This is a genomic window from Bacteroides hominis (assembly GCF_033042785.2).
Lineage (GTDB): Bacteria > Bacteroidota > Bacteroidia > Bacteroidales > Bacteroidaceae > Bacteroides > Bacteroides hominis.
Genome location: NZ_CP178829.1, coordinates 3,340,368 through 3,398,038, shown reverse-complemented (window position 1 = coordinate 3,398,038; position 57,671 = coordinate 3,340,368). Strand labels below are relative to the sequence as shown.

The window sequence follows — 57,671 nt, the reverse complement described above, 5'->3', positions numbered from 1 at the left end:
TACACCATAACGTCCATATCCCATCAGTACGGGTACCATATTATTGGAGAAATGGCGAATCAGGACAGTATAATAGCACACTCCTTCATAGTAGAAATTAAGGCCACCCACCGAAAATGAAGCCGTAGGTGAGTTAAACGCATTCGGATTCCATGCCAGTACATCGTTGATAGCCTGTTCCAATCCGGCGTCACGCAATTCCTGAGGAATCAGGTTCCTGTCATTCACCATGTCTCTCATGGCTTCTACTCTGATAGCATTACCTTTGAAATAGTAGAAGCTGATGCCACCACTGTTACGAGTTGCAACCGATCCAAAGCCATTCGGTGTATAAGTACCACTGATCACTACGCGGGTAGTAACGTCATGGCGCTGTTCAACAGCTTCCATTGTATTTTCCAGAGTATAATCATAATCATCAAAATCCTTCGTCAACTCCGGAGTTCCGGACAGGTATTCAAATTGCCCGGCAGGATTTCCACCATTCCATGCACTGAATCCGGTAAAGTTCGGGTCCTCGGCATATCGTTCTTCCCTGTATCCGCTATTGAGCTGTTCCATTTCGCCCGGCACACCACCCGAATTAGCGATAAAAGTCATTTTACGCATCCAATAAGTATACTGGTTGGTTACATCCAGCCCCCATTTCAAATTATCAATCCGGTCTCCGTGCGGCACTACTTCAGGCACCCCACTAACAACCACTTTTGCTACTGCACGCTCTACTTCTACCCTCACCGGATTTTCCTCAGCCATCCGCTGATTATCCTTCAGTTCTACTTCAGGAACAAAAATAAGATCCTGATGATTGGTCATATAAAAGTTATTGTCTGCGGCAATACCATAAGGCTGTATCAACGACTCTTTTGTCATGTTGGCAGCACGTGATAAATAACTTCTGGGATTTCCTTGTTCGGTTATTTCCAGTAATTCGCCGGGAGGATTGATCAGAATAAGCAATTCATAGTCCTGCTTCACCACTTCACGCCCCACCGTCACAAAACGGCTCACTGTAGGAGTAGCCGAAGGCACGTCTTCTCCTCTGACTACATCTCCTCCAGTAAATTCATTCACTCCATCAGTAGATACATTCAGATCCCAGGAGTATCGCACCGTATTATTCTTGGTTTCATACAGCACCATGCGTACATGATTTACCACCTGTTCTTCTGTACGTCCCGAGGTTGTCGGGTCGACTGCCACCCGGGTACCGGCCAACGAACCGGTAGATAAGCGCATGGAGAGAAACGCTTTCTCCGTTGGTTCCGGCACTTCTTTACCGGGACTGCCGCCAGGGTCAAAATTCTCTTCATCGCTACAAGATACCATCATCATCATTCCGGCTCCGATTGCGAGGCCGAACATTAGTTTTTTCCATTCTACTTTCATAGTTCTACAATTGTTTAATTAATAAATACATTTATTGGTCACTCCTGGGTTTTTAGCCAAGCCGCTAACTGCCCCATATTGTATACTGCCGTTTGTATACCGGCATTTATTGCTTTCTCCAGATATTCTCCTCCTTTCTCATATTCCTGTTTCATCAGGTAAGCCACTCCTAAATTATTCCACGCTTCGGGCATATCCAGCTTTTGCAGACGAATAATAGCAGCATCTACAGCACCCTTCTCCAATTCGAGTGCCGCCGTATTAAGCTGTGCTATCGGATCATCGGGATAAATACGAGCAGCTATGTCGAACACTTCTTTAAACTCCTTGCTATCCTTGGGATAGGTATCGGCTACAAGAAACATCTCATTCAGACTGAGATACCAGGGTTTTGTTTTAATCAGTTCTTTTGCTTCATCTACATTGAAAGCACGTGCCACATAGGCAATGGTATATTCGTTACGACGCAAAGGCGGATAATAGTCTTGCAATAGCATTCGGTAGGTAATGCCCCCATTCAAAGCCTGCAACCGATTCTTTCGCCGGGTAATATCAGTCTCCCCATCGATAAGAGCGAGTATAACCTCTTTATCATTCAGGCGAGAAGCTGCGACTTCATTACGCAGACCTGTCCAGTCTTCTCCCTTCCAATCAACGGTTAACAAAGACCTGTCAACTCCCCCACGATTCCGCAAATAACCGACCAACGCCAATGCCCGATTTTCCGACAACTTCATGTTACGATTGTAATTGCCCTCAGGTGATGCATAGCCTGTAACCTTAAATTCCGTTACAGTCAGGTTGGAGTCATTATGTATCTCATGGACAATCCGATCTACTTCAGCAAGTACATTGGCATTATTCTTATAATTGCGTAACAAAACGTGTTTATCTACTTCGAAATTCAGACGGGCCGTATAAGTCTCGCTACGTTGCTTCAACGGTTCCACCGGTGGAGTTACATAGCTCAATTCATACCGGGGCGTAAACACCTCGTCAAATACCGATGTCATGACAATATGCTCATCCCGCCCGACAGCACAATCGGCACAACCGGTCACTTTTTCATGGAAAACAAATCTTGACTGCCGCATCCATTCATCATATGGTAACCTGAGATGGATATCCACCACCTGGGGCATTCCGTTTTTCCGTTTTTCGACAAGCATAGGAAGCGTATCAAAATCAGCAGAGCCAAAAGCCAAAGCTCGTTTCAGGGCCCGATATCGCTTGGGTCCGGCAATCACTACAGGAGCAAACTGTTTCTGTTCCCCGCCTCCGGCAGATTGCAGAATCGGTGTAAGTACAACCATTTGCTGACTACCCAACTTCACGGTTTCCAAATCAAGGGATACATCCAGATTCAACTCCCCTCCCTTCCGGACTACATGATGCTGTCCAAAAACGATATGACCTTGATAAGTATTTTGCGCTTGAATGCCCATGCTATAAAGAACAAAACCCAATATCAGAAAATAAAACCTTTTCATATCTTTCATTTTTAAAAAATTCAACTTAGCGAATAAAATAGACTAAAGAGACAGCTGCTTTAGTAGGACCTACATAATTTTTATGTCCACTCTTTATTTTAGGGCTACAGTTCACACAACGATATTTATCGTATACCCAATGAGCATATCCCACTCCGACCGAGGCTTCCAAGCTCCAACGCTTACTCAGCACCCACTGATGTCCCACACTGACGCCTCCTCCATAGAAATACCCTTCATAACGATGATCTTTGAGTGAAGGAAACATCTTAAAAGGCAAATGGATACCGGCCACGCTAAATTCACCCCCATGCAGGTGTAGTCCCCAAAAGGTTCCATTGAAACGTTCGCAGGTCCAGTAACGAAATTCCGGCTGTACCAGCCAATGCTTGAAACGCTTGTTCCCCCCCAACGTAAACGGATTGTAACCGCCATACAGATCGAGTGTGGTTTTCTTGCCCAGCCCTATCTCCAATGCCAGATTCGGTGTAGTGGTAGCATCATACAGAAGGTTGTTTTTCAGAGCGACATGCTGTGCACTTATAGCTACTGAAATCGATATTGCGGCTCCAAACAGAATTAGCTTTTTCATACTCGTTTCTTCTATTATATATACTGACTAAAAAACTTGCTCAAAATGAACATGACAAATATCGCGGAATTGTATCATTCCGGGAATTGTATTCATTTCTCTTATAGAAGAAAAAAGAATAATAAAAATTCTAATAATGAGGCTTTAATGAAATGAAGTTGCTAAATGTAAAAAAGGGAGGGGAAAGTTCTGCGTAGTTTCGCTTTCCGCAAACAAAACAGCAGTATGTTGCGATCCGGGCAAAAAGAAGGGGCAAAAAAACAGGCATAGATTCTATACAGAATATGCCCGTCAACGATGGGATATATGCTTGTAAAATCTATGCCTGCAAGATTAATTTAACGGGCAGGCTTCTTATCGACATTTCCCGGCTGGTCCTCTTCAGGAATACTAAAGTCGCGGTTGGCAAACAGATCAGCCAAACCCGATATTTGCTTTAAGCGCAACAACTCATCCCGATCCATACCAATATTCTTCATTATCCATTGGTCGGACATGCCTGCTTTATCCAGTTCGGCAACAATGTGACACATCAATTCTATATTGTGTGTACCCCGGGCACGATTATGGCGGATAGTGGAACTCATACGATTGGAAAGATCTTTGTCGATCACCACTACAGGCAACATCCCATTTTCTCTCTGAAAGATACGTTTGGAGGTCTTCAGCACAGAATAACGATGGAAACCATCGACAAGGATATAAATATCCTTCTCCTTATCATAATAACAAACGCAAGGCATAGTGAACCCATCCTCCCAGATAGAAAGTTCAAGGAGCTTCATTTCCGGAGGAGCCACTATATTGGGATTGTAATCATTGGCCTGTACTTTTTCAACCGGAACCGCAATTACATTATATACCGGACTTTTCTTTATACTCATTGCAATATGTTTTTATATTGTTCGATTACTTGATTTCGTTTACTCATCTCCTCTTTCGTCGGAGAGAATCCCATATACTTGCAAGCATGATCATTTTTCAAGATACAGATACACATACGCTTGTAAGTGGGAATTTCCCTGAATTCCGGAATATCGACATCATCCTGATATTCCATACGAACCGGTTTCTTGTTCGTTTTATAGTTGGAGCTATCCATAACGATAATAGGCACTTTTGCCGCATTCAGTCTACGAATTGTTTCGTCACTCAGACATCCTCCTTTTGTACGCCAAAACTGAACGCTGACCTGCAACTTACGAAGATATCCGTTTCGGGTTCGATCGGGTAAAGTGGAAAGCAGGAAATACATAAATTCCCGCCAGGTATATCCTTCCGGAAGTTTGATGGACTGCCATCCCATCGCATGAGTTCCTCCATACATACTCGTAAAATTGACCCCATTGACACGGCCTATCATTTTCCCCCATGTATTCGGATCAATAGCACGATAAAGTGCCAGGCTCTCTTGCGCCTCACCTATGAACGGACTGGCTACACGCTGACGCTCCAGATTAACCCCTGCCCAGTAATAATAATCATATAGTTTATTGTAATCCCACTTAAATTTCCCGTTAGCTGTCCATACGTCCGTTGTCTTCCAGTCATATATAGGGTATGCATTAAAGATGTCGTTTCCCACCTTTGAGGTCCATCGATAGCGATGATACATCTGATATTTACGATTGAGATAGATACAACGCCAACGGTTGAAACTTTCTTGTGTACGGATACCAATCAGGCAACAAGTACGCACGGCATCCTTTTTAGTATGCAGCCAAGAGGCAAAACGCATCTGGAACTCATAGTCCCACATCTGTATATTATAAAAAGGAAAGTCTTCCTTCGTCATGGCATTCTCAGGCATCGGACGTACCCACAATTCCTTTTTGCTGTCCTCCCACGGACGCCAGAAAGACTGATACATGGATGTACAGGTTGCTACCCGGAACGGTACACAGACACGATATACTTCCAGAATATCCTTATTGTCCTCCAACATACGGGCAATGTAATCGATTGTCATTTTATATTGTATCTCATAATCCATATGGAAAACCCCGAGTTTTATTTTCAGGTTATTCTTACGGATATAATCAATACATAAACTCAATAACACCCCGCTGTCTTTACCTCCCGAAAAGGAAAGATAGACATTATCAAACTCATTGAAAATGATACGCAAACGTTCCTGCGCTAACTCATATACATTTTTAGGGGTAGTTGCTGTTTTAATCATCATTCATCTTTTTGCATTTTTACATAACGTTTCCATGCCTTCTCTACTATAAACCCATGTTTTTCAAACACTGCCTGATGCTCGACCATGACAACGGCACACAACCGTACTTCCGAGCCGATTGCCCCCAAGGTGGTAGTAATTAATAAAGAGAGTGTTTCACGGTTATCATCACAGACATAATAGTTATTGATAACACAACCGCTTCTCCTCCGCTCTACCGGCATGAAGCCAACAACAGACTTTTTATCTACAGCAATGAACCACACATAGTGTTCAGTCGTTTTAAAAGGATAATTATTATTTGCACTCAAAACATCCGGATTCATCACTAACGGAGCTATAAGTTGGTATAAGCGTTTTTCTGTTCCTTGCACTTGTATTGTTTGTATCATGGTATCAAAGCCCTTTTGGTATATAATCTATGCAAATGGCAAAAATAGATAAAAAATGAAAGCAAAATGCAGATATAACTATAAAAAACCAAAAAGAAAAAAGATGGCACGATTATAAAACATTGTGTCTTTTTAATATAAAACTTCCCGCTTTCCTTTTTTGTTCTTATATAATTATTAAAATAAGAAATAGCTTGACTATGAAATTATTACATATAAAACGACACACCACTTGCCTCAATTATGTATCTGATTACAACATATGCTTTATTCACCAAAGACTCTTCTCAGGAGGCGATTTTAAAGTAGATAATCATCATCACTCGTGCATTTTATTTCTTTTAAAAGGAGAACTCCTGACATCTTGCAGTGAGTTCCACAATCAACACGTTGCTGAAGGAAACATGATTCTCTTTCCCCAAAACGACCCGAATAAAAGCAAGAGCATGACAGAGACAGAATTTGTATTGCTATTCTTTGATAACCAGATAAATCTTTATAATAAGACGTCTATCGAATCACTTACCATTCACTCTGAATACGAAAATACTTATTTATACTCCTTACCTATCTATCCTCCATTGCGACATGTGTTGGACAGTATTTGCTTCTATCTAAAACAGAAAGTTCAGTGTAGCCATATACACGAATTAAAACAAAAAGAGGTATTCATGGCATTCGGAACATTCTACAACCAGACAGAAATGGCACATTTCCTAATGCCTATCTTAGGACGAGATCTAAACTTCAAGAGTTTCGTACTCGCAAATTACAGACAAGTACGAAACATCAAACAGTTTGCACAACTATATCATTGCTCCGAGCGCTCTTTCAACCGTAAATTTAAAAGTTGTTTTCATGATACTCCCTATAATTGGATTCTCACCCAAAAAACACGCCACATCAAAGGACAATTAGCCAATCGCGATATCCCCATCAGTGAGATAGCCCGAACTTTTCACTTTGCCTCACCCTCACATTTCACCACCTATTGCAAAAAAAAGCTTGGAATCACTCCAAGTGAATTCAGAGAAAAAATTGCAGAATAAGAAGTCCTGACCCGAAAAATGGAAAAAATAGAATTTGTATTGCGACGGGAACAAAATAACAGAAATGGCATTTATCTGAACTACGTCAACGGCTACTGGTATACTTATGAATGGTCGGCTTTCTTGTTATGTATGCTCTTCCCGGAAATCGAAGTAAGAAAACTCTTTGGAGTGCAGCCTGAAGAGAGTTATGCCATAGCCCGAGTAAAAAAAACAATTATAAAAAAGCTTGAAAAGAAATATCCGACATCCGTGATGGATGACTCTATCAAAATTTTGCTTCCTCCTTTCAACGAAGATGAAAATATCTTCCTGAATTGGAAAGCATTACTCCCTCCGTAAAATCGATTATCACAGCGTCTCACTAAGAAAGGCACTGCAGAACCGTACATTGGATATTCAAATCTTAGGTGGAAAATTCTTATTTTATAGTTAGTCCCCCCTTATAAATCATTTATCGATATTTAATACGGTTGTATGTTTAATTTCACTCAAAACAAATGAGCTCTGCATTTTAATGATACCGTGTACCTTAGTCAGTTTCTCAAAAACAAATTGATTATAAGCATCCAAATCTTTTAAAACTACTTTAATGAAGAAGTCGTAAATACCACCGGTAGAATAACATTCCATGATTTCATCTATATTCTTTATCTCTTCTTGAAAACGTTTAATATGTTCGTCATCATGAACTGCCAGAGAGACATTACAAAAGACAATTAACGGCAGTCCTATCTTCTTATTATCTACCAAAGCAACATACCCTTTTATATAGCCATCATTTTCCAGCCGTTTGATGCGTTCGTATATCGGAGTTTTGGAAATATGAAGCTTCTCGGAAAGCTCCTTAGTGTTTACCTTAGCGTCTTTCTGTAATACCTGAAGTATTTCAATGTCGGTTTTGTCTAATTGCCCCATAGTCTTTTTTCCTATTTTAAATGGTTTAAGTTCTCCTTTTCAGGAAAATAGAATAGAAAAACAAGCAAATATAGGAATAATATCGTATTTTAAACCGACATATAGGAAAATAATCCATTATAGATAACTTTGCAAGCACAAAAGCAATATAAATATATGGAAACAAAGAATCTTTCAAGTTCCACACACAAATGTGTTTTAGTGATTGATAACGCCCAACCTACGGGCATAGTAGCTAACATTGCCAGTGTCTTGTCCATGACACTTGGATGTAAAGTCAATAACATTGTGAGTCATGATGTATACGATAAACAAGGCGAAAAACATTTAGGCATAACCCAACTCCCAATTCCTATACTTGGAGCTTCGCAAGAAAAGATAAAAGAAATCCGTAAGCTATTCAATTCTTTAAAAATAGAAGAGCTGGTATTAGTCGATTTTTCTACTATTGCTCAACAATCTAAAACTTATGATGAATACGAACGGGAAATGTATAGTGCCAATGAAGCAGACCTGCACTACATTGGCATTGGAATTTGTGCCGAGAAGAAAATTATAAATAAAGTAACCGGCTGTTTAAGCCTGATCAGATAAAATGTATAAAAATAAGAATATACTATACCCTATTATCTCTTTACTGACGGTTGTTATACAGGGTACCATTTTTGTCTCTGCCAAAGTATTAATCAATGAAAGATTACCACTGGTAGAGATTCTATTATGCCGTTTTATTTTAGCTTATTCATGTATATGGATAATATCACACGGAAAACTTTGGGCTAATTGCCCGAAGGATGAATTACTTCTTTTCCTTGCGGGATTATGCGGAGGTTCTCTGTATTTTATTGCAGAGAACACAGTTTTGGGAATAACACCAGCTTCCAATTTATGCCCGGAACATTGCAACACAACAGAAAGAATCAGAATCATTTGAAAAAAACGCAATAGTCCAAACTATTTGGCATATTCTACTATGCCATAAAAAACAATCGTTATATTTGCTTACGAAACAGGCATCCAATTTGGATATACGTTCGTTGGTCGATGTTGAAACATTCGAAGGAATATTGAATTTTCAATACAAATTAAATCTTAAAACATTATATAAAGATTACATAAAAGCTATTGAATATTATCTAAATCATGACGAATTCCTGAATAAATAAAAGTTGAACTTATGAGAAAGCGATTGTATTCACTTGTCGTACCATTGATATTGGTAGCATGTAGTCAAAAAGTTGAATTGGGTAGTACCGGAATGTATCCGAACTATCAAGTTGGTGAAGTGGTTAGTCTTATTCCGGTAGACTCCCTGACTTATGGAGATGTGATCGCATATTATGCATATATACCCGGCTTTCAGGAGAGGGCATTTAAACGAATTGTCGGACTTCCTGGTGACACTATCCGTTTTCAGGATCAGCAATGTATCATTAACGGCAAGAAGTGCGAATGGGAATTTATACGAAAGCTTTTCTATGAAGATGATGAATGTGAAGAGTATTGCGAACGTCTGCCCAACGACATAAAGGTAAACACCTGTAAAAGCGTTGTACCCATAGATTCGACAACGGCTACCACGTCTGCGATTGTTGTTCCGGCGGGCAGCTACTTCGTTGCAGGGGATTACAGAAGTGGCTCAATTGACAGCCGTTCGCAAGGATGCATAGCTGCGGATTCAATTATCGGTAAAAGTGCAAAAAGAAAATGAACATCTGAGGATATCCCCGATTTATCATACCACAAAACAATGAATAGCAAGAACTTCAAATAGGTTAAAGTTGATATCACTTAAGCGCAACGAATTTTTTGTATACCTAAAGCCCATTGTTCAACGATACAGATGAACTAAAAGAGGGTGTGTCGAAACTCACCACAGAGGACACAGAGTAACATAGAGTGATTTTTAAGTTATTGATTATCAACATTCTTATTCTGTGATAATCTGTGTAATCTGTGGTAAAAAGAGTTTTGACACAGCCCCGGATATATACAGCTCCTATTAAAACATGGAACATTTACTATTTCGCTTCTCTTCCGCTTTGATCCGGGTTTCGCTCTATATAGTATTTGATTCTTTCAGACCAGGGTTTATCTTCAAGTGGAAACACATTAGAGCGTTCCGCCCATTTATTCCACTTAGCCTCCAGCTTTTTCACTTCTTTCGGATATTGAGCGGACAGATCTTTTGTTTCAAATGGATCCGTCTTTAAATCAATTAGTTCCCATGGTTCATTCTGGCTGCCACGTACCAGTTTCCAATGATCGGAAATAATAGCGCAGGAACTTTGGTGTTCAAAGTATAATTCTCTGGGCTTTATTTTTTTCCCATTGATTGAAGGAAGTAAGCTTTTACCTGGCAAATTATCTTTGAAATCCGAAGGGTAAGTGGCTGTGGCAAGATCTATACAAGTAGGCAGTATATCAATAATATGAGCCGGTTGTCTGCAAATCTGACCTTTCATCTTATTTTTTTCAGCATCTCCATAGGATAAGATAAAAGGTGTACTTGTACCTCCCTGAAAACATTGTGACTTATAACTTCTATAAGGGGTGTTACTCAAGTCAGCCATAAGCTGTCCCAAATATCCGCCTTCTTTTGTTGCGCCATTATCACTTAAAAAGATAAATACGGTATTATCCAGCATCCCTTTTTGCCTGATTGTTTCCACCAATTCACCAATTCCGCTATCCACGATTTCAATCATAGCAGCATAAGTAGCCATATCGGTAATCCATTGTTCCTGTTGTTTTCGTGTGAGTGTTTCCCAAGAAGGACGTTTTCCACCAAACTCTTTTTGGAAGACGGGATAATCCATTTCGTCCGGAATGAACTTCAACTTCTTTAATCTGTCGAAACGCTGCTTGCGCAGCACGTCATATCCCACCTTATACCGATTTATGCATTTACCCACGCGATCAGCAGGAGCCTGAAGAGGCAAGTGAGGAGCATAATGAGCCACGTACATAAACATCGGTCTGCCTGCAGGATGCTGTTTGACAAAACTTACTGCCGAATCGGTGATGGCAGTGGTGTAATAATAATCATCGGGGAATTCGGTAATTCGGGTCAGATTACTGTATACGGGAGTCGGTTTATAATAATTCCCTCCTCCGCTCAGGCAACCGTAATATTTGTCAAAACCTCTCTGGGCCGGATAGCTGCCGTTAGGAGCATCAAAAGCTCCATCTACTGTAACGTGCCATTTGCCGCTCATATAAGTGCTGTAACCATTCGCCTTCATCACTTCGGCAATAGTAGGGATGTTTTTCGTAATCTGTCCTCTGTATCCGGGGCGATGTTCATCTACTGCCGTCATCCATCCCATGCCCGCCTCATGCTGGTAGTGCCCTGTCAGCAAAGCAGCACGGCTGGGGCAACTTCTTCCTGTATTCTTGAACAGGCTGAAGCGAACACCGTTTTCTGCAAGACTGTCGATGTTTGGGGTCTGGATTTCACTTCCGTAACAACCCAGGTCGGAAAAGCCCATGTCGTCACATAAAATCAATACAATGTTAGGAGGAGTATTTGTCTGGGCCTTTATACAGGTGAGCCCGGCTCCTAACAAGAATGAAGTATACAATACTCTGTTCATATGATTATAATTTAAAATTGAAATAAATATGTGTTTATTCTATCCACAGCAAGCCGGGGTGATTATTCAAAGTCACTCTGCTGTTTTTCTACCTCTTTTAGTTTCAGGCGGCTTAATTCCTGTTGCAGATCAAGGACACGCTTTTCACAATCAGAAGAGACAGTAATTGCTTTTTCGTTGTTACGCCCGTCTGTTGATTGGGCTTGTGCCAGTTCCTCTTTGTCCGCTATCAGAGTATGCTCTGAAGGAAAAGTGGAAATAATCAATTCTGCCGGAACGGGAGTCTGTTTGCCTTGCCATACCACCGATGCGCGAATCTTGATTTCTCCGGGTGTAGTGGTAGACCTTACCAGCACCGGGGCAGTTCCCCAAAGTACCGGACGGGGATTGGTAAATGTCGCTTCATCGGCAACGAGCTGCCCCTGTCCTTCAATCTCAAATTTGACTTCGTAGTTATTCAAACGTTTGATATTCCCGTTTTCATCTGCGATGGCGGCTATGATTGTCACTATGTCCGAACCGTCCGCTTTCATCTGTACTTTCTCATCGTCCGCCCAAAGCAATAATTTCACGGGACGACGGGCAGGCGTTACTTTATGTGTCACAACCACCTTTCCGTTCATTATTCCTTCCGCCAGGAGATAAGAATCCGCCTGTTTGTTTTGTCGTGCCAACTTTTTGTCGTGCATGACATCAAAGACATCCTTGAACATGATAACCGGTGAAGGCATTCCGGCTTCATTCGCCGGCTTATGGTAAGTATATTGCTTGCCTCCCTTACAATAGGTAAGGCGAACTTCATCGCAGTTGCTATATACTGTCACATCTTTCGGAGAGAAAGGAGTCATCGCATTGGCGATGTAAACCATCGGTCCGTTATCGGCTATCAGTTCTTTGTTGGGTTCGGCAGGACGCTGGGAACAGAACATATAATAAGATAGCTTGGGTTGCCGGAAAGCATCCATGATTCCCCCGTAGAACGGATCGGGATGATAGCCTCTCTGGTGGTCGAAGGAGTGCCAGAGGCAACCGCCTATATGTTGTCTGGGAGTCCTGTACAGTATATCATAACTTGTAAGCCGATAATCATTCTTAGCATATCCCTGTGCCTGAATCAGCATAGGCACTTCTCCCCAGCTGCGGTTGACCCGGCTCGATGAGTTATGAGAGTTCCAGTCGTCCACATTATCTCCCCATTCGCGGGTGAAATAACTGATTTTAGGGTCTAAATCTTTGGAATTAAAGGCTCCGCCGCCACCGTTTATCGGGTGGGTAAATTGGACGGGGAAATATTCATGTCCGCGTGCCGTCGCATCACATCCGGCATAACAATACGGATATGGATATTCTTCTTTGAGAACATCTACTACCTTCTTGGCGAAATCCGCTGGATACCAGGTTTCGTTCAGGACCGGTTCCCACATCCATACGCAAGGATGATTACGGTCCCGGCGAATCATATTGCGGATATCACTGAATACTCTCCGGGCAAAGATCGGCTTGTCATTCCAAAACTGCCACCCCGGTGTATTGACAATCACAAAGAGTCCTAATTCATCGCAAGCATCCATAAATGCCGGATCTTGCGGATAATGGGCATTCCGGATAACACGTAATCCAGCATCACGCAACTTTTTCGCATCGCGCCAATGCAGACTGTTGGGCAGGGCATTGCCTATTACAGCATAATCCTGATGACGATTGGCTCCTATCAGAGGATACGGATACGGCTTTCCATTCAACCAGAAGCCATCTTTTCCCTTGAATTCAATGCTGCGGATACCAATACGGCGGCAATATCCGTCAATGATGTTATCGGCTTTGTCTTTCACATAAATGTGCAGTTTGTAAAGGTAGGGAGTGTCGGGTGACCAGAGGTGAGGCTTTTCGACAGTTGCTTTACAGGAAAACTGTCTGGCAATCCCGTTACTCACTGACAAGCCGGTTTCTTTGGTAAGAATGCATTTGTTATCTTGATCATAGAGTTCATACGTTATTTTTCCGCCAAAAGATTTTCCGGAGTTGTTGCGTATATGGGTGTCCAATTTCAACTGTGCAGACAACTCGGACACTTTGTCGAAGGAGACAAACAGCCCGCCTCCGGCAGCCTCGTCTTCATAATTGGGATCGGTAATAAATACCTGGTTGTGGACTATCATCCAGCAGTCGCGGTAAATTCCTCCAAAATAAGCAAAATCCAATGCGTCCTGTGGTTTTCCGGGAGGATAATCGGGATCATCACCATTGTCCGCCCATACGGCAATTACATTATCTTCTCCGTATTTCAGGTATGGAGTGACATCAACGATTACAGGCAGATAACCACCGAAATGTTCCTTCAGCAACTTTCCGTTCACCCATATTCTGGACTTTCCCATAATAGCTTCGAAATGGAGGAATTGCTGTTTGCCCCTCCAACACGGTTCGGGAGTAAAATGTTTCCGATACCAGACCTCACCCTGATAATTGACGCATCCGCTGGCCTCAGTGGGGAGATACTCTATGCCATCCGGCAATGATACGATATTCCAGGCCTTGTCATTGAATCCCGGCCGTTCCGCTCCTTCGATATTTCCTTTATGAAGTCTCCAGGCGGGATTCATACTATACACCGCACGTCCTGTGTTGGGAAGTGAATAAAAGCCGGCAGTGGAATAAGATGGCTGGTAGCCGTCTGCATAAATACCTGTTGCTTCGGTCAACATCAGACAGATAAGCACAATTTTCCAAAAGATTAAAGAAAATCTCATAATTCTTCTATTTTACTAAATTAGGTATTTTTCTGTATATCAACGATAGACTATTTTACTTTCTCATAGAACTTCATCCGGCCAAGGCACTAATTTTCCAGTACTTTTAAATCTCGGACGCTGAGCTTTATTCTTTCTTAAATATTTACCTAATTCATCAGATAACCTTTTCACTATACCGGAATGACTTTGTACGAGATTCTGTTTTTCTGAAAGATCATTGGCTATGTTGAAGAGTTCTTTCTTTTGCGTACCATAGTAGTAGATCAACTTCCAGTCGCCTTTACGGATAGTACAACTGGCTCCGAACCCGGGCCCTTCTTCCCCCCATCCATTGGGGAAATTCCAGAAAAGGGCCCGATTTTTAGAGGTATCCTTTTTACCGGTCAGCAACGGGATAAAGCTGATTCCATCCACACGCTGTACCGTATGGTAACGTTTGATTTTTGCCATTCCAAGAATAGTAGGAAAAAAATCCTCTATAATTACATATTTGTCACATTCAGTCTGCGGTTGAGTTACACCAGGCCAATAGACCATCATCGGTTCGCGGATTCCCCCTTCATGGGCCGATCCTTTTCCACTACTGAGCGGAGCATTTTGTACATACAAAGGCGTGTGCCAGTAAGGCTCCGACGCCAGTCCTCCATTATCCGACATAAAAAGTATGATTGTATTATCCATCAGGTCATTCTTTTCCAGATAATCCATCAGATCCCCAAGGCTTTTGTCCATTCCTTCAATGAGTCCCGCATAAGCAGCATCATTATCTGATAGTCCTTTCTCCTTATACTTCTTATAAAACCGCTTATCTTTTTCCAGTGGCACATGAATGGCATAATGTGCCATGTACAGGAAAAACGGTTGGTTTTCCTGCTTCACTTTATCGAGTGCCCTGACCGCTTCCAAGGTAAGTGCCTCAGTCAGAAAAATATCTTTCCCGCGATACTCTTCAAGGCCGGGAGTAGCAAATTTCGATGGCGCATGGCCTTCATAGGCATTTCCGAAATGTGTAAGTCCCTGATAAGTGCCGGGAGCCCCGGGAGCTCCACCGGCAATATTAACATCAAACCCCATATTCAGCGGATTTTCACCAGGTGTTGAACGTGCGGCAAAATGTGCTTTACCACAATGTATGGTATAATATCCATTGTCTTTTAATAACTGTGCCAGCGAAGTCGCATAGGTACAATGCTCAATCTTGTCCTGTTGACAGAATCCGTTTACATTCCATTGTGGATAGATGAGTTTGTCACTTGGAGCATCATTGGAAGCATTTCTCTCCAGGGTCCAATTGGTGACTTTGTGGCAGGTACTGTTCATACCTGTGAATAAGCTTACTCGACTGGGCGAACTGATGCTATTGGCATATGCCTGTGTGAACTTCATACCTTTCCGGGCAAGACGTTCCATGTTGGGTGTCTCGTAACGTTCATTAAAAGGTGTCTTCTGATTCCAAAAAGGTACGGAAGTATCCTGCCACCCCATATCATCTACCAGAAAAAGAAGGATATTGGGACGCTTGTCCACTTTTATGCCTCCTGCATACATATTACCCGCAAGACATAACAAAAATAAGGAAGCAATTCTTTCCATTTTTAGTTTGTTGTTAAAGAAGAAGTATTGCAAAAGCCTTCTCCCCCCACTATTTTTTCTCAGGAAGAAAGAGTGGCTACCCAAAGAGCGGTGTTAGGGATATATAATAGTGGCAATTGGTATTTTTACCTACCACCCAGGCTCTTGCAATAACTTCTTTCAAATTGAAATTCTATATGTTTTACTTTACACCAATCGGTCCTTCATTAGCTACAGTAGGCCATCCCGGATTCTGGTAAATAACAGAAGTACTGGGATCATTAGGATCTGAAGCAGTGATTCTGAAATGCGTAATAGCAATCGGATTCAGATAATGTGCTTCACACCAGGAGTATCCGGCATCATACATCAGATTATTTGTTTTAGTAGCCCGATAAGGACATAGATACTTACCACTACTGGCATAGCTTGAAACATTAGAATTCGGTTCGCCTTCCTGTACCAAAAGATTCTTCCCGTCCTTCATATACATATCCTTCAAATCGGATTCCCACAGATTGACACCTTCAATAATGTAACCCTTAACTTGATCCAAGGCTCTCCACCGTTTTAAGTCCATCATACGAAGACCTTCCGCCATGAGTTCGCAACGCCGTTCACGACGTATATTATACAATAAAGAAGAAACTTCTTTTCCTGCCGAATATACCGCCCAGTCTCTCTCTCTGGAAAGGTCCGTATTATTCACTGTCACCGTATAATCTCTCGGCAACCCGGCCCTTTCGCGAAGATCCCCCCAGTAGCCGGCCGCTTCTGAACCGATAGATGTACCGTTATGTTCCATACAATCGGCTTCAATATAATTCAGATACGCCTCGGCTACACGATATACCGGACAACCTTCAATCGCTGTATTGCCATCACGATACCAATGATCGGAAAGCCCTTTGCGAACCTGATAGCCCGTCACACATTTTAATTCTGTTATATCCAAAAGATTCGGAGCTTCCGGTAGTAAATCGGGAGTACCATTCATGATAGTCGGGCTGAGTGTTTCACCAGGAGTCATCATGAAAAGTTGCAGACGCAAATCTCTGTTTTTACGTACATTCCGTAATGCCCCATCCCCTTTATACTCATCGCTTGCATAGATCGGCTTGCCGTCACGACAAAGGAAGCTCTCCACATAATTCCGCGTATATCCTGTATTTCCTCCCACTCGAATATAATAAGGAGCCGAATGCATGATTTTATACTCAAGGAGATTGTATTGACGCCACATTAATATTTCTGAATATCCTTCCAGGTTATCTGCGGAAAATTGGGCAAAATAAGGATTGCTCATTTTATATACGTCTTCATCTGTCTTAACTATTTCATCCGTACAGTCTTTTGCTGTATTCTGTACCAAAGCCGCATTCCCGATTACTTCCTTAGCTGCGGCCTTAGCCTCCTTCAGAAAAAATGCAATTTCTGTATCGATATTAAAACCCGTTATATCCTCCGCCTTTCCCGGCCACCCCGGCCCACCCGGAACTAAAGCCGTACCTTTATGATATGTCAGCCAGGAGGCTTCAAATAAGGCAGCTCTCGATTTCAATAATAAAGCCGCATTTTTGGTTATACGATTCTTTCCACCTGTAATATTATTGCTCAGCATACCGATGGCATTATCCAAATCTTGCAAAATAAAACGGGCGACTTTGTAGCGGGGCTCCCGTTTACTGGCTGCAACTAAAGCCTCGCTTTCGTCCGGCAATGTTTTTGTTATGATAGGAAAATCACCGAAGGTCTGTAATTTAGATAAATAATTTTTAGCACGTAAAAAATACATTTCGCCAATATAATGTTTGATATTGGCTTCCGTACCTTCTATTTCTCCTTTTTCAAAACGGGGTATCACTGTTTCAAGAAAATAATTTGCTTCACGAATAGGCCCAAAATACCAAGGGTCATTATTACTGGGATCACTGTAAGCTTCCGGCACTTTCCATTGACCGGGAATCCACTTATTATCATAACTGGTAGCAGCCTGATTATCGGTTGCATTATCATTTCTCCAAATACCTGCATTGTATCCGCCGTGAGTCGTGAAATTGTAGTGCTTTACAGCATAGGCAGCCAAGTCACTTTCATTGAAGAAGAAGTTGTCCGGAGTCACACTATCCAAAGGTTCCTTATCCAAGAAATCATTGCAAGAAGAAAGAATAAAACTTCCTCCTGCCAACAAAAACAAATATTGAATTATCTTTTTCATACGTCATCAATTAAAAATTAACACTAAATCCTGTGGAGAAAGTACGAGACAACGGATAGGTCTTTCCTGAAGTATATGAATTTGATCCGTATCCGGTACCGATTGTTTCCGGGTCAAAGCCTTGCGGCAATCCCGTAAGTGTAAACAGGTTTTCTCCTGAGAAGAATATTCGCAGATTGGAAATACCCATTTTAGACGTTATCCGTGCAGGGATAGTATAGCCGATCTGCAGATTTTTCAGCCGTACATAAGCGGCATTTTGCAAATAACGAGTCTGCGCCTGTTGGTTTTTAGCATAATTGACAGACAGCGGCCTGGGGAAATAAGCATTTGTATTAGGACTCCAAAAATCATCGCCTTCACGAAAAAAATCAAGATGAGGAGTAAAGCATGCTGATTGCCATATGTCACCTGTAGCTCCCCAGAACATATTATCACCTAACCATGCGTCACGTTTTGCTACCCCCTGGAAGAACAAACGCGCATCGAAACCTTTCCAGGATGCATTCAAATCCAGACCGAATTTGAACCGAGGAGAACTGTTACCGATAATCTTCCTGTCTCCCGGGTCATTGAGAGTGGCACCGGAGGTAATTTTACCATCGCCATTCAAATCCCGGTACATGATATCACCCGCACCCCATTTGGTGCCTAAAGCATCCTGTCCGCCATTGGGCAGTGAAGCAAGATGGGCGTCCATTTCTTCCTGGCTCTTGGCTATGCCGATGGTTTCAAATCCCCATATATTACCGCTATATTCACCTGCATACCAAGTGTCGATTTTACCCGTCTTATTAGGATACCTCAAAATCTTCTGGCGGTCATCCGAAAGTAACAGGTGGACTCCATAATTAAATCCTCTGATTTGATCTCTCCATCCCAAATCCAGTTCAAAACCGGTAGACTGCATATCGGCATTGTTCACTTTAGGAACATTCGTTCCCAAAGTGACAGGAAGTTCGGGAGCCGGCCCCACCATATTAATGGTTTTCCGGTTGAACCAGTCAAAGCTTACAGTCAAGCGGTTGCTCAACAATCCCAAATCGAAACCAATATTCCATGACCGCATGGTTTCCCAGCCTAATAACGCCGAGATCAAATCCGGTGCATTCGCTGTGTTGGGACGCTTGTTTTCAATCAGCCAATTAGAGTTAGGATCTTCAGCAACAAACTTCATCAACTGGATATACGGATATAGATTTGTCGTATTCTGATTGCCAAGCTCTCCCCAAGAGCCACGGACTTTCAAATTATTGATAACATCGTTATAAGGTTCCATAAATGCCTCACGCGCCACATTCCATCCGGCAGAGAACGAGGGAAACAAGTTCCAGCGCTTATTCCTTGCAAAACGTGAAGTTCCGTCATAACGAAGATTCATCTCGAACAGATAACGTTCTTTATAATCGTAATTGACTCGACCGAAAAAGCCGGCTGTAGCCCAATGAGTCAGTTGAGACTTGTCAATAGTAGGTTTTCCCGTGGCAGCATTTATATTAGGGACGGATTCTGATATCAAATCCTGCTTCGTAGCCTTAAGCTGTCTCCATTTGCTCATTTCAGCTTGAAATCCTGCCATCACTTTCACATGATGTGCCTCAGCAAAAGTTCTGCTATAGTCACTATAAACATTTGTGTTAAAATAATTGGTACGTTCAGCATTTTCTGTAACTTTCGATGTTTGCCAGGTATCACCCAAATAAGGCTCACCGGCTACATTCATTTGTGTAACCTTTAAAGAAGCCGTATGGGAAAAGTTATCGATCGTTTTATAATTAATCTCCCCGAAAATTTTCCAGTTCTTGACAGGCTCCACTACTACCTGGAATTGTTGGTATAGCCAGTCAGTCTGAGAATCATTGTCACCTCCGTAGAGAATAGGCCGGATGATCGTGTTTCCCATTGGATATCCATTAGGATCTACAGTAGGCTCCATCGGCCAACGTTTGGAAATATTCTGATAAAGAGTATTATCGGTCATAGCAGTAGGCTTGGAATAATCCTTTCTCATGTATTTCATACTATAATTCATATGAAGCCAGGGAAAAAGTTCTGCATTAATCTTTCCTGTCACCGAGTAACGCTGCAATTGATCACGACGGATAGCCATCATGCCTTCCTGCCCCATGTAATTTCCCGAAAAATAATACTGTATTTTCTCCGTTCCGCCACTAACACTCAGCGAATGCTCCTGTGAAAATGCCGTTCCTCCGAATACTACATCATACCAATCCGTATCCGTATTGCCGATCCAGTCCCAAATAGTAGGGGTATTCCTATTAGGCTGAGTAGTAGTGGTAATCACTCCCGATGCATAATCTTTGATAGCTTGAAGGCGGGTATCATCAAACTGTACTGCCGTTACACCGTCATTCCGCTGCATAGTATTGAAATACATAGCATATGTGTATGCATCTGCCACATGCGGCAGATTGATAGCCTGCGACCAACGAAAACTGTTATTGTAATTAACGGTTGCCTTCCCGGCTTTTCCTTTCTTAGTTGTTATCAACACTACCCCGAAAGGTGCACGCGAACCATAGATAGATGAGGCGGCAGCGTCTTTCAGAACTGATATGCTTTCAATATCATTCGGATTCAGCATATTCATATTTCCTTCCATACCATCGATCAGGATTAACGGAGCCGCATTGGAACCAGCGCCGATAGTACCTGTTCCACGAATATTGACCTTCATGTCCGCACCTATCTCACCGCCATTGCCATCGGAAGCATAGGAAAAATTCATTCCCGGAACCAATCCCTGTAAAGCCTGGCTTACGTTGGAAACCGGACGCGACAATAATTCATCAGCATTTACTGTAGATACAGAACCGGTCAGATTCACTTTCTTTTGTGTACCGAAACCTACGACCACGACTTCATCCAATGTTTGCATATCCTCTTTCAGAATAATCGACAAAACCTTGTCACCTTGCGCCTTCACAGTCTGAGATACATAACCTACATAAGAAACTGTGATAGTAGTGTTAGGCGAAGAGACATCCAGAGTGAAATTTCCGTTCAGATCTGTTATCACGCCGTTTTTAGTGCTATTCTCCATAACAGTAGCTCCAATCACCGGATCGCCGGATATGTCCGTCACCTTTCCCTTTATATGTATTGTCTGTTTTACGGAAGATGTATCCGGTATCTTCGTGGACAATATTATTTTCTTGTTATTTATAACATATTTTACATTAGTATTTTTAAACACCTCATTCAATATAGTAAAGATGTTATTGTACCCGGTTGATATTGATACCCGGCGGTTAATATCAACATGACTATCATTATAAAAAAAACTAAATTCAGATTGTGACTCAATTTGGGAAAGTACTTCTTTTACAGTCTGATTTTTTGCTTCCACATTGATTATAGTGCGTTGGGCATAACTGTCGCTGGCACATAGTAAACCAACAAAACAAAAAGAAAACACAAAAAGCAATTTCATAGTTAATGGAAAATTTTTCCAAACGGCAGGCATGGGATTATCCGCCCATAATTGTTGGACATAGTTGTTTTTCTTCATATCTTTGCATGAATTAAAGTTAAGAAATAATTTATTCTGTTTGCGCGCAAACAGTTTAAAGGCTTTCACATACAGGCAGATGTTGGCGCATCATGCCTGTATGTCTTTTTAATTAAGGAGGCTTGTAATGTTTCATAATAGTATCAAATTTAGTTAAACATAAGGGTTCTTTCTAATATATCTCTATAACCCGCTTCTTCTGATCGTTATCTTTTGCCTTAATGACCCGCCAACGAATGCATGATGAAATTTTAAAGTTTTCCAAGATTTCGTCTACATATTGATCTGTAAACATACCGGTGAATGTATATTTGTCATACTTAGAAGTATTTACTATAAAGTCTACATTATAACGTTTCCCCAGCATGCGTAATGCATCCCTCATAGGAGTTCGGTCAAATATCATTTTCATATCTTTCCACGACAATTCCGATTCTCCATTCGTACTCTTTAATAAAATTTCTTCGTTCTTTTTGTTATAAATGGTTTTCTGTCCCGGCTTCATTGTCACTTTACGTTTAGTACCTGCCTGCTGATATATAAATTCTACTTTACCTTCTATCAACGTTGTAGTGACTTCATCCATATTGCCGAATGCTTCCAGATTAAAACGTGTACCCAAAACCTCCACTTTAGAATTTTGAAGCGTTGAAACAATGAATTTGCGAGTGGAATCCTTAGTCACATCAAAATAAGCTTCACCATCCAAGCTTACTTCACGAATATCACCAGTAAAAGCTGAAGGATACTTCAAAACTGAACCAGAATTCAAATATACCAAAGTACTGTCCGGTAATCTAAATGAGGTAATCATCCCAGGCTGTGTACGGATTTCGTATAATTGGGTACGGACAGGCGCAGCAGATCCCGATTGATAGAGCAAAATAAAAATAGTAATTGTCATCGGTATAAGTAAAAACACGGCTACGCGCTGCATCCAACTCCACCAGGGAATATGATACTTGCTTCCCTGCATATGCCCTTTCACTTTGGTTAACTCTTCATTCAAATCTATATTTTCAGCGACTTGCTGTGCGTCGGTCATAAGAAGAAGAGTATAAATGTCAATAGCCTTCTTTTTATTCCCATCTGACGACTTGATCCAGGCTTCTATTTCCCGTACTTCATCTGCTGTCGCTTTACCATCATAATAGCTAATGAGCAAGTCTTCTATATTCGAATAATCCATTTCCATGATAAATTTATTAAAGAGACAACCGGGAAATAAAAAATACTAAACTCATTTTCATAATTAACATTACTTAATATTAATAAACTTTATAATTAACAACAGTGATTGTATATATTTAAAATACAAGCATTATCATTGCAGACATGGAACACAGCAATGAAGATGCATATTTATTAATTGCACTGAGAAAAGGAGAAGTAATAGCTTTCGATAGTATATTTAAAAAATACTACCCAATTCTTTGCGCATATGGGAATAGGTTTGTAGATAATGAAGAGTCAAAAGAAATAGCCGGAGACGCAATTTTGTGGTTGTGGGAACATCGCCAGACACTCCAGGTTGAAACTTCATTAGGTCGATATTTACTCAAATCGGTATATCACAGGTCACTCAACTGCATTAAGCAGAAAAATTTGAAAAATCAAGCTGATACCATATTTTATGAAGAAATGGAAAAGCTAATACATGGTGTAGAAGCATTTCAATTTCAAGAGCTTTCCAGACGAATAAAAGAGGCCATAGATGGGTTACCAACTTCTTATCGGGAGGCTTTTCTTATGCATCGTTTTACCAAAAAGAGTTATAAAGAAATTGCTGAGATTTCCGGAGTTTCAATAAAAACCATTGCTTACCGCATACAACAGGCAACAAAGCTGCTTCGTGAGGATCTTGCAGATTTACTAATCACCACCCTCGTTTGTGTATTGACAATCATCCGTTAGCTATTGAATTAGTTTTTCCTCAGTTGCTGAAAAAGAATTCTTAGAGTAAAAAATTACTATCAGAGAAGTCCCCTTCCAACAAAAGTAGAAAACATTTTAACAGAGGAAAGTCTTGGTTCTTGATTTTTCTCGTTTGCAAATGCAGCAGAAACAATATTTACCCCATACTCAATCTCTTTCCGGGTAATTAGCAGAAGAGGGACTTCTGATTCTGCCAAGTTTCTACCAATGAAGAATGATATTGTTTTTTGTTCTTCTTTTGGCATATTGTCTATCACCAGAGGAAGTCTTTTCATAAAAAGATTTATGGTATGGGTTATGTGTTCCTTTGTAGGAAAGTGAAAGATTCCTCATCTTTTTTATTCAATCCTAATCATATTACCCAAATTATAATTAAATTTGTCTGAAACCTTAAAGACATACATCCATGGAGCTAACCCATTATATACCAGTTAATACCATAGAAAAATAGATTTGATAATCAAAGAACTTTTGGAAGAAAATCTACTAAACAATAAAGTTCTCCAATTAAGAATCATGAATATGATTAATAAATATAAGATACAACTCTATTTCCTTGAACAACTGACTGAATTAAGGAAAATTAAACAGGTCGAAAAAGGAAGCAGTATGCCAAGAGGAAAAGGAACTAATACGCCAATGGAATTTTTTGCTTCCCAATCCAAACGATTCTTATAGCCGAAAGAAATTCAAGAATATAGCTGGAATGACTATCGGAGACATTGCCAAAGCATATAATGTAAAAATAAACGATATATTAGAACTCATTAAAACAAAAAATCCGTACACAAATTCATGTTCATTCACTTCCAAGTTGGAAATAAGAGATTTATTTATCAATAGATCTTACTTTAAAGAAATAATTTCCAATTATTTATCATTCAAAGCACAATGCAAAATACAGAATAACAGTTTTAAAGGTTCTTCTTCAAATTTGGTGGTAAGGAAAGTGTAAGCCCTCGTTTATAGTTGACAAAAAAGCAAGTATCCCGGCTTTCCCCCGAAGAGTCCATCCATGAGGTGAAGAAGCGAATTTTAGAATAAACCATCTGAAAATCAATATCTTTAAAAAGTAAAATTTCTATCTTCAAAAGCTTTGTTTTAACACAGAGTTAAAACTTGTTCTTTGGATGTGAATAACAAGTTCTTTAAATGCAAAAGCCTTATTATTTGCGCATAAGAACCTGACAAACTGCAAAAGGCATTAACAATGTTAATTGAAGAAAGGGATAAGGATGAAGATACCGGTTCAGACGGCGCAAATTCACTTCCGAAACTTGAGTTATCTTATTCAGCCGGTGTCTATTTTTTCCTATAAAAGCAAGCAAAAAGGACAATTATCAACTTGAAAATAAAGAAATAAAGAATTTACCACCAAATTTGGAGAAGAACCGTTTTAAAGGAAAGAAACACATGGGAATTTATGAACGTAAAGTTGATATGGTAAAACCATTAAAAGCTGTCCTTATCTCCACTCCTATGGGAGGACTAAACAAAGGAAAAGGTAGAAGATAGATAGCTGTGTCTTGGCATGTTACTCAAAAGAAAGGATTAGTCAACAAACTGAAGTGGAATGGGACACCAATAATACCAAAACAAGACAAAGAATGCATTGAATTGCAAGACTGTTCTGAACAAAACTCCATACAGTCTTTTTTGCTTATATGACATAAGGATCTCATCCTTTTACAAAATCACTTTACATGATAAATGATGGACTTAAGATAGAAAAACGTATTCATATAAGACGGAAGGTACAAAATTTAAAAAGTAATCAATATATAACATTCATTAGTTCAGTTAGTTAAAATACATGAATGTTACGCATGGATTGGTCGCACGGGTTACTAATAATCGGTCGCATATTATGCACACCATTTTTAAAAGTGTAGCAAAGGTAAGAACATAAAAAAGCACTAATATATTGAATATCAGTGCTAAATATTTGTTCTCAATTCTCCTTTGCGGTGCGTACGGAAGATGAACCTTAATTCTATTCCTCACGTACTCAATATCTTAGCAAGCTCTTTATTCTTTCTCCCACTAATAACCCCACGTGCGCAATTCTTTAGATTGCTTGGTGTTGCGGTGGTTGTTTGAGTTAGGGCAAAGATACAACAAAAATGCAAAGACATCATTATTTTCAGAAAAATAGTTTTAGATGAATATTGTATGCCATTTCATTATTTGTATCTTTGTCTATAAACATCTATAGCCTATGAAACCAGAAAAAACAGCCCCAGTATTAGCAATTACTCCCAACGAGCAAATTTTCTTGCCTAAATGCTATCATAGAATTCAAGATATTTGTGCTGTAATATATGACCAATTAACGGAAATATATAAAGAAAAAAATTATCAGGACTTATATCATACAGAGTCAATTTTAGATGGAAGCGAGACTGGAATGGACGAACTGAATAAGAATAAAATTCATGCAATCGACTGGCTTACATGGAATAATAAAAACAAAGATTTAGAATTAATCTTGACTAAACATATAATACTTTCTATAACGTCGGATTTTATCAATTTTGTTTTTGAATCTTTATATTGTGCAAAAAGAGGAAAAATAACAGTTGCCTATGCATTAATTCGTAAACCCTTTACAGATGAATTACTAATATTAGAACAGTTACTATATAATCGTTCTGATTTTATATATAGATTTTTTCATTCAGATACTGTGGAAACGTATGACCCAAGTAGTAAAAATATAAACAAAGTGGATGTTATTAAGAATGCAGTAGATTGCCTAACAAATCCTTTATTTGACGCTGATTTTGTTCACGATTTACGTTATAACAAATTATACGAATATGGGATTAATGGGATTTCTAATCATGCTTTACATATTGTTACTAAAGATAAGAATTATCGAACAGAACCACAAAATTTTAATTTTGTTTTTTCTCAAGAAGAAGATTTTGCTCTATATTACAAACAGTATTATTGGGTAGTCCCATATATACTTATATATGCAGTAGATATTATTGACAAGTTGATATTCTCAATATTAAAAGACACCGATAATCAAAACTTAAGCATTGTAAAAAGGCTAAGAAGAACAATAGGTTTTTCCTTATTTACAGAGAGTTATCTTCGCACAAAAAAAGATTCTATTTTCATATTATTCAATAAGAAAATACGATTTACCTGTCCTATCTGTAAAAATAAGTACTTTCTAAAACGGGATGATTATGAATTCTTTTTTGAAACAGAAGCAATATTATGTCCTAAATGTAATAATGATAATCTAACCATTGAGAATATACAAAAAATTAAAAATATTATAGGACTCTAACGATACAATATTGAATATTATGTCCGAAAGTATTCCACAGTTCTATAAAAGAATCCAGCGTTGTGACCCTCAACTGGGTACAACCTACTCTAAGGAGAACCCATATTTCAATGTTCTTTCCCGACAATGTAATTTTGGGACAGTACAATTCAGTTATAGAGATTTTTATAAAGTCACATTGATTATTGGTGTGGGAAAACTATATTATGCAGATAAATGGATTTTAGTAAATCGTCCTGCTATGTTATTTTCTAATCCTTTAGTCCCTTATGCTTGGGAATCAATTAGTGAAGAACAGAAAGGTATGTTCTGCATATTCAATGAGCAGTTTGTTCAGTCAGAAGAAAAGAATGGCTCTTTGGCTAATACACCATTATTCAAAGTTACTGGAGATAAGGTTTTCTTCTTGAATGACGCACAAGTTGCCAAAGTCATGGATATATACAAAAAAATGCAGGAAGAAAACCAGTCAGACTATGTAAACAAACATGATGTTTTACGTTGTTATCTTCATTTGTTGATACATACAGCTTTAAAAATGCAGGAGTCTAATAAATATGAATCACATACGAATGCTTCGCAACGTATTACCGAATTATTTATAGAATTATTGGATAGACAATTTCCTGTTGATTATCCACATTCAGTATTAAGTTTGCGCACTCCTGCCGATTATGCAAACCGTTTGTCTATACACGTTAATCATTTAAATAAAGTGGTAAAAGATACTACTGGAAAAACTACCTCTACAATGATTGCGGAAAGAATAATCAAAGAATGTACCCAGTATTTATTACATAGTAATTTTTCTATTTCAGAAATTGCTTATAGCTTGGGATTTGAAAATATAGCCTATTTCAGTAAATTCTATCGTAAGCACACAGGAAAATCGCCAAGCAAAATTAGAGAACAACAATTATTTGATTTGTGCAAATGATGCTTTGAATAGTGTTAACCAGCCATATTTCCATTACCTAATTTTGTACCGACTAAAAAATATAAATAATGAAGTACAGAAAATTAGGCAAAACAGAAGTAAACCTATCCGCTATCGGATTGGGTTGTATGGGAATGAGTGCTGCGTATGGAGTAGCCGACGAAAAAGAAAGCATTAAGACATTGCATCGTGCTTTAGAACTTGGCATTAATTTTTGGGATACTGCGGATGTGTATGGAAATGGTGCTAATGAAGAATTGCTATCCAAAGTATTAGCAGAAAAAAGAAATCAGATTTTCATTGCAACAAAATTTGGTTTTCGCTTACGCAATAGTCAAGGTAGCGTGTTCGTTGGTGGTGATAGTTATGTGGATGCTTCTCCAAGATATGTAAAACAAGCTGTAGAGAACAGCCTGAAAAGATTAAATATCGAAACTATAGACTTGTATTATGCGCATCGGATTGACCCCACAATACCAATCGAAGAAACAGTTGAAGCTATGGCAGAGTTAGTAAAAGAGGGTAAAGTACGCTATTTGGGACTAAGCGAATGTTCTTCCGAATCACTGAAAAGAGCTTGTAATGTTCATCCTATATCTGCGGTTGAAAGTGAATATTCTTTATTAACACATGATGTCGAAAAAGAGATTCTGCCATTAACAAAAGAATTAGGTGTAACTTTAGTTCCATTTTCACCGTTAGGCAGAGGTTTAGTAACAAATACTATTAACGTAAATGCATTGGAAGAACATGATTTCCGCAAGCATTTGCCACGTTATAACGGTAAATATTGGGAAAATAATCAAAAACTGGCTATTGAAATTGCAGAAATAGCAGAAAGCAAAGGAATAACCCCAGCCCAACTTGCCTTAGCTTGGATATTGGCACAAAGTGAAAATATAATTCCTATTCCGGGAACTAAACGGATTAAGTATTTAGAAGAAAATGCAAAAGCGGTAGATGTAAATCTATCAACGGAAGATGTTTCTAATATACAACTGCTTTTAAAAAAATATCCTAATATTGGTAACAGATATAATGAATATGATTTTCAGTTTGTAAATAAATAACTTATTAAAAAAGGAAGTTCTACCACGTTGGTAGGACTTCTTTCTATAATTCCCATAATGAATAATTTGTTGGAACAGAGATTCTTCCGATTATTATCGGAATACTCACAGCGTAAAGTTTCTGCATCCGAATTTACAGAAGCTATTGAAGAACTGGCTACCCATTTAGCCGATTTTAGTATCAACGAACAGGATTACAGCGTTTTATTACGTTATTTTTCTTTCGGCTTACATCGGCTTAAATCGTATCGTGTGCGGTTTGAGCAAGAAAAAAATACCCTATTTGCATTTGATTGATGAAGCAATAGAACTAATCAAAACAGAAGTACGCATAGTGAATTTGCATATCAAATACCCCGAACAATTCGAGCAACACGCAAATAAACTATCCCTTTCCCCTATCCATTTAGCAGACAAAACAAGCCTTATCAACATCATGGAAATAGTCAGCGGCTTATTCCTGTCAAAACGTATAATATATCAAAATGAAAAACCTGTTCACCTGACGGACTTAGGAAAAGCCTTTGAATGGCTCTTTAACATTAAATTAGGTGATTATCATCAAAAGTACATGGATGTCATCAAGCGAAAGCCAGCCAAACTAACAGAGTTCCTTAATGAACTGGCAAACCTTATCCGCAAAGAACACGAAAATAAAGGGTATAGATAATCAGGTGTTTAGCATCAATTTATACGGGGTAGCGTATGCTACCCTGTAATTTGTTTGCTTTCCTTTTCTGAACTTTGCTTCATCAATCGATTGGTAATCATTAGTGTATAATCAGAAAAATGAAGCAATATGTATGTAGATAATTACGAGTTTAAAGACTGGATGCAGAAACTTCTTGATAAATTGGAAGAAGTAGGCAAAGACGTAAAGAGTTTGCAAACCAATCCCGAAGTAATGCCGGGCGATAAACTTTTGGATAATCAGGACTTATGCCTGTTGTTCAAAGTAAGTACCCGAACGTTACAGAGATTGAGAAGCAAGAAACTGCTGCCCTTTATGATGATTAGCGGAAAAGCCTATTATCGGGCTTCCGATGTGCGTGAGTTCATAAAGAAAAGGTTTGATGTTGGTACGCTCCGAAAGTTTGAAAAAGAACACGGAACGGACAAATAAGAAAGAAACTATCCCGAAGTTGTACACGTGGTAACTTCGGGATTTTTCTTTTTTGGCAAGTTATTTCTATTCATCTGCCGATATTGTCCCCTCTCTTTGGTAGGACTGTTCAAACCGTCTGCTTAACATTACTATCATTTCATTGGTCTTTATCAGTTCCAAAGTGCATTGTTCCAGTTTGTAAAGCAAAGCAAGTGCTTTCTTTTCTGAAAAATTGGAATGAAGTTCTTTCACTACCTGATTGTAATTCTGTCCTATGCTCCTGAATTGTGAATAGAACTGTGTTAGCTGAATATAATAATCCACCTTACTTTTATCCCTTACTGCTACCTTAAACGACTTACCAAAAATACAGTTCTTAATAAAATGCGCTTTGATAGTATAACCTGACCTATCAAAAAATGACAGGAATTTGGCGTTCTCCACATCGTCCAAATTGAACGAATAACGGTGTGTGCGTGGGTCAAGTTTAGGCTTGCGCCCTCCTTTGTGTTGGTACTTCTTTTTCTGTTCCATAATGATAATTTTTACAAGGTTTACGACTTCGGAGTAAACTAAACCACCTGATAAGGTGGCAAGGTTTTGAGGTGCAAAAAGCGAATAGCGGACCTCAAAACACAACTTGCTATGTTCCAATGAACATAAAAATCTTCCCTACGGTCAGATTACCAAAGCAAGCGTTTCGGCTTCTTCCTATGTCTGTTTATCGGTTACAAAATTACAGACAGCCTTTTATCCCTAAAACATAGTGTATAACGCCAAATTGCGACACAAATGGACAAAGGAGCCCCATTTTGAAAAGCGTCTGTTTTTACCCTTTTCTTTGCTGAAAATTGATTGAATGAAAGCAATACATAAGACTGCCAAACAATATTTAGAAATGGCTTTAAATCGTATTTGAAAGCTATTTAAAGATAAAGCAATGCAGCTATAAGACTGGTTCACTTTCTTTCAATCAGTATCAGAAATCAATCAACTTATTTATAAACCATTAAAAAATGAAAGTATGAAAGAGGTAAATCAATCATTACAACAGGAAAAGGAAAACTACAAAGCGGTATTTTTCCAAAAGCGGACAGTCTGCAACCGTCAAAGCGTGTACATAAGTGGAGAGATACAGAAACGTATCATGCAGATTGTTGGCGTGATTACAGGCAAGCAAATAAGTATCGGCAATTTTATAGATAATGTACTGGAACAGCATCTAAATACACACAATGATGTTCTTTCGGTTCTCTATCGGGAAGAAATGCAAAAAGGAGTATTTAACCAGCCAAAAGAGAAAGACGTATGAATATCGTAACTATTGAGGAACAGACCTTTAAACAGGTGTGTGGGCGGTTCTCCGGTTTCATCAGTCAGGTGGAACGGATTTGTAAAGAGAATACCCGTCAGCCGGATAAATGGTTATCAGGTCGTGAAGTGTGTGCCCTGCTCGGTATCAGCATCCGAAGTTTGCAGAACTATCGGGATAGTGGCAAGCTGGGTTATTCCCAAATCGGTAACAAACTGTATTATAAATCTGCCGATATTGAAAGTCTGATTGCAGAATGTACGGAAAACAAGAAAGCGAATTATAAATCAAACAATAAATAAATATCGCCCTATGGAAAAGAAAGAAGAAAATAATACGGGAGTAAACCAGTCATTCAAATTGTCTGCTATTGTCGGAATATGGGAAAGTTTAAATCTTCATCCTACGGTGATGATATACCAAAGCAAGAGAAAGTATTTCCTTTCGATGCTCCATGTATCGGATAACGGACAGGCAAAACCTGCCGTTTACGAGATACAGAAAGAAAATAGCCGTTACTTCATCGTTGAAGCCTTTAAACAACTTTATATCAGTTATGATGCGGTAAAAGATAGTATTTCCATATCCTACTATGGCGAGTATCTGCGTAACTGACACGTGTATGTATGTCAATCATTCAAACCAATTATAAATCAATAGAACGGTATAACAATATGGAACTTATAAACAGCAATAGTGAGATAATCAAGGACTTCTTTCAGTCTATGGAAAGAATGTTAGATGGTATCAGCCGATTGGCAAAGGAAAGCAGACCGCATTTGAACGGTGAAAAGTTTCTGAGTAACAAGGATGCAGCCAAATGTCTGAAAGTAAGCATCCGCACGCTGCAAGAATGGAGAGATACAGGCATTATCCCATACATTCAGATAAAAGGAAAGATTATCTATCGTCAAAGCGACATAGAACGGCTTTTACAAGCCTACTACAATAAGGAACGGCAGGAATAACCTACCGTCCTCAAAACAACACATTTTTTCCGAAACTGACTAAGAACATTAACTGTATTAGTGTAGTATTCCTTCTGTGCAAGTCTTTGGAAGAAAATACTACCCGTAGCGTAGCGCAGGTGTGGAGATTTTCTTTCAAACCCGTAGGGCTTGGGCTTGAACGGAAGGAATACGGAGCTTACCTTTGTTAATGTTTTATTCAGTTTTGGAAAAAGATTTATCAGATAAACTTATACTCAAAGATATTATTGCTATACCTTATTTCACATTGGACGCAGAAGGTTTATTATCCCTCGCATCTATAAGTACTATATTGGGGTCATTTTCTAAATTTAGTTCTTTTAAGACTTTCATAAGTTTCACATATTCAACATCATTAAAATACATTATAACTTTAATACTTTGTTTTGTATCATTGGCTTCTTCATATACTTTTACTTGATTTTCTAAGTTCATTTTTAATTTACTATTTGAAGCTAATTTAAACTCTATTAGCGTTTTATCTCTTGAACCTTTTGAAACAGTATAATCAACAGGTCCTCTGCCATTATTTACTTCCCTATTAACATCAAAAGGTGAAGAATACCATGTTAGGCGATATATTACTTGTAAGTCAGCTTCTCTTTTTATCGGTTCATCTTTATAATAAAACAACTTATATCCATCTTTATTTTCTATGAAATCTTTTAAATATAAAATTCTTTTCAAAGCCTCATTCAAAGAACCTTCTGGTGGTAAAGAGTAAAATTCACTTTCTTTAAATAGTTCATTTATAAGATATTGTACGTTTCTTTTAAATAGAGTTTCAACTTCAAGCACATTTTCTTTTGAAATATTCTTAGCACCTTCCTTGTTTTCTTCCTTTTGTTTTATATAAAAATTTAATAATTCTGGGTATTGTTGTATCGTTCGATTAACCGCATTCGCTATTTCTTTTAGAGTTGGTCGTTTCTGAGTATTACGTCCTTTAATTCTTGTTGGTGATGGAAGTCTAGAGAAATAAAAACTATTAATCTCACTTCTCAATTGGTCATTAGGTATACTTCCACAAATTTCTAAAAAATGCCCTCTTAAATCATGACTATTAATCCAATTTTCGTCTTTAGTCAACAAATCCTTTGGAGTTAAAATGATATAGTCATTATTATAAAAAGGTAAAATAAATTCTTTAGGCATCCACCGTTCTAATTCATAGTCAAAATAAACCTTTGGAACGTTAACCTTCTTTGTTTGTTCGACTTTCAAATATTTTTTTGCAAAATTTTCAGTATACTCTAATAAATAGGTTTTTATAAGATTACATGAAAAATCACTAATATTATCCCGTCCTACTCCCAATTGGAATAGACCAACTTTTTCAATATGTGATGTCTGGGTTATCACTTCTCTATTCAAATCACTATAAACAATATGCATATTATCAGACATAGCTTTACCAAATTTTAAGCCAAGTCCACTACCTCCATTACCAGAAATACTATATCCTAGCCAATTTTGTTTTACTTCTGAAAATTTATACCATGATTTTATTTGGGCTTCAGTTAAATATCCAGATTCAGACTTTCCTTTTAAAAACAATAGGTAGTCCAATATTCCTTCATGTAATTTTTTATATTCTTCTTTTTTGCTTGCGTATAATAAAAAAGGGTCTATAAAAAGAGGTAAATCATTAATTAGAGATATATTGAACGCACCATATTGATTCAACACATCTTCATTTATATTAAAACAGTCTGTAAAATATGCCATAATTAAAATCGATTATAAGTTTACTATTTTATTTATCACAATATCACGAGCATAACTTTTGTCGCCTATAAAGATATATCTATTATAGATATAATCAAAGATTTTATATAAAAATGATATTCAAAATAAGAACTTATCCTTTTTTACAAAAGTTTTTTTCCACATTTACCATATCACGCATAATGGAACTATCCAAAACCCTTGCATAATGCTGTGTCATTCTTATATTGGAATGTCCCAAAATCTTAGATACATTTTCCATTGACACATCATTGGCGAGAAAAACAACGGTAGCCGCAGTATGACGGGCAACATGAGTGGTCAGCCGTTTGGCTATACCGCATACATCAGCAATTTCTTTCAGATAGGCGTTCATGCGCTGATTACTGATTACGGGCAAAAGTACCCCTTTCTTTATGCACTCTACATTATCTTCATATTTCCTCAATATCCTTTGAGGAATAGATAAAACGGGAACATTACACATCTGATTGGTTTTCTGTCGTGCTTTGCGTATCCACAAAGCACCGTTGTTGTCTTTTATCAAGTGTTCACGGCTTAATTGCTGCACATCCACGAAAGCGAGCGCGGTAAAACAACAAAAGACAAAAACATCTCTTACCTGCTCCAACCGTTTGATAGTAAATTCTTTGTTCATCAGAATATCCAGTTCTTCACGTGAAAGAAACTCTACATTTACTTCATCCTGCTTGAAGTGGATGCCGTAAAACGGGTCTTTCTTTATCCAATCGTTAGCCAAAGCAATGCGGATAACCTTTTTCAAGTTCTTCAAATGTTTCAATGCGGAGTTGTTTTGGCAATGCTTGTCCGTTTTCAGCCAAAAATCAAAGTCACGGATAAACTGCCCGTCCAGTTCTGCCAACATTATATCATCACGGTGGTAACAACTGCGAATATATTCTTTCAGGCGGTTTATGGAAGTATCAAACTTGGTAACGGTGCTTTCAGTATATTCTTTGCCAATCAGGGCACGACATTTTTCGTTATGCTCTGCATACACTTCCTGCAAACTGCGCTGTACCTTGTCCCGTCCGTAAAAACAATCCTTTATTATATCGGCTGTTATTGGCTTGTTATCTATCTCCAGTTCTCGGTGTATCTGCAATACTTTGGCACGAACCGTATTAATATAGTGGTTCAGTTCTGTGGCTACACGGTCTTTTCCTTTGGAACATTCCTTTTTCTGATTCCATAAATCTACAGGAATACTCCGTTTAATCATAACTTCGGCTACTCGCTTGTTTACGGTGATGCGCATACAAACAGGAGCTTCACCGTTTTTCAGAAGTTTTGATTTCTTAATGATGAACAATACGCTTAGTGTGTTTCTTTTCACTGCTCCCATAATTCTTTGATTTTTAAGTGGTACAAAATTAGTTTGTTACGCTCAAAAACCAGCTATGCAAAACACTGACAATCAAAGACAAATGCGTCAATTCGTGGGAGCAAAATCGGCTTTCAAAAAGTCCCACGAATAAGCCACGTGAGAACTACTTTAAACCGCTATTCTTTGCCGAAGTGGAGAAAAAGAAAAAGCTCTGAAATCCTTGAATTTCAGAGCTTTGCTTTAATTTGCTATTTACTTTCGCGGTGCGTACGGGACTCGAACCCGTGACCCCATGCGTGACAGGCATGTATTCTAACCAACTGAACTAACGCACCAGTATTTCATTTCTTAATCGCTATCTCTCTCGATTGCGGTTGCAAAGGTAGATATTTATTTTATATCTGCAATAGCTAAGAAAGATTTTTTTTCATCTTTCTTATTCATTTGTTGATTATAAGTAGATTATACCTATCTTTGTGACACAAATTATAAAGCAATAAAAAGAAACATGAAAGATACACCTATCAAACGGCATCTTATTGATGAAACTATCGAAGAATTTCAAATAGCCGACTTTTCAAAAGCAACCATCCGTGAAGTAAAAGCCATAGCAGCGAAAGCAGAAGCAACATCTGGAGTTGAATTTATAAAAATGGAAATGGGAGTACCAGGTCTTCCCCCCTCTTCTGTAGGAGTGAAGGCCGAAATAGAAGCACTGCAAAACGGAATAGCAAGTTTATATCCTGATATTAATGGATTGCCGGAACTAAAACTGGAAGCATCAAAATTCATAAAAGCATTTATCAATATAGTTCTCAAACCGGAAGGTTGTGTACCTGTCACAGGATCTATGCAGGGTACTTTCGCATCTTTCCTGACTTGCAGTCAATGCGACGAAAAGAAAGATACAATTTTATTCATAGATCCCGGTTTTCCGGTACAAAAACAACAATTAGTTGTTATGGGGCAGAAATACGAAACATTTGATGTTTACGACTACCGAGGAGACAAATTAAAAGAGAAACTTGAAAGCTATCTGAAAAAAGGAAATATTTCAGCTATCATATATTCGAATCCCAATAATCCAAGCTGGATTTGTTTGAAAGACGAAGAGCTGAAGATTATCGGTGAATTAGCGACCCAATACGATGTGATTATCCTTGAAGACCTGGCATATTTTGCTATGGACTTCCGTCAAGATCTAAGCAATCCATATCATGCACCTTACCAACCTTCGGTAGCACACTACACAGACAACTATATTCTACTTATATCCGGTTCTAAAGCATTCAGTTATGCAGGACAACGTATCGGTGTCAGCTGTATCTCTGATAAATTATATCATCGCCATTATCCCGGATTCGACAAACGCTACGGAGGCGGCACTTTTGGTACTGTATTTATCCATCGTGTACTGTATGCTCTCTCGTCAGGAACCAGTCATTCGGCACAATTCGCTATGGCAGCTATGCTGAAAGCAGCCAATGAAGGTAAATACAATTTCCTAAATGAAGTGAAGATATATGGTGAACGTGCCCGTAAGTTAAAAGAGATATTCTTACGCTACGGCTTCCATTTGGTATACGATAAAGATCTTGAAGATCCTGTTGCCGACGGTTTTTATTTCACCATTGGCTATCCGGGAATGACCGGTGGAGAGTTAGCTAAAGAATTGATGTACTATGGAGTGAGTGCAATTTCTTTAGTTACCACAGGAAGCCATCAACAGGGATTGCGTGCATGCACTTCTTTCATTAAAGAGCACCAATATACTCAGTTGGATGAAAGAATGAAATTATTTGCCGAGAACCATCCTATATCTTAAAAAGAGCACACTAAATCGAAAAAAAGAGGAATATTGTTTGTTCGTGTAAAATAAATCTTTAAATTAGGGGCATGAACATCAATTCCGACATATTTAAGATCCAATCGAATAACGTAATGCCATCGAGAGGAAAGATTCTGATATCAGAACCTTTCCTCCACGATGTAACCTTCGGAAGGTCAGTAGTATTACTTGTTGATCATACTGAGGAAGGAAGCATGGGATTGATTATAAATAAACAACTCCCATTGATGCTCAATGATATTATTAAAGAATTTAAATATATAGAAGATATTCCGCTACACAAAGGTGGTCCTATCGGAACCGATACCCTATTCTATTTACATACTCTACGCGAAATTCCCGGAACCCTTCCAATCAATAATGGATTATACCTCAATGGAGATTTCGATGCTATCAAAAGATACATTTTACAAGGAAATCCTGTAAAAGGAAAGATACGCTTTTTTCTCGGATATTCCGGTTGGGAGTGCGAACAACTAATTCAGGAAATAAAGGAGAATACCTGGATTATTTCAAAAGAAGAAAACACCTATTTAATGAATGAAGATATAAAAGGCATGTGGAAAGAAGCTTTAGGGAAATTGGGTAGCAAGTATGAAACCTGGTCCCGCTTCCCACAAGTTCCTTCTCTAAACTAAAATTACCGCTTAGGATTCATACATTGCACAAGTACTGCATCTTTATAACCTTCGTGTGTCAACAGCCAATCTTTCAATACCCCACATTGGGTAAATCCACAAGAAGTAAACAATCGTAAACTGGCCTCATTATCTATAGCTATATGGGCATACAATTGTTTCACAAATAAAAAATTAAAAGCATATTCACAAAGCAGCTTCAATGCATCGGCAGCATACCCCTCCTGTCTATAATTCCTATGAACGGCAATTCCGACTGCTCCTCTTGAATGCAAGGGCACAAAATCAGTTATATCAACTGTTCCCAAAGCACGATTGTCATTCCGGCGCATAATCATCAACCTCAGCTGTTTATCAGCAAACATGTCGCTCTGTGAACCTTCAATGTATTGTTTCAGCACAAAACGAGAATACGGAACTGTAAAACTACTGATATCCCACATGGAAGGATCATTTTCCATTTCGTACATGATATCCAAATCCTCCGGTTCCACTGCACGGAGGTATATTCGCTCATTGGTTAAGAAAGATTGTTTCATCATTTATTCTTTGTTGATATGTAGCTCGGCACGTAATCTTTTCTCTCCCGGAAGACAGAAAAAGGAAGCCGTCAGGCCTATAAGTGCACATAGCGCACCTGTACTGCTAAGTGTAAAGTAGTAACCTGCCAGATTAAACACCACTACAAATTCCAGTAAAGCCAGCCGAACAGCACTCCAAAGCATATAGCGGCTCAATGCCACCGGAAACGTCAGTTGATCTATTTTCTTTGTCAAAACAAAACTGAATAATTTAAGAGAAAGTGGTATACAGACAGCCGTTATCAAAATACCGGTTGTTTCAAAAACATAAACGGCCCTTACATTGTCTGCTTTTATTCCAACAGGCAACACACCAGCTTCTCCAAGCAGTACCAACAGTAACGGAATGATCCAAAAAGAAATATACTGTATCTTCTGGCTTTTCACAACGCGTTTTATTTGTTCTTCCATTTATTATATATAATGATTATCAATTACAGTAATTCCATTTTAAACGGTTCCGGTAAACGTTGTGCGGTTCACGATACTTCTACCTAATGTTATCTCATCAGTGTATTCCAACTCGTCACCAATAGATACCCCGCGGGCAAGCACACTCAGTTTGACACCCATTTTCTCAAGTTTACGGTAAATATAAAAATTTGTAGTATCCCCTTCCATGGTTGTGCTGAGAGCAAGAATGACTTCATTTATTCCGCCTTCGGCTACCCGACGCACCAGGCTTTCTATCTGCAAATCGCCCGGCCCCACCCCATCCATAGGTGAAATTACACCACCCAAAACATGGTATAGCCCACGATATTGCTGAGTAGCCTCTACAGCCATCACATCCCGTATATTCTCTACGACACAAACCATAGAAGCATCTCGCTGCGGATTTGCGCAGATCTGACAAGTCTCTGTATCAGATATATTATGACACACCTTGCAATATTTCACCTCATGCTTTAAAGTTATAATAGAGCTTCCGAAAGCTTCTACCACAGATGTATCCTGACGCAATAAATGAAGCACCAGTCTCATAGCTGTTTTCCGTCCGATACCCGGCAATTTAGAAAATTCTCCGACGGCTTTTTCAAGCAACGTCGATGGATATTGTTGATTCATATACAAACAAGTATATCTATTTAATTTTCAATAAAGTATATATCAATACGCATAGAAGCAACAGATTTAATATAAAAGCACTTCAACTCTCCCATAAAGATATTGTATACTTAATGAAGCACAAAGATACGCATATTTTATAAATGGCAAATCTGCCACTGATAAAATAGGAGACTTATTCAATCGACCTGTTCATTTCTTCTATTACAATTTCCTGGACAACCTATCGATTACGGAACTATAAAAACAGCTCAGAATAACGATCACAGACACATACCGCAATCAGGTTCGACACCGCCGAACGATCATTTTCAAGTATCAGATGATAAAAATTAATCTCAAATATTCCTAAATGTTCAGATCATATTTCTTACGACATGAACAAGTGCGGTTCCCGATGGCTACCCCTTATACGTTGAACAACCAACGGCACATTTTTGTTATTATAGCTAAATAACTAAAATTATGAACTTACAAAAGACTACTTTCTATCTATTCACCCTCATTAGTTTAGTGCTTACATCCTGTAGCAGCGATGATGAAAACAAAAATGATACGCAGGTATTAGTCACTGTGATCAGTGCTGATGACAAACCCCTGTCTAACGAAATCGTCCAAATGTTCGATGAAAAAACTTATGAAGAGTTCAAAAAGGATAATCGAACGACTCCTACAGCATATGCATTAACCAACTCTAAAGGAGTGGCCACTTTCATTTTTACTTATGATGAGTGGTTCGAGTCAAGTAAAGACAGATTCTTTACTTTCGCCGTTCAATATGGCAGTGGTACGGAGAACTATGAAATATGGTCTTCGGGACGTACCATACGTTCGGGCTCAGTTACACAAATAGAGTTGAAGTTAAAACCTTTGTAAACGGAAAGCGGTTTTATAAGCGGTTCCAGGTTATAATCTCACGGAATTACTTTTAAAACCGCTTTTTAGATTTTATCTTCAGCAAATTCCTTTTTTCACAAATATCAAACAGATCAGAATGAAAGCCGCATATTTTTAACCAGTATTTAAAAACTCCTATGCCCATCCGCCAATTCATAGCTATTCTGAAATGAACTGAGTTTCGGCTTGTTTGTGCCGGGCATTCCTTCGTCATTTTGAGAACGAAAATAAAAAATTATCTTTGCTCCCTAAAATACAAAAACAATGCAGAATATCATTATTACATTTATCGTCTTTTTCACACTCAGATTGTTGTCCTTGGCCTATTCCATTCGTAACGAAAAACGTCTCCTGAAAAACGGAGCTGTACAATATGGTAAAGTTAATTCGTTATTACTGACATTAGCGCATGTCGCCTACTATTTATCCGCTCTCTATGAAGCGTATATTTCGGGAACTACCTTCAACTGTTTCTCCGTGTGTGGTGTTCTTGTAATGGGCTTTGCCTATGCTATGTTATTCTATGTCATCTATAAACTACACGATGTATGGACAGTGAAACTTTATATTGTTCCCGGTCAACGCATTGAAAAGAGCTTCCTTTTCAGGACGGTGCGACATCCCAATTACTATCTGAATATCATACCTGAGCTAATTGGAGTTGGTTTACTCTGTAATGCCTGGTACACGCTATTTATCGGGCTACCGATTTATGTATGCTTGCTGGCTGTACGTATCCGACAAGAAGAGAAGGTGATGAAAAAACTACTGGAAAACTAAATCCATTTCACCACAGACTACACGGATGAGCACAGATTCTTTAATCTTATTCTCAACGAAATTAATTATCAATCCTTGTAATCTGTGGTGAAATCAGAACCATTACAAATCTGAACTGAATCAGCTCTCACTTCTCACCGCTCCCAAACTGCCTCAAACAGAAACTTTTTATCCGTAACCTGTATTTGAATCGTTCTTTATCCATTATTATTTCTAAATTTGCCGGACTTATTTATAAAGCACCCCAGTCATAATGAAAACTATATCAAGAATCGCTACCGTTCTCGCGCTATTGGCCAGCATTATTCCTGTCTATGCCGTCATGGGCATCGTATTAGATTCCAATGGCGATGGAAATCTGTTAATAACACTCGGCACCCTGACACCTATATTGGGTGGCCTTTTGATGGGTATCGTGAAACTCGTGAAGAAATCACCAAAGTCTGCCACTATTTATTCTATAATAAGCCTCTCAGTTTCGGCAGTTGTTTATGCCGTCATATTGACATAAATATGGTTATTCATCATTTGCTTATCAATCGTTAATATCTAAATAAACGCAGCATAGGCGGGTGTTTCAACTGTTACAAGAGGGTGTGTTTACCTGCAACAGAGCGGTGCGGGTGATTACCAAACTTTTATTATTTATTCGTCTTATAAATATTGCTGATCCATACATAAAATTCCATTATAGACCCGTAGAGATAAATATCAAATTTTAATTAGCAATCATCGTTTGCAAAATAAATGTTACCTTTGTACCCGTTATGATGATACTTGTCACTATTGTATGTTACTTTGCCATTCTCTTGCTGATAGCCCGTATCACCGGACGGAAAGGAGGTTCGAATGCAGCGTTTTTCAAAGGAGAAAACCAGTCTCCGTGGTACATCGTTGCTTTCGGAATGATTGGCGCATCCATTTCGGGAGTGACTTTCGTATCTGTACCCGGCATGGTAAAGGCGATGGATATGACGTATATGCAAACTGTATTCGGATTCTTTTTCGGTTACCTGGCAGTTGCCCATATACTCCTCCCACTCTATTATAAACTCAACCTGACCAGCATATACACTTATCTGGATACCCGTATCGGAAAGCGCGCCTACCGTACAGGAGCTTCTTTTTTCCTTCTTTCGCGTATGCTGGGCACAGCTGCAAAACTATACCTCGTCTGTCTGATTCTATATACCTATGTGTTTCGCGACATGGGCATACCATTCTGGAGTATTGCTGCCGGATCGGTAGCCTTAGTCTGGATATACACTCACAAGAGCGGTATTAAAACTATCGTTTGGACAGACACCTTACAGACCTTCTGTCTGATTGCCGCACTGATCTGTATCCTTGTTTTTGTCACAGCAAAACTAAATCTTGACTTCAGCGGAGTCATACAGACAATCAGTAACAATGAACACAGCCGCATTTTTGTATTTGACGACTGGATGTCACGCCAGAATTTCTTCAAGCAGTTTCTGAGCGGGATTTTCATTGTTATCGTTATGACCGGACTCGATCAAGACATGATGCAAAAAAACCTTTCTTGCCGTAGCCTGCGTGACGCACAGAAAAATATGTATTGTTATGGCTTCGCATTCGCCCCGCTCAACCTGCTGTTCCTCGGCCTTGGCATTTTATTACTGGTCCTTGCTCAGGAGATGCAGCTGGAGCTTCCGGCAACCGGTGACGATATCCTGCCTATGTTTGCTACTCAAGGGTATCTGGGAGAAGGAGTGCTGATTCTATTCACAATCGGTATCATTGCCGCCGCCTTTAGTAATTCGGATTCGGCTTTGACCGCCATGACAACGAGCTTTTGCATCGATCTGCTCGACACAGGGAAAGACACAGAAGGAATAGCCCGTAAAAAACGAAACCGGGTACACATCGGGCTCTCTATTCTGCTTGTTTTCTTTATCTGCCTTGTCGATGCATTGAACAATCAAAGTGTTATTGATGCCATTTACATCATAGCTTCCTATACATATGGCCCTCTTTTGGGAATGTTTGCTTTCGGTTTGTTTACCCGACGGCAAACAAACGATCGGTACATACCGTTTATTGCGATAGTTTCACCGCTGATATGTTACGCAGCCGATAGGCTTGCCCGTCAGGAAACCGGCTATCAGTTTGGTTATGAATTACTGATGCTGAACGGTATGCTTACTTTTGCAGGGATGTGGATCGCATCAAGAAAAACAACTAAAAAATGAATTTAAAAACTAACAAGAAATATGGAAATAACCAATGCTGAGTTTGTAATTAGTAACACGGACGTGAAAAAATGTCCTGCAGGCACCTTTCCCGAATACGCCTTTATCGGCCGATCCAATGTGGGCAAATCCAGCCTCATCAATATGCTGACCGCCCGAAAGGGACTGGCCATGACTTCCGCCACTCCCGGTAAGACAATGCTTATCAACCATTTTCTGATCAATAACAGTTGGTATCTGGTTGACCTCCCCGGATACGGATATGCCAGACGAGGCCAGAAAGGACAGGAGCAAATACGCACTATCATCGAAGACTATATCCTCGAGCGGGAACAGATGACCAATCTTTTCGTATTGATAGACAGTCGGTTGGAGCCCCAGAAAATAGATATAGAGTTCATGGAATGGTTGGGTGAGAACGGAATCCCCTTTTCCATTATCTTCACCAAAGCAGACAAGCTAAAAGGAGGACGACTCAAAATGAATATCAACGCATATCTGAAGGAGTTACGGAAACAGTGGGAAGAACTCCCCCCCTACTTCATCACTTCATCGGAAGAATGCCTTGGTAGAACAGAAGTATTAAATTACATCGAATCAATTAACAAAGAACTTTATTCAAAGTAAAAACAGAGATATCAAAATGAAAAGAGAACTATTATCATTAGCAGTTCTTGCCACACTGCTGCTTGTACCGGCCACAGGTCGTGCACAATCCATTAAAGATCTATTCAACAAAGACAATATTTCCAAAGTGGTCAATGCGGTCACCGGACATACCGAAACAGTGGATATGACCGGAACCTGGCGTTATACCGGCTCCGCCATTGAATTCGAATCGGAAAATCTGCTGAAAAAAGCCGGAGGAACGGTTGCTGCTTCCGCTGCCGAACAAAAACTGGATGAACAATTAGCCAAACTCGGCATAAAAGAAGGGCAACTGAGCTTTACGTTCAACACAGACAGTACTTTTGTCAGCACTTTAGGCAAACGCAAGCTGAACGGTACCTACTCTTATAACCCCACAACCGGTATGCTCCAGTTGAAGTACATGAAATTGATCCCCATGAACGCAAAAGTCAACTATACGACCCAGCAAATGGATCTTCTGTTTGAAGCAGATAAGTTACTGAAATTAATCACTTTCTTATCCAGTAAAAGCAGCAGTGCCACTCTCAAGGCCATCAGTTCATTGGCAGACAGCTATGACGGCATGATGCTTGGATATGAACTGAAACGATGAAGGCTTTTGAATGATGAACGGTAAACAACGATCAACGATGAATAATAAAGTAATTAGCGAGTAAAATAGGTTATCATAATTCTCTCTGTTAATCGCATTATTCATCGTTGATCGCTTATTGCTTATCATTCAAAAACCTTCATCGTTTGCTTTCCGTCAAAATGCACCCATCCATCATCCTCACAATACGGTTGGCCTCCCGCGCATTCTCTTCCGAGTGGGTCACCATTACAATAGTTGCCCCATCCTTATTCAACTCTTTCAACAAGGCCATCACCTCATTACCATTGGTAGAATCAAGATTACCTGTCGGCTCGTCCGCTAATATAATCCGCGGATTCGTCACAATGGCCCGGGCTATAGCTACACGCTGCTGCTGACCTCCGGATAGTTGTTGAGGATAATGTTCCGCACGATGGGCAATCTGCATTCTTTCCAACGCCTTGTTCACACGTTCCACACGTTCACGAACCGGTACTCCGGCATACAGCAATGGCAATTCCACATTTTCAAACACAGTCAGCTCGTCTATCAGATTAAAACTCTGGAAGACAAAACCAATATTCCCGTTCCGCATATCCGTCCGATCGTTTTCCGAGTAGCGGGAAACCTCTTTGTCAATGAACCACAGCTGCCCCGAAGTAGGATTATCCAGCAAGCCCAACATATTCAGCAAAGTTGATTTTCCACACCCCGAAGGCCCCATGATTGCTACAAATTCTCCTTCTGATATTTCGATGCTAATTTCGTTCAATGCGGTAGTCTGCACACTTTCTGTACGGAATATCTTTGTCAATCCAATTGCTTTTATCATAATCTTTCAGTTTTTTTATTATTCATATCTCAATGACTTTACCGGATTTTGTGAAGCCGTCCGCCAAGTCTGGCCAATCACCGTAAGCAAGGTGATGCCGGCTATAATCAGTCCCACCAACGGAAACAGCCACCAGCTGATCGCTGTTTGATAGGCAAAATCGCTCAACCAATAGTACATCAGGAGATAACCCGACGGACAAGCAATCACAAAGGCAATGCCCACCCATTTCAGGTATTCCAGACAGAACATCTTTACAATCCGATCCGAATGGGCACCATTCACTTTACGGATACCGATCTCTTTAGTACGCTGCCGAGTAGAGAGTGAAACCAGCCCGAACACTCCCATCATGGCTATAACAATAGCAAGTACGGTAAACGAAAACAGCATCCGGCCTTGTTGTCGCTCTTTCTCGTAATTCCGATTCAAAGCATCTGAAAAAAACTGATACTTAAACTCCTTGACAAACAGGGGAGCCATCTCCTCAAACTTCTTTTGAATAAACGCCAAAGTTTCCTGCTTATGCTCCGGAGAGATCTTAATGTGTATATTCACCAGACATTCCGGACTGTACATCAGGTATGCCGGTTTAATTTTTTCACGCAACGATTGAAAATTAAAATCCTGCACAACGCCCACAATACGTTTCTTAAAACTCCCCACACCAAAACCTCCGCTAATCTCCATACCCACGGGATCAGACACATTCATTGCCTTCCAGGCTGTTTCATTAATAATTATCGGAAAATCATACGCTCCACTAAAATAAGCTCCGGCATCTGCCTTTAAAATCTCTCCTTTCAGAAGTTTCAGTCCGAAGGTATTCACAAAATTGCCATCAGCCCAGATACACATCATCCGCAGTGAATCGACCTTTCCTTCCGCATCCGTCCACTGCAATATATCACCCTGCCCCTTGCTATCTTCCATATAATCGGCAATTTCAGCCCCCATCGAAACACTGAGGATATTCGGATTCTTTAGAATTTCTTGTCGGAATCCATCAACGTTATACCATAAACTCGTATAGACAGAAACTATATTCTCTCTATTCAGACCTAAATCTTTATTCTGTAAATAATTCAATTGTTTGAATACAATGCCGGTATACAACAGCAGCGTGATGGCAATAACAAACTGTACGCAAAGCAGACCGCGTATCAGGCCTCCCTTTTTTCCCGACTTTTGTCCTCCTTTGAAAGCCATCAGCGGATTTATGGCCGAGAGATAAAATGCCGGATAACTGCCGGAAAGACATCCCACACCGACAATTCCCACAACAATATAGACCAATACACTCCAGCTGAATTGCAGGGTAATATCTTTACCCATCATCTGATTGAAGAGTGGTAAAAGCAGTTCTGTCAGGGCTAATGCCAACACCAGTGAAATGAACGCCTGCACCAGACTTTCGGAAAGAAACTGCACAATCAGTGTTTTACGCTTGGCACCGGTCACTTTCCTCACTCCTATCTCTTTATAACGTAACGCTGCCCGGGCTGTAGAAAGGGTAGTGAAATTAAATGCCCCCATAAAAACAATCAATACGGCCAAAGCTATAAACAGGAAAATGGAAGTCATATTGCCGTGATTCCGGACAGATACATCTACAAAGTCGGTCTTTAAATGTATATCATTCAAGGGCTGAAACCGTAGTAAACGTTCTGCATGGACACGGTTACTCAACAAACGACTCATTTGGTTCCTGTCTGCATCGGACATCGACGAACCGGAACGCATTTTCACGTAGACATTCGCTTCTCTGCGATCCCAGTCTGTGCCGCTCCGGTAGATGCATACATTCTCGTTCATCTTATCAAATAATGCCTGTCCGACGACAGCATCAAATTGCAGATGACTCTTACGGGGCACTTTTACCACCCCGACTACCGTAAGGCTGTACTCAGTATCCATACCTTCGGTATATATCAGCTGTTGTCCGATTGCCGAAGCTGTACCAAAGAACTTTCGGGCCATTTTCTCGGAAAGTACTATATGGTTGAAGCCCGATTTGAGTTTGGAAGGATCACCTTCTGCCACTTTGAAGGGAAACATATCAAAAAATGTCGTATCGACACATATCATATCGGCAGAAAGATTCCGGTCCTTCAAGCACAAAGACCTTAACTCCCTGGCTTTAACGTATGTAGCCTGTTCCACCTGAGGGAACTCTTTACGAAAAGCTTCGGCCAAGGGTATGGCTGTAAAAGGGCTTTCCACTATTTCCCCACTCTCAGTACAATTGGCTTCAATCACCCGGAATATCCTCCCTGCATCCGGATTATAATCTTCAAATGTCAATTCATCCACTACCCACAAATAAATCAGGAATGCAGCTGCCATGCCCAATACAAATCCCAACATATTAATGGTAGAAAACAGGAAGCTCCGTTTTATCAACCGAAGAGCTACTTTTAAATAATGGCTTATCATATTTACCTATTTAATAATTAACCAGATATTATCAGTCTTACTCAACTTCTCCACTTGCCCATTTTCCCGCATCTGGGCCGGATACAACTCTAACAAAGAACTTTTAGAGAAAAACTGGGCCGGATTGCCTTCTATACTCCGGTTGGGCCAGAAAGGTAAACTTTCCGGCAAATCGGCAATGATAAGCGGCTGCTCCGGATTCACTTTATCAGACACCACAGGCAAGGAGAAAAACTCTCCGCTCCGCTTGTCATACACCAGAGAATAAAGTTTCACACTCCTGTTTTTACGGGCATTTATGCTATCATATCCTTTATCGATGCTTAAGAAAAGGAAGCGATCCGTATCAACGCACGAAGTGAGGAAATAAGAATTACCCACATCAGCCCCACCGGCCACCCGGGCCCCTACCAGATGGGGCAATGAACCGAAATCGAGTTTATAGGCAACTTCCAGAGTCGAAGCATTTTTTATTCTGTATATCTTACCGCCATACGCATGGTAGAACATGGTGTTGCCTTGATAATAGTAAACGATATCCCCTTCAGCCTCAAAAAGCCGGGCCTTGTACCGCTCGTTATCCCCCAATACGAAATGGCAAAGCGTATCACCTTTCAATCCCATCGTATAAAGTTCATCCGAACAACTGACACGCATTCCATAACCGTCGGGCATGGAAAAAAGATAATTTCTGTCTATCGGGAGCTTACTGCGGATAGACTTTAACTCTACCGGCTGAGGAGATGCCAGCAACTCTGCCCAGGGAGTAACCACTAAATGCGCTTTGCCCGTCTTCATATTCCGGCATGTAAATCGCAATTGCTCCTTGGCAGGATCATAATAAAAATCTCTCAGGAAATATCCTCCTTCAACTTTCACTGAACCACCTCCGCTGTGAATAACCTTTAAATCCGAACGAACCAGCATTTTCTTTTTCTCAAAATCCCGGTCCAGCAACCAAAGTCCGTCTTCGGCAAACACCAGAAAGTCATCATCAATCCTAATCAGTGAGCTCCCATCACATCGGGGTTCCATCTTTTTATAATTCACCTCCTTCCCCAAATCACTGAGCCGGAAAGGACGGACATTCTTCAATGCCGATTCAACATTCAGCACAATCGCACCTTCAGTCATGATCCGGGGCTGATATTTGATACCCGGAGGAGCCTGATAATCTTCCGCAAACTCCGATGGTGCGCTTTCTTCAACCGGAGAATCCTTTTGAGTTCTGTCTTTGACAAATTCTTTTTTCAGCTCTTCCTTACTGACTCCCGGATTCTTACTGCCACAAGCTGACAAGCAGATAATGCCTGCCAGAAACAAACTTTCAATGTAACAACATCTTCTCTTCATACCGTTCTTCTTATTTCCTGTTCATACTCCGATGCCCCAATGCCATGCGTTATTTTAATAAGATAATGACAAGAAGCATACCAAATAAGCACTCCCCTATTTATCAGCCGATTGGCGCAAACAGCAAACCGGTATTTTGCACGATACCGTGCACTTTTTGTACGATATCGTACACCGCTTATTCAAACATATTCCCTATCTTTGTCGCTATACAAGACATCCGACTATGACACTAAAGCGAGGAAGAATACTGATTGCGGACGACAATGAAGACATCCTCTTCACGTTGAAGATGTTGTTGCGTCCCATTGCGGAAACAATAACCGTCACCACCGACCCGCGGGAATTGTTGCCGATTCTCTCACGTACCCATCACGACGTAATACTGCTGGATATGAACTTCCGCAGCGATGCCGTAAGCGGACGTGAAGGTTTCCGATGGCTGGAAGAGATTCTGAAACTCGATCCCAAGGCCGTAGTAATATTTATCACCGCATACGCCGATACGGAAAAAGCCGTACAGGCCATCAAGCAGGGAGCCACCGATTTTATAGCCAAGCCCTGGCAGAATGACAAGATGATAGCTACGGTATCTGCCGCACTGCAACTCAGTTTCAGCCGCACGGAGGTGGAATCTCTCAAAGAACAGAAAGAGGCTTTGGCAGCACCCTCGCCCGAACCCACCCGCATTATCGGTGAATCGGCCACCATGCAAGCCATCTTCCAGACCATCCGTAAATTGGCCGATACGGATGCCAACCTTTTATTGTTGGGCGAGAACGGTACTGGGAAGGATTTGATAGCCCGATATGTATACGAACAGTCGCCCCGCAAAAACGGGATATACGTACCGATCGATTTGGGTAGTATCCCCGAAACACTGTTCGAGAGCGAACTTTTCGGATATGAAAAAGGAGCATTCACGGATGCACGGAAAAACAAACCCGGCAGGCTGGAAGTGGCTTCGGGAGGTACGTTGTTCCTCAACGAAATCGGCAATCTCAGCCTTCCGCTACAAGCCAAACTACTTTCGGTCATCGAGCAACGGAAGAGTTCCCGACTGGGAGCCACTGCCTCTTACCCGGTAGACGTGCGGCTGATATGTGCCACCAACACCGACCTCTATACGGCTATCGACAACGGACAGTTCCGGCAAGACCTCCTCTACCGCATCAATACCATCGAAATACGCATCCCTCCATTGCGTGAACGGGGAAACGACTTGTTCCTGCTGGCCGACCATTTCTTGCAACATTACCGGAAGAAGTATAAAAAGGAAGTCCGTACCATCTCGAAAGAAGCCCGCAAGCGCATGCAGCTCTATCACTGGCCTGGCAATGTACGCGAACTGGAACACACCATCGAGCGGGCCGTCATTCTCTCAGGAAGCTCCACCCTGACACCCGACGATTTTATGCTCCGTCCCGCCCTGCAGGAACAGCCCTCCGAAAAAGAGAGATACAACCTTGAACGGCAGGAACGGGAAACTATCGACGAAGTACTCCGCCTTTGTGCCGGCAACATCACAGTGGCTGCGGAAATGCTGGGTATCACCCGTACATCGCTGTACAGGCGCATTGAAAAGTACGGATTGTAAGAGTACCAAACAGAAACAACATGAAACAAAAATGGGTGAAACATCCCCTCTTATTAACGGCAGCGTTGCTGTTCTGCTGTTTTATCACCACCTGGCTCGGCATGCACGGGTTTTATATCAGTCTGCTTGTCGCAGGCTGTGTCACCCTTTTCGTGGCTTACACCATTTACCGGTATATCCTCCGTTCCGCACGTGCCATGGCACAACTCATCTGGGCCATTCGTTATTCCGATTTCCTCTCCTTGCCCGCACAGCGAGAAGAGCACCTCCATTCGCTCCCTGCAGAACTTTGGGATGAACTGAACGAAGCCTTGGACTTCTATAAACAGAATCTTCAGAAAAAAGAGAGCCAACTCCAGTATTTTCAGGCTCTGGCCAATCATATCGACCTGTCGGTCCTTGTCTACACCCCTTCCGGAAAGATAGAATGGCTGAACGAAGCCGCCAAAAGATTATTGGGAAAATCCACACTGAAAAGTGTCGAAGATCTGGCCGACTTCCAACCCGAACTTCCTTCGCGGCTCTATTCGCTCAAAGCCGGAGACCTGTCTGTATTGCAGGTGCAAAAGGAAGAAGAAAGAATACAACTCGCACTCTCAGGCATGGAGTTCGTCATACAGGGACGTCCCCTGATCGTAGCAAGCATGAAGAACATACACTCTGTATTGGACAATCAGGAGACGGAAGCCTGGCAAAAGCTGATCCGGGTACTGACGCACGAAATTATGAATTCCATCACTCCGGTCACCTCTTTATCGGAATTGCTGGAACAGCAGATAGGCAACTTCGACGGTGATGCCGAAGAACGGAAAGAAATACTCCAGATGTTGCAGACCATCCGCCGGCGGGGCGACGGACTGATCCGGTTCGTGAACAGCTACAGGGAAGTATCCCATCTCCCACAACCGCTCCTGAAAATATATACAGACCGGGAATTACTGGCAGGGATAGCACAACTGATGCATACAGACCGGGATGACTTGCACCTGGTATTGCCGGACAAGCCCCTGCGTCTTATTATAGACAAGGATCTGATAGAACAAGTACTTATCAACCTGATCAGGAATGCCCGCGAAAACGATGCAACCGACATTCGGCTGTCGACCGGATTAAGCTCCGGCGAACGTCCGTATATAAGGATTGAAGACAATGGGACGGGAATCGAGCAGGAAGTGCTCGAACGTATTTTCGTACCGTTCTTCACTACCAAAACTACCGGTTCGGGTATCGGACTGACCATCTCACGACAAATCATGCACCTGCATCACGGCACCATCACCGCTTCGTCCGAAACAGGTAAAGGCAGTACCTTCACCCTCCTGTTTCCGCCCCTTTTTTAAGGAGGGTGTAGCCATCCGGGGCATTGGGTGTAGCCATCCGCACCTTAGGGCTACACCCTATACACCGGATGGCTACACCCTCTCCATCAGACGGTTTTTAATACAATTTCACCGTCATACGACACCATTTATCAAAAAAAGCCTTAACTTTGTCGCCCACGAAACCATAAAAAAGAAATAGAAAATGAAGAAAATACTATTTTTTATCACTATGATGGTACTGAGCGTCGGTCTTGTCCAGGCTCAAGGTAAAGCAGAAATAAAGTTTGATAAGACAACACACGACTTCGGGACATTCTCTGAAAACAACCCGATTGTCAGTTGCACATTCAAGTTTACGAATATCGGCGATGGTCCGCTGGTCATCCATCAGGCAGTGGCATCATGCGGATGCACCGTACCCGAATATACCCAGGAACCCATCATGCCGGGAAAAACAGGTACAATTAAAGTGACTTACAACGGAACGGATAAATATCCGGGACACTTCAAAAAGTCGATTACCCTGCGTACAAACGCCAAAACAGAGATGATACGTCTTTTTGTGGAAGGCGACATGACGGCCAAAGACGCAAAGTAAGCAAAAATAAATAACAACAAAGAGGAGAATCTTTCGGGATTCTCCTTTTTTTTTGCTTACTTTGAGGCTGTTTTGAAAAACCAACCGTTTGGAAATCCGATAAACTATACATAAACTACAAAAAACAATTATGAAACAAGAAGAAGACAAATTTACGGGCTTGCCCGAAAACGCGTTCCGGGAACTAAAGCCGGGAGAAGTGTACAACCCGCTGATGAGTCCGACGAAAACGTATCCGGAGGTCACTCTCTGGTCGGTAGCATGGGGAATCGCCATGGGCATCCTCTTCTCTGCTGCCGCAGCCTATCTGGGGCTCAAAGTGGGACAAGTATTCGAAGCAGCCATCCCCATCGCAATCATAGCAGTCGGTGTGTCCGGTGCAGCCAAGCGTAAAAACGCACTCGGCGAAAACGTAATCATCCAGTCCATCGGTGCCTGCTCGGGTGTCATCGTAGCAGGAGCCATCTTCACACTGCCTGCCCTCTACATCCTGCAAGCCAAATATCCGGAAATGTCAGTCACCTTCATGCAAGTATTTATCAGTTCACTGCTGGGCGGTGTGCTGGGTATCTTGTTCCTGATTCCTTTCCGCAAATACTTCGTAAGCGATATGCACGGTAAATATCCTTTCCCGGAGGCAACAGCCACTACACAGGTGCTGGTGTCGGGCGAGAAGGGCGGCAGCCAGGCAAAACCATTGCTGATGGCCGGGTTAATCGGAGGTCTGTACGACTTTATCGTGGCAACTTTCGGCTGGTGGAACGAGAACTTCACCACCCGCGTCTGTGGTGCGGGTGAAATGTTGGCAGAGAAAGCCAAACTGGTATTTAAAGTAAACACCGGCGCAGCCGTACTGGGTCTGGGCTATATCGTAGGATTGAAGTACGCTTCCATTATCTGCATCGGTTCATTAGCCGTATGGTGGATCATCGTACCGGGCATGTCCCTTTTCTTCGGCGACTCTGTACTGAACCAATGGAATCCGGAAATCACCGCCACTGTAGGTTCCATGAGTCCGGAGCAGATCTTCTCCCATTATGCCAAAAGCATCGGTATCGGCGGTATCGCCATGGCGGGAGTGATCGGTATCATCAAATCATGGGGCATCATCCGCAGCGCAGTGGGACTGGCAGCTAAAGAGATGGGAGGAAAAGGAAACGTGGAGAAAAACGTCATCCGTACGCAACGCGACCTCTCCATGAAGATCATTGCCATCGGTTCCATCATCACGCTGATCCTGGTGGTGCTGTTCTTTTATTTCGACGTAATGCAGGGTAACCTGGTACATACACTGGTAGCCATTTTACTGGTAGCCGGAATTTCATTCCTGTTCACCACCGTAGCGGCCAACGCCATCGCCATTGTAGGTACCAATCCGGTATCGGGCATGACGCTGATGACGCTGATTCTGGCATCGGTTGTAATGGTAGCCGTCGGGCTGAAAGGTCCTTCGGGCATGGTTGCCGCATTAGTGATGGGCGGTGTAGTCTGCACAGCCCTCTCTATGGCAGGCGGTTTCATCACCGACCTGAAGATCGGCTACTGGCTGGGCAGTACGCCCGCCAAGCAGGAAGCGTGGAAGTTCCTCGGAACAATCGTATCCGCTGCCACCGTAGGCGGTGTAATGATTATCCTGAACAAGACATACGGATTCACAAGCGGACAACTTGCCGCACCGCAGGCCAACGCGATGGCTGCTGTAATCGAACCTTTGATGAGTGGTGTAGGCGCCCCCTGGCTGCTGTACGGCATCGGTGCGGTGCTGGCCATCATCCTGACGTTCTTTAAGGTTCCCGCACTGGCGTTTGCGTTGGGTATGTTCATCCCGCTCGAACTGAATGTACCGCTCGTAGTGGGCGGAGCTATCAACTGGTATGTCACCACCCGCAGCAAAGACAGTGCGCTCAACACCGAACGGGGCGAAAAAGGGACGCTGCTGGCATCCGGATTCATTGCCGGAGGTGCCCTGATGGGTGTAGTCAGCGCTGCCATGCGCTTCGGCGGAATCAATCTGGTGAACGATGCATGGCTCAACAATACCCTCTCACAGTTGGCTGCCCTGGTAGCTTACGTACTGCTAATCCTGTATTTCATTAAAGCATCCATGAAGGTAAAATGAAGTATATAGCTGAATTTCATGTATCCGGGAGGAGCGTATGTCAATCTGGCTCCGCGACGGAGTGAAATTCTCCAGATGACATATAAAGAAACTCACGAAACAACATTTATAAAGATGAAAACAATTCGTACACTTTTGTTATGTACCAGCCTATTGGCCGGAACAGTTGCAGCACAGGAGAACAGTCTGGTGCTGAGTAACGGACTCGGGTTCGTTGATACCCCCTATAAGGCAGGTACCCTTGAAGTAGACGATGCAGAAGACCTCATTATCAATTGTGACGAGGTGGACTGCACCACTTTCGTAGAATATGCACTGGCAATGGCACTCTGCCCGCAACAGGGAGACGACATGCAGGAAAGTGACTTTGCCCGTAACCTGCAACGTATCCGCTATCGCGACGGAAAAATTGACGGTTATACCTCTCGTCTGCATTATATATCCGACTGGATCAATAATGGTGTCCGCCAAGGCTTTCTTGAAGACGTAACGGCTGCCCACAGCCCTTTCACACAGAAACTGTCGATCTCTTACATGAGCACACATCCGCAACTCTACAAATCGTTGAAGAACTCTCCGGAAAATGTAGCGCAGATGGCAAAGTATGAAAAGGCACTGAGCGGTAAAGAGGTTCATTACCTGCCGAAAGACAAACTGGAGCCGGACGGATTGCCCTGGATCAAGAATGGGGACATTATTGCCCTGACCACCAATACTCCGGGGTTGGACGTAAGCCACATGGGCATTGCCATTTACATCAAGGGACAGCTGCACCTGCTGCATGCTTCGTCCAAAGAAGGCAAGGTAATAGTAGACAAGAGTGCACTGAGCCAGATGTTGAAAGACAGAAAATCACTGACAGGTATCAGAGTGCTGAGAATGAAGAAATAAACCGGAAACAAACCATACCGGACTTATCTGATCCCCGAAACCATTTTGATGCGTTTCGGGGATTTTTCTTTTCAGTAAGAAAGAGAATAGCCTTATTTCCTGACAGCCCCTTCTGCTTTTCAACGGCAACTGGAAGCGCAGAAGACGGAAAACAGGACTTTTCTTCCCGAAAAGCCAGGGTTTTGCGTCCGGAGAGCCGGGGTCTGCCCCGAAAAGAGCCGGGATTTCTATGAAAAGAAGTAAGCATTCGACCCGAAAGACGGTTGCATTCCGCTGAAATGCTTACTTCTTTTCAAATTATCTCTATATGTTTTCCCACTTTACATCTGTTGTTATGGTTTTATCGTTAAAAAGAGAAGGATTATTCTCTGGTTGCATACCGTAAACGAACAAGTCCCGACTGTCAAAAAGAAAGCCGTAAGCATCCATTGATACAACTCTTCACGCATTTAGCTTCGCCACACTTACATCATGCCAACTCATAAAGTCTTTCCGCATCAAACATAAAATCGCCAACCTGTAAGGAGGGCGATTTTACCAGGCAACCGTATCATTGGATGCAAACAGAGCAAACCAGAGAGGTCTGATTATCATTTTGACAAAAGGAAAGTAAGCAGTTCGCTCCCCAGCCTCTCTTTTACCTCGTCCATATCAACATTGTGTCCGAGTTCTTTCTGAAGGGAAGTCACGCCTTTATCGATAAAACCGCAAGGATGAATGTAACTAAAATAGCGTAAATCGGTATTCACATTCAGCGCCAGTCCATGCATCGTCACGTAATGACTGCTCCGAACCCCTATCGCACATATCTTACGGGCACGGGGCGTATCACCTTCCAGCCAGACTCCTGTCGCTTTCTCTAAACGGCCGGCCTCGACACCGTAAGATGCACAGACACGGATAACGGCTTCCTCCAGTAAGTGTACATATTCCTTCAGCCCCAATCCGAACTCCTCAAGATTAAGAATCGGGTAACACACCAATTGCCCGGGACCATGATAGGTGATATCGCCGCCACGGTCGATGTGATAGAGGGTGGCACCGATAGCCTTCAGTTGCTCTTCTCCCAGCAGCATATTATTTTCCTTTCCGCTACGCCCCAGGGTATAAACGTGCGGATGTTCACAAAAAATGATGCGATTCTCGTACTTTTCCCCGCCCTGCTTGGCATGGACGAGGGCATCGAACCATTCCGTCTGTCGGCTCCATGCTTCAGAATACGGAATAAGTTCCCAATCGGTTGTAATTGTTTTCATACGGACAAAGATAAAGAAATAAAAGAAAATGTGTATATTTGCGTGATTCAAAAAAGAAAGTAATATGAAGTTTGACTTTCCACAAGTAGATCTCCCATGCGAACTTCTGGCATGGAATGATGTAACTGAAGATATCTTGAATATCTACAAACAATCGTGCAGGCTGAAAGCCGGCATCTTTGCTATTTGTACGGAAGGTAAGATGACCGCAACCATTAACCTGATCGATTACGAAATAAAACCGAACGATCTGATCACACTGCTGCCGGGCACTATCATCCAGTTCCGCGAACGGACAGAGAAAGTACGTTTATGCTTCGCCGGATTCTCGTCGGAATGTGTAGAACGAATCAACCTGATAAAATCGATGGTCAGCTCTTTCTCTAAGATAACCGAGTGCCCGATTGTGGAATTACAGGAGGATATAGCCAGTTATCTAAAAGATTACTTCTCCCTGTTGGCACGAGTGACATGTGATGAAAGGTTCTCTCTTCCCTCCGAGATGACGGAAGTATCTTTGAAATCTATTCTGACCGCCGTCGGACTGATTTATCAGAAATATTCCCGGAAAGATCACAATACGAACCGTAAAGAAGAAATCT

The 57,671-nt window shown here is 41.0% G+C and carries 53 protein-coding genes and 1 tRNA gene (2 of these 54 cut by a window edge); 29 read left to right on the top strand and 25 right to left on the bottom strand.

Annotated elements, in window-relative coordinates; genetic code table 11:
- The 6 genes from R3O62_RS14170 to R3O62_RS14145 form a co-directional block, all read right to left on the bottom strand.
- Positions 1–1,389, bottom strand: partial view of an Mfa1 family fimbria major subunit gene (locus tag R3O62_RS14170; RefSeq protein ID WP_005805588.1) — the 5' portion only. It extends 171 nt beyond the left edge of the window; 1,389 of the gene's 1,560 nt are visible here — the first part of the coding sequence; the start codon lies at positions 1,387–1,389; the stop codon falls past the left edge of the window.
- Between the two features lie 38 nt (positions 1,390–1,427).
- Positions 1,428–2,879 (bottom strand): DUF3868 domain-containing protein, encoded by a 1,452-nt coding sequence (locus R3O62_RS14165; RefSeq protein WP_317472574.1) that lies wholly within the window; start codon positions 2,877–2,879, stop codon positions 1,428–1,430.
- Between the two features lie 25 nt (positions 2,880–2,904).
- Positions 2,905–3,471 (bottom strand): DUF3575 domain-containing protein, encoded by a 567-nt coding sequence (locus R3O62_RS14160; RefSeq protein WP_022012890.1) that lies wholly within the window; start codon positions 3,469–3,471, stop codon positions 2,905–2,907.
- Positions 3,472–3,809: 338 nt separating this feature from the next.
- On the bottom strand, positions 3,810–4,355 hold the full coding sequence (locus tag R3O62_RS14155) for an IbrB-like domain-containing protein (protein ID WP_005777096.1): 546 nt from the start codon (positions 4,353–4,355) through the stop codon (positions 3,810–3,812).
- The gene (locus tag R3O62_RS14150) at positions 4,352–5,656 is read right to left on the bottom strand and encodes a DUF3440 domain-containing protein (protein ID WP_005820060.1); all 1,305 of its coding nucleotides are present in this window, start codon (positions 5,654–5,656) and stop codon (positions 4,352–4,354) included. Before R3O62_RS14150 ends, R3O62_RS14155 begins: the two co-directional genes overlap by 4 nt.
- The gene (locus R3O62_RS14145) at positions 5,653–6,048 is read right to left on the bottom strand and encodes a hypothetical protein (RefSeq protein WP_317472575.1); all 396 of its coding nucleotides are present in this window, start codon (positions 6,046–6,048) and stop codon (positions 5,653–5,655) included. Before R3O62_RS14145 ends, R3O62_RS14150 begins: the two co-directional genes overlap by 4 nt.
- 200 nt (positions 6,049–6,248) lie before the next feature.
- Here R3O62_RS14145 and R3O62_RS14140 point away from each other — a divergent pair, with 200 nt between their 5' ends.
- Together R3O62_RS14140 and R3O62_RS14135 are read left to right on the top strand one after the other, a co-directional pair.
- A complete protein-coding gene (locus tag R3O62_RS14140; RefSeq protein ID WP_220653655.1) occupies positions 6,249–7,097 on the top strand; it encodes a helix-turn-helix transcriptional regulator in 849 nt (282 codons plus the stop codon).
- An 18-nt stretch (positions 7,098–7,115) separates the two neighbouring features.
- On the top strand, positions 7,116–7,439 hold the full coding sequence (locus R3O62_RS14135) for a hypothetical protein (protein ID WP_005777089.1): 324 nt from the start codon (positions 7,116–7,118) through the stop codon (positions 7,437–7,439).
- Between the two features lie 108 nt (positions 7,440–7,547).
- Here the strand turns inward: R3O62_RS14135 and R3O62_RS14130 are convergent, their stop codons facing one another.
- A complete protein-coding gene (locus tag R3O62_RS14130) occupies positions 7,548–8,015 on the bottom strand; it encodes an Lrp/AsnC family transcriptional regulator (protein ID WP_005777087.1) in 468 nt (155 codons plus the stop codon).
- A gap of 156 nt (positions 8,016–8,171) precedes the next feature.
- Here R3O62_RS14130 and R3O62_RS14125 point away from each other — a divergent pair, with 156 nt between their 5' ends.
- Complete coding sequence (locus tag R3O62_RS14125) at positions 8,172–8,609, top strand: DUF2000 domain-containing protein (protein WP_044300121.1); 438 nt, start codon at positions 8,172–8,174, stop codon at positions 8,607–8,609.
- A gap of 583 nt (positions 8,610–9,192) precedes the next feature.
- A complete protein-coding gene (gene lepB / locus R3O62_RS14120; protein ID WP_269109704.1) occupies positions 9,193–9,726 on the top strand; it encodes a signal peptidase I in 534 nt (177 codons plus the stop codon).
- Between the two features lie 310 nt (positions 9,727–10,036).
- On the opposite strand, the gene R3O62_RS14115 is transcribed toward lepB, so the two are convergent.
- The 6 genes from R3O62_RS14115 to R3O62_RS14090 form a co-directional block, all read right to left on the bottom strand.
- A complete protein-coding gene (locus R3O62_RS14115) occupies positions 10,037–11,611 on the bottom strand; it encodes an arylsulfatase (RefSeq protein ID WP_044300120.1) in 1,575 nt (524 codons plus the stop codon).
- Positions 11,612–11,673: 62 nt separating this feature from the next.
- Positions 11,674–14,361, bottom strand: a complete 2,688-nt coding sequence (locus tag R3O62_RS14110) for a glycoside hydrolase family 2 protein (RefSeq protein ID WP_269109703.1) — start codon at positions 14,359–14,361, stop codon at positions 11,674–11,676.
- A 63-nt stretch (positions 14,362–14,424) separates the two neighbouring features.
- Positions 14,425–15,912, bottom strand: a complete 1,488-nt coding sequence (locus R3O62_RS14105; RefSeq protein ID WP_234059101.1) for a sulfatase — start codon at positions 15,910–15,912, stop codon at positions 14,425–14,427.
- A 226-nt stretch (positions 15,913–16,138) separates the two neighbouring features.
- A complete protein-coding gene (locus tag R3O62_RS14100; RefSeq protein ID WP_005777072.1) occupies positions 16,139–18,154 on the bottom strand; it encodes a RagB/SusD family nutrient uptake outer membrane protein in 2,016 nt (671 codons plus the stop codon).
- A 10-nt stretch (positions 18,155–18,164) separates the two neighbouring features.
- Complete coding sequence (locus R3O62_RS14095; protein ID WP_317471601.1) at positions 18,165–21,686, bottom strand: TonB-dependent receptor; 3,522 nt, start codon at positions 21,684–21,686, stop codon at positions 18,165–18,167.
- Positions 21,687–21,858: 172 nt separating this feature from the next.
- Complete coding sequence (locus R3O62_RS14090) at positions 21,859–22,875, bottom strand: FecR family protein (protein ID WP_050496814.1); 1,017 nt, start codon at positions 22,873–22,875, stop codon at positions 21,859–21,861.
- A gap of 146 nt (positions 22,876–23,021) precedes the next feature.
- On the opposite strand from R3O62_RS14090, the gene R3O62_RS14085 reads away from it, so the two are divergent.
- Positions 23,022–23,600 (top strand): RNA polymerase sigma-70 factor, encoded by a 579-nt coding sequence (locus R3O62_RS14085; RefSeq protein WP_005777067.1) that lies wholly within the window; start codon positions 23,022–23,024, stop codon positions 23,598–23,600.
- A 59-nt stretch (positions 23,601–23,659) separates the two neighbouring features.
- Here the strand turns inward: R3O62_RS14085 and R3O62_RS14080 are convergent, their stop codons facing one another.
- Positions 23,660–23,896: a hypothetical protein gene (locus R3O62_RS14080; protein WP_005805556.1), complete on the bottom strand. Its 237-nt coding sequence runs from the start codon at positions 23,894–23,896 to the stop codon at positions 23,660–23,662.
- 1,943 nt (positions 23,897–25,839) lie between these two features.
- On the opposite strand from R3O62_RS14080, the gene R3O62_RS14075 reads away from it, so the two are divergent.
- From R3O62_RS14075 to R3O62_RS14050, 6 genes are all read left to right on the top strand, one after another.
- The gene (locus tag R3O62_RS14075) at positions 25,840–26,925 is read left to right on the top strand and encodes a hypothetical protein (RefSeq protein ID WP_196039321.1); all 1,086 of its coding nucleotides are present in this window, start codon (positions 25,840–25,842) and stop codon (positions 26,923–26,925) included.
- Between the two features lie 19 nt (positions 26,926–26,944).
- Positions 26,945–27,862 carry a helix-turn-helix domain-containing protein gene (locus tag R3O62_RS14070; RefSeq protein WP_196039320.1) on the top strand — a complete coding sequence of 306 codons (918 nt, stop codon included), beginning with the start codon at positions 26,945–26,947 and terminating at the stop codon, positions 27,860–27,862.
- 68 nt (positions 27,863–27,930) lie between these two features.
- Entirely contained in the window at positions 27,931–28,932 is a 1,002-nt protein-coding gene (locus tag R3O62_RS14065) for an aldo/keto reductase (protein WP_176468247.1), read from the top strand.
- Positions 28,933–28,989: 57 nt separating this feature from the next.
- Positions 28,990–29,229 carry a hypothetical protein gene (locus R3O62_RS14060; RefSeq protein WP_010992862.1) on the top strand — a complete coding sequence of 80 codons (240 nt, stop codon included), beginning with the start codon at positions 28,990–28,992 and terminating at the stop codon, positions 29,227–29,229.
- Complete coding sequence (locus R3O62_RS14055) at positions 29,183–29,602, top strand: RteC domain-containing protein (protein WP_165859024.1); 420 nt, start codon at positions 29,183–29,185, stop codon at positions 29,600–29,602. Before R3O62_RS14060 ends, R3O62_RS14055 begins: the two co-directional genes overlap by 47 nt.
- Before the next feature lie 129 nt (positions 29,603–29,731).
- Positions 29,732–30,055 carry a helix-turn-helix domain-containing protein gene (locus tag R3O62_RS14050; protein ID WP_010992860.1) on the top strand — a complete coding sequence of 108 codons (324 nt, stop codon included), beginning with the start codon at positions 29,732–29,734 and terminating at the stop codon, positions 30,053–30,055.
- A gap of 66 nt (positions 30,056–30,121) precedes the next feature.
- Here the strand turns inward: R3O62_RS14050 and mobA are convergent, their stop codons facing one another.
- A complete protein-coding gene (gene mobA / locus R3O62_RS14045) occupies positions 30,122–30,571 on the bottom strand; it encodes a conjugal transfer protein MobA (RefSeq protein ID WP_317472576.1) in 450 nt (149 codons plus the stop codon).
- Between the two features lie 490 nt (positions 30,572–31,061).
- Between mobA and R3O62_RS14040 the strand changes: the two genes are divergently transcribed.
- From R3O62_RS14040 to R3O62_RS14025, 4 genes are read left to right on the top strand one after another with little or no spacing between them, the layout of a single operon-like run.
- Entirely contained in the window at positions 31,062–31,349 is a 288-nt protein-coding gene (locus R3O62_RS14040) for a DUF3408 domain-containing protein (protein ID WP_196039358.1), read from the top strand.
- Positions 31,346–31,651 carry a helix-turn-helix domain-containing protein gene (locus R3O62_RS14035; RefSeq protein ID WP_196039359.1) on the top strand — a complete coding sequence of 102 codons (306 nt, stop codon included), beginning with the start codon at positions 31,346–31,348 and terminating at the stop codon, positions 31,649–31,651. Before R3O62_RS14040 ends, R3O62_RS14035 begins: the two co-directional genes overlap by 4 nt.
- A gap of 10 nt (positions 31,652–31,661) precedes the next feature.
- A complete protein-coding gene (locus tag R3O62_RS14030; protein ID WP_196039360.1) occupies positions 31,662–31,964 on the top strand; it encodes a DUF3876 domain-containing protein in 303 nt (100 codons plus the stop codon).
- Positions 31,965–32,023: 59 nt separating this feature from the next.
- On the top strand, positions 32,024–32,317 hold the full coding sequence (locus tag R3O62_RS14025) for a helix-turn-helix domain-containing protein (RefSeq protein WP_196039361.1): 294 nt from the start codon (positions 32,024–32,026) through the stop codon (positions 32,315–32,317).
- A 258-nt stretch (positions 32,318–32,575) separates the two neighbouring features.
- Here the strand turns inward: R3O62_RS14025 and R3O62_RS14020 are convergent, their stop codons facing one another.
- The 3 genes from R3O62_RS14020 to R3O62_RS14010 form a co-directional block, all read right to left on the bottom strand.
- Positions 32,576–34,066 (bottom strand): hypothetical protein, encoded by a 1,491-nt coding sequence (locus tag R3O62_RS14020; protein ID WP_196039362.1) that lies wholly within the window; start codon positions 34,064–34,066, stop codon positions 32,576–32,578.
- A 133-nt stretch (positions 34,067–34,199) separates the two neighbouring features.
- Positions 34,200–35,432: a site-specific integrase gene (locus R3O62_RS14015; RefSeq protein WP_317472579.1), complete on the bottom strand. Its 1,233-nt coding sequence runs from the start codon at positions 35,430–35,432 to the stop codon at positions 34,200–34,202.
- Between the two features lie 243 nt (positions 35,433–35,675).
- A tRNA-Asp gene (locus R3O62_RS14010) sits at positions 35,676–35,749 on the bottom strand.
- Positions 35,750–35,922: 173 nt separating this feature from the next.
- On the opposite strand from R3O62_RS14010, the gene R3O62_RS14005 reads away from it, so the two are divergent.
- Positions 35,923–37,239 carry a pyridoxal phosphate-dependent aminotransferase gene (locus R3O62_RS14005; protein ID WP_317473022.1) on the top strand — a complete coding sequence of 439 codons (1,317 nt, stop codon included), beginning with the start codon at positions 35,923–35,925 and terminating at the stop codon, positions 37,237–37,239.
- A gap of 71 nt (positions 37,240–37,310) precedes the next feature.
- A complete protein-coding gene (locus tag R3O62_RS14000; RefSeq protein ID WP_005777059.1) occupies positions 37,311–37,901 on the top strand; it encodes a YqgE/AlgH family protein in 591 nt (196 codons plus the stop codon).
- A gap of 2 nt (positions 37,902–37,903) precedes the next feature.
- Here R3O62_RS14000 and R3O62_RS13995 read toward each other — a convergent pair whose 3' ends face one another.
- From R3O62_RS13995 to recR, 3 genes are read right to left on the bottom strand one after another with little or no spacing between them, the layout of a single operon-like run.
- Positions 37,904–38,440, bottom strand: coding sequence for a GNAT family N-acetyltransferase (locus R3O62_RS13995; protein WP_005805429.1), 537 nt, complete (start codon positions 38,438–38,440; stop codon positions 37,904–37,906).
- Positions 38,441–38,443: 3 nt separating this feature from the next.
- Positions 38,444–38,893 (bottom strand): hypothetical protein, encoded by a 450-nt coding sequence (locus tag R3O62_RS13990; RefSeq protein ID WP_005805427.1) that lies wholly within the window; start codon positions 38,891–38,893, stop codon positions 38,444–38,446.
- Between the two features lie 39 nt (positions 38,894–38,932).
- Complete coding sequence (gene recR, locus R3O62_RS13985; protein WP_005787270.1) at positions 38,933–39,550, bottom strand: recombination mediator RecR; 618 nt, start codon at positions 39,548–39,550, stop codon at positions 38,933–38,935.
- A 465-nt stretch (positions 39,551–40,015) separates the two neighbouring features.
- Here recR and R3O62_RS13980 point away from each other — a divergent pair, with 465 nt between their 5' ends.
- The 6 genes from R3O62_RS13980 to R3O62_RS13955 all read left to right on the top strand — a co-directional run bounded on the left by R3O62_RS13980 (position 40,016) and on the right by R3O62_RS13955 (position 44,683).
- Complete coding sequence (locus R3O62_RS13980; protein WP_005777052.1) at positions 40,016–40,426, top strand: hypothetical protein; 411 nt, start codon at positions 40,016–40,018, stop codon at positions 40,424–40,426.
- A gap of 285 nt (positions 40,427–40,711) precedes the next feature.
- Complete coding sequence (locus tag R3O62_RS13975) at positions 40,712–41,227, top strand: isoprenylcysteine carboxyl methyltransferase family protein (RefSeq protein WP_005777051.1); 516 nt, start codon at positions 40,712–40,714, stop codon at positions 41,225–41,227.
- Between the two features lie 253 nt (positions 41,228–41,480).
- The gene (locus R3O62_RS13970) at positions 41,481–41,738 is read left to right on the top strand and encodes a hypothetical protein (RefSeq protein WP_032530853.1); all 258 of its coding nucleotides are present in this window, start codon (positions 41,481–41,483) and stop codon (positions 41,736–41,738) included.
- Positions 41,739–41,994: 256 nt separating this feature from the next.
- Positions 41,995–43,440, top strand: coding sequence for a sodium:solute symporter (locus R3O62_RS13965; RefSeq protein ID WP_044300118.1), 1,446 nt, complete (start codon positions 41,995–41,997; stop codon positions 43,438–43,440).
- Positions 43,441–43,461: 21 nt separating this feature from the next.
- Positions 43,462–44,067 carry a ribosome biogenesis GTP-binding protein YihA/YsxC gene (yihA, locus tag R3O62_RS13960; RefSeq protein WP_005777046.1) on the top strand — a complete coding sequence of 202 codons (606 nt, stop codon included), beginning with the start codon at positions 43,462–43,464 and terminating at the stop codon, positions 44,065–44,067.
- Between the two features lie 16 nt (positions 44,068–44,083).
- A complete protein-coding gene (locus tag R3O62_RS13955; RefSeq protein WP_005777045.1) occupies positions 44,084–44,683 on the top strand; it encodes a DUF4923 family protein in 600 nt (199 codons plus the stop codon).
- A gap of 139 nt (positions 44,684–44,822) precedes the next feature.
- Here R3O62_RS13955 and R3O62_RS13950 read toward each other — a convergent pair whose 3' ends face one another.
- The 3 genes from R3O62_RS13950 to R3O62_RS13940 are packed head-to-tail and all read right to left on the bottom strand — an operon-like array spanning position 44,823 to position 49,286.
- Entirely contained in the window at positions 44,823–45,497 is a 675-nt protein-coding gene (locus R3O62_RS13950; RefSeq protein WP_005777044.1) for an ABC transporter ATP-binding protein, read from the bottom strand.
- 18 nt (positions 45,498–45,515) lie between these two features.
- Positions 45,516–47,933, bottom strand: coding sequence for an ABC transporter permease (locus R3O62_RS13945; protein WP_122200305.1), 2,418 nt, complete (start codon positions 47,931–47,933; stop codon positions 45,516–45,518).
- A gap of 6 nt (positions 47,934–47,939) precedes the next feature.
- Entirely contained in the window at positions 47,940–49,286 is a 1,347-nt protein-coding gene (locus tag R3O62_RS13940) for a DUF4933 domain-containing protein (RefSeq protein ID WP_269109698.1), read from the bottom strand.
- Positions 49,287–49,512: 226 nt separating this feature from the next.
- On the opposite strand from R3O62_RS13940, the gene R3O62_RS13935 reads away from it, so the two are divergent.
- From R3O62_RS13935 to R3O62_RS13915, 5 genes are all read left to right on the top strand, one after another.
- The gene (locus tag R3O62_RS13935) at positions 49,513–50,883 is read left to right on the top strand and encodes a sigma-54-dependent transcriptional regulator (protein WP_005805412.1); all 1,371 of its coding nucleotides are present in this window, start codon (positions 49,513–49,515) and stop codon (positions 50,881–50,883) included.
- 20 nt (positions 50,884–50,903) lie between these two features.
- A complete protein-coding gene (locus R3O62_RS13930) occupies positions 50,904–52,223 on the top strand; it encodes a sensor histidine kinase (protein WP_005805410.1) in 1,320 nt (439 codons plus the stop codon).
- A gap of 184 nt (positions 52,224–52,407) precedes the next feature.
- Entirely contained in the window at positions 52,408–52,803 is a 396-nt protein-coding gene (locus tag R3O62_RS13925; RefSeq protein ID WP_005777034.1) for a DUF1573 domain-containing protein, read from the top strand.
- A gap of 130 nt (positions 52,804–52,933) precedes the next feature.
- Positions 52,934–54,922, top strand: coding sequence for an OPT family oligopeptide transporter (locus tag R3O62_RS13920; RefSeq protein ID WP_317473023.1), 1,989 nt, complete (start codon positions 52,934–52,936; stop codon positions 54,920–54,922).
- Positions 54,923–55,036: 114 nt separating this feature from the next.
- A complete protein-coding gene (locus R3O62_RS13915; RefSeq protein WP_032530914.1) occupies positions 55,037–55,813 on the top strand; it encodes an N-acetylmuramoyl-L-alanine amidase-like domain-containing protein in 777 nt (258 codons plus the stop codon).
- A gap of 590 nt (positions 55,814–56,403) precedes the next feature.
- Here R3O62_RS13915 and lipB read toward each other — a convergent pair.
- The gene (gene lipB / locus R3O62_RS13910) at positions 56,404–57,069 is read right to left on the bottom strand and encodes a lipoyl(octanoyl) transferase LipB (protein ID WP_005777029.1); all 666 of its coding nucleotides are present in this window, start codon (positions 57,067–57,069) and stop codon (positions 56,404–56,406) included.
- A 64-nt stretch (positions 57,070–57,133) separates the two neighbouring features.
- Here lipB and R3O62_RS13905 point away from each other — a divergent pair, with 64 nt between their 5' ends.
- Positions 57,134–57,671: the 5' portion of a helix-turn-helix domain-containing protein gene (locus R3O62_RS13905; protein ID WP_005777027.1), read on the top strand. 302 nt of this gene lie beyond the right edge of the window; 538 of the gene's 840 nt are visible here — the first part of the coding sequence; its start codon is at positions 57,134–57,136; its stop codon lies off the right edge, out of view.

What these genes read in the sequence shown, in the direction of transcription:
- R3O62_RS14165 (WP_317472574.1), bottom strand. Translation starts at nt 2,879, where the DNA reads ATGAAAAGGTTTTATTTTCTGATATTGGGTTTTGTTCTTTATAGCATG.
- R3O62_RS14160 (WP_022012890.1), bottom strand. Translation starts at nt 3,471, where the DNA reads ATGAAAAAGCTAATTCTGTTTGGAGCCGCAATATCGATTTCAGTAGCT.
- R3O62_RS14155 (WP_005777096.1), bottom strand. Translation starts at nt 4,355, where the DNA reads ATGAGTATAAAGAAAAGTCCGGTATATAATGTAATTGCGGTTCCGGTT.
- R3O62_RS14150 (WP_005820060.1), bottom strand. Translation starts at nt 5,656, where the DNA reads ATGATGATTAAAACAGCAACTACCCCTAAAAATGTATATGAGTTAGCG.
- R3O62_RS14145 (WP_317472575.1), bottom strand. Translation starts at nt 6,048, where the DNA reads ATGATACAAACAATACAAGTGCAAGGAACAGAAAAACGCTTATACCAA.
- R3O62_RS14140 (WP_220653655.1), top strand. Translation starts at nt 6,249, where the DNA reads ATGAAATTATTACATATAAAACGACACACCACTTGCCTCAATTATGTA.
- R3O62_RS14135 (WP_005777089.1), top strand. Translation starts at nt 7,116, where the DNA reads ATGGAAAAAATAGAATTTGTATTGCGACGGGAACAAAATAACAGAAAT.
- R3O62_RS14130 (WP_005777087.1), bottom strand. Translation starts at nt 8,015, where the DNA reads ATGGGGCAATTAGACAAAACCGACATTGAAATACTTCAGGTATTACAG.
- R3O62_RS14125 (WP_044300121.1), top strand. Translation starts at nt 8,172, where the DNA reads ATGGAAACAAAGAATCTTTCAAGTTCCACACACAAATGTGTTTTAGTG.
- lepB (WP_269109704.1), top strand. Translation starts at nt 9,193, where the DNA reads ATGAGAAAGCGATTGTATTCACTTGTCGTACCATTGATATTGGTAGCA.
- R3O62_RS14115 (WP_044300120.1), bottom strand. Translation starts at nt 11,611, where the DNA reads ATGAACAGAGTATTGTATACTTCATTCTTGTTAGGAGCCGGGCTCACC.
- R3O62_RS14110 (WP_269109703.1), bottom strand. Translation starts at nt 14,361, where the DNA reads ATGAGATTTTCTTTAATCTTTTGGAAAATTGTGCTTATCTGTCTGATG.
- R3O62_RS14105 (WP_234059101.1), bottom strand. Translation starts at nt 15,912, where the DNA reads ATGTATGCAGGAGGCATAAAAGTGGACAAGCGTCCCAATATCCTTCTT.
- R3O62_RS14100 (WP_005777072.1), bottom strand. Translation starts at nt 18,154, where the DNA reads ATGAAAAAGATAATTCAATATTTGTTTTTGTTGGCAGGAGGAAGTTTT.
- R3O62_RS14095 (WP_317471601.1), bottom strand. Translation starts at nt 21,686, where the DNA reads ATGAAGAAAAACAACTATGTCCAACAATTATGGGCGGATAATCCCATG.
- R3O62_RS14090 (WP_050496814.1), bottom strand. Translation starts at nt 22,875, where the DNA reads ATGGATTATTCGAATATAGAAGACTTGCTCATTAGCTATTATGATGGT.
- R3O62_RS14085 (WP_005777067.1), top strand. Translation starts at nt 23,022, where the DNA reads ATGGAACACAGCAATGAAGATGCATATTTATTAATTGCACTGAGAAAA.
- R3O62_RS14080 (WP_005805556.1), bottom strand. Translation starts at nt 23,896, where the DNA reads ATGAAAAGACTTCCTCTGGTGATAGACAATATGCCAAAAGAAGAACAA.
- R3O62_RS14075 (WP_196039321.1), top strand. Translation starts at nt 25,840, where the DNA reads ATGAAACCAGAAAAAACAGCCCCAGTATTAGCAATTACTCCCAACGAG.
- R3O62_RS14070 (WP_196039320.1), top strand. Translation starts at nt 26,945, where the DNA reads ATGTCCGAAAGTATTCCACAGTTCTATAAAAGAATCCAGCGTTGTGAC.
- R3O62_RS14065 (WP_176468247.1), top strand. Translation starts at nt 27,931, where the DNA reads ATGAAGTACAGAAAATTAGGCAAAACAGAAGTAAACCTATCCGCTATC.
- R3O62_RS14060 (WP_010992862.1), top strand. Translation starts at nt 28,990, where the DNA reads ATGAATAATTTGTTGGAACAGAGATTCTTCCGATTATTATCGGAATAC.
- R3O62_RS14050 (WP_010992860.1), top strand. Translation starts at nt 29,732, where the DNA reads ATGTATGTAGATAATTACGAGTTTAAAGACTGGATGCAGAAACTTCTT.
- mobA (WP_317472576.1), bottom strand. Translation starts at nt 30,571, where the DNA reads ATGGAACAGAAAAAGAAGTACCAACACAAAGGAGGGCGCAAGCCTAAA.
- R3O62_RS14040 (WP_196039358.1), top strand. Translation starts at nt 31,062, where the DNA reads ATGAAAGAGGTAAATCAATCATTACAACAGGAAAAGGAAAACTACAAA.
- R3O62_RS14035 (WP_196039359.1), top strand. Translation starts at nt 31,346, where the DNA reads ATGAATATCGTAACTATTGAGGAACAGACCTTTAAACAGGTGTGTGGG.
- R3O62_RS14030 (WP_196039360.1), top strand. Translation starts at nt 31,662, where the DNA reads ATGGAAAAGAAAGAAGAAAATAATACGGGAGTAAACCAGTCATTCAAA.
- R3O62_RS14025 (WP_196039361.1), top strand. Translation starts at nt 32,024, where the DNA reads ATGGAACTTATAAACAGCAATAGTGAGATAATCAAGGACTTCTTTCAG.
- R3O62_RS14020 (WP_196039362.1), bottom strand. Translation starts at nt 34,066, where the DNA reads ATGGCATATTTTACAGACTGTTTTAATATAAATGAAGATGTGTTGAAT.
- R3O62_RS14015 (WP_317472579.1), bottom strand. Translation starts at nt 35,432, where the DNA reads ATGGGAGCAGTGAAAAGAAACACACTAAGCGTATTGTTCATCATTAAG.
- R3O62_RS14005 (WP_317473022.1), top strand. Translation starts at nt 35,923, where the DNA reads ATGAAAGATACACCTATCAAACGGCATCTTATTGATGAAACTATCGAA.
- R3O62_RS14000 (WP_005777059.1), top strand. Translation starts at nt 37,311, where the DNA reads ATGAACATCAATTCCGACATATTTAAGATCCAATCGAATAACGTAATG.
- R3O62_RS13995 (WP_005805429.1), bottom strand. Translation starts at nt 38,440, where the DNA reads ATGAAACAATCTTTCTTAACCAATGAGCGAATATACCTCCGTGCAGTG.
- R3O62_RS13990 (WP_005805427.1), bottom strand. Translation starts at nt 38,893, where the DNA reads ATGGAAGAACAAATAAAACGCGTTGTGAAAAGCCAGAAGATACAGTAT.
- recR (WP_005787270.1), bottom strand. Translation starts at nt 39,550, where the DNA reads ATGAATCAACAATATCCATCGACGTTGCTTGAAAAAGCCGTCGGAGAA.
- R3O62_RS13980 (WP_005777052.1), top strand. Translation starts at nt 40,016, where the DNA reads ATGAACTTACAAAAGACTACTTTCTATCTATTCACCCTCATTAGTTTA.
- R3O62_RS13975 (WP_005777051.1), top strand. Translation starts at nt 40,712, where the DNA reads ATGCAGAATATCATTATTACATTTATCGTCTTTTTCACACTCAGATTG.
- R3O62_RS13970 (WP_032530853.1), top strand. Translation starts at nt 41,481, where the DNA reads ATGAAAACTATATCAAGAATCGCTACCGTTCTCGCGCTATTGGCCAGC.
- R3O62_RS13965 (WP_044300118.1), top strand. Translation starts at nt 41,995, where the DNA reads ATGATGATACTTGTCACTATTGTATGTTACTTTGCCATTCTCTTGCTG.
- yihA (WP_005777046.1), top strand. Translation starts at nt 43,462, where the DNA reads ATGGAAATAACCAATGCTGAGTTTGTAATTAGTAACACGGACGTGAAA.
- R3O62_RS13955 (WP_005777045.1), top strand. Translation starts at nt 44,084, where the DNA reads ATGAAAAGAGAACTATTATCATTAGCAGTTCTTGCCACACTGCTGCTT.
- R3O62_RS13950 (WP_005777044.1), bottom strand. Translation starts at nt 45,497, where the DNA reads ATGATAAAAGCAATTGGATTGACAAAGATATTCCGTACAGAAAGTGTG.
- R3O62_RS13945 (WP_122200305.1), bottom strand. Translation starts at nt 47,933, where the DNA reads ATGATAAGCCATTATTTAAAAGTAGCTCTTCGGTTGATAAAACGGAGC.
- R3O62_RS13940 (WP_269109698.1), bottom strand. Translation starts at nt 49,286, where the DNA reads ATGAAGAGAAGATGTTGTTACATTGAAAGTTTGTTTCTGGCAGGCATT.
- R3O62_RS13935 (WP_005805412.1), top strand. Translation starts at nt 49,513, where the DNA reads ATGACACTAAAGCGAGGAAGAATACTGATTGCGGACGACAATGAAGAC.
- R3O62_RS13930 (WP_005805410.1), top strand. Translation starts at nt 50,904, where the DNA reads ATGAAACAAAAATGGGTGAAACATCCCCTCTTATTAACGGCAGCGTTG.
- R3O62_RS13925 (WP_005777034.1), top strand. Translation starts at nt 52,408, where the DNA reads ATGAAGAAAATACTATTTTTTATCACTATGATGGTACTGAGCGTCGGT.
- R3O62_RS13920 (WP_317473023.1), top strand. Translation starts at nt 52,934, where the DNA reads ATGAAACAAGAAGAAGACAAATTTACGGGCTTGCCCGAAAACGCGTTC.
- R3O62_RS13915 (WP_032530914.1), top strand. Translation starts at nt 55,037, where the DNA reads ATGAAAACAATTCGTACACTTTTGTTATGTACCAGCCTATTGGCCGGA.
- lipB (WP_005777029.1), bottom strand. Translation starts at nt 57,069, where the DNA reads ATGAAAACAATTACAACCGATTGGGAACTTATTCCGTATTCTGAAGCA.